Origin of the sequence: Rhodococcus daqingensis (assembly GCF_042665615.1) — a bacterium.
In the GTDB taxonomy this organism is placed as follows: Bacteria; Actinomycetota; Actinomycetes; order Mycobacteriales; family Mycobacteriaceae; genus Rhodococcus_G; species Rhodococcus_G daqingensis.
Genome location: NZ_JBHTCS010000021.1, coordinates 1 through 57,671 on the forward strand (window position 1 = coordinate 1; position 57,671 = coordinate 57,671).

The 57,671-nt window shown below is 69.2% G+C and carries 44 protein-coding genes (1 of these 44 running past the window's edge); 27 read left to right on the plus strand and 17 right to left on the minus strand.

What is annotated here, in order from left to right:
- Positions 1-36 precede the first annotated feature (36 nt).
- Both ACFQS9_RS17225 and ACFQS9_RS17230 read right to left on the minus strand, forming a co-directional pair.
- A complete protein-coding gene (locus ACFQS9_RS17225) occupies positions 37-384 on the minus strand; it encodes an NAD(P) transhydrogenase subunit alpha part 2 (protein WP_378406846.1) in 348 nt (115 codons plus the stop codon).
- The gene (locus ACFQS9_RS17230; RefSeq protein WP_378406848.1) at positions 384-1,499 is read right to left on the minus strand and encodes a Re/Si-specific NAD(P)(+) transhydrogenase subunit alpha; all 1,116 of its coding nucleotides are present in this window, start codon (positions 1,497-1,499) and stop codon (positions 384-386) included. Before ACFQS9_RS17230 ends, ACFQS9_RS17225 begins: the two co-directional genes overlap by 1 nt.
- 249 nt (positions 1,500-1,748) lie before the next feature.
- Between ACFQS9_RS17230 and ACFQS9_RS17235 the strand changes: the two genes are divergently transcribed.
- The 3 genes from ACFQS9_RS17235 to ACFQS9_RS17245 all read left to right on the plus strand — a co-directional run bounded on the left by ACFQS9_RS17235 (position 1,749) and on the right by ACFQS9_RS17245 (position 3,757).
- Positions 1,749-2,126: a DUF488 domain-containing protein gene (locus ACFQS9_RS17235; protein WP_378406850.1), complete on the plus strand. Its 378-nt coding sequence runs from the start codon at positions 1,749-1,751 to the stop codon at positions 2,124-2,126.
- A gap of 162 nt (positions 2,127-2,288) precedes the next feature.
- Positions 2,289-3,125 carry a maleylpyruvate isomerase family mycothiol-dependent enzyme gene (locus ACFQS9_RS17240; RefSeq protein ID WP_378406852.1) on the plus strand — a complete coding sequence of 279 codons (837 nt, stop codon included), beginning with the start codon at positions 2,289-2,291 and terminating at the stop codon, positions 3,123-3,125.
- Entirely contained in the window at positions 3,125-3,757 is a 633-nt protein-coding gene (locus tag ACFQS9_RS17245) for a Type 1 glutamine amidotransferase-like domain-containing protein (RefSeq protein WP_378406854.1), read from the plus strand. Before ACFQS9_RS17240 ends, ACFQS9_RS17245 begins: the two co-directional genes overlap by 1 nt.
- Before the next feature lie 46 nt (positions 3,758-3,803).
- On the opposite strand, the gene ACFQS9_RS17250 is transcribed toward ACFQS9_RS17245, so the two are convergent.
- The 3 genes from ACFQS9_RS17250 to ACFQS9_RS17260 all read right to left on the minus strand — a co-directional run bounded on the left by ACFQS9_RS17250 (position 3,804) and on the right by ACFQS9_RS17260 (position 5,801).
- Entirely contained in the window at positions 3,804-4,130 is a 327-nt protein-coding gene (locus tag ACFQS9_RS17250) for a hypothetical protein (protein ID WP_378406856.1), read from the minus strand.
- Positions 4,131-4,300: 170 nt separating this feature from the next.
- Positions 4,301-4,570, minus strand: a complete 270-nt coding sequence (locus ACFQS9_RS17255) for a hypothetical protein (protein ID WP_378406858.1) — start codon at positions 4,568-4,570, stop codon at positions 4,301-4,303.
- Positions 4,571-4,802: 232 nt separating this feature from the next.
- Positions 4,803-5,801, minus strand: a complete 999-nt coding sequence (locus ACFQS9_RS17260; protein ID WP_378406860.1) for an alpha/beta hydrolase — start codon at positions 5,799-5,801, stop codon at positions 4,803-4,805.
- 169 nt (positions 5,802-5,970) lie between these two features.
- Between ACFQS9_RS17260 and ACFQS9_RS17265 the strand changes: the two genes are divergently transcribed.
- Genes ACFQS9_RS17265 through ACFQS9_RS17275 form a run of 3 tightly spaced genes read left to right on the plus strand, consistent with a single transcriptional unit; the run spans position 5,971 to position 8,735 of the window.
- Positions 5,971-6,852 (plus strand): glycosyltransferase family 2 protein, encoded by an 882-nt coding sequence (locus tag ACFQS9_RS17265; protein ID WP_378406862.1) that lies wholly within the window; start codon positions 5,971-5,973, stop codon positions 6,850-6,852.
- 40 nt (positions 6,853-6,892) lie between these two features.
- Positions 6,893-7,789: a glycosyltransferase family 2 protein gene (locus ACFQS9_RS17270; RefSeq protein ID WP_378406864.1), complete on the plus strand. Its 897-nt coding sequence runs from the start codon at positions 6,893-6,895 to the stop codon at positions 7,787-7,789.
- 55 nt (positions 7,790-7,844) lie between these two features.
- Positions 7,845-8,735, plus strand: coding sequence for a glycosyltransferase family 2 protein (locus ACFQS9_RS17275; protein ID WP_378406866.1), 891 nt, complete (start codon positions 7,845-7,847; stop codon positions 8,733-8,735).
- Positions 8,736-8,747: 12 nt separating this feature from the next.
- On the opposite strand, the gene ACFQS9_RS17280 is transcribed toward ACFQS9_RS17275, so the two are convergent.
- Positions 8,748-9,707 carry a glycosyltransferase family 2 protein gene (locus ACFQS9_RS17280; RefSeq protein WP_378406868.1) on the minus strand — a complete coding sequence of 320 codons (960 nt, stop codon included), beginning with the start codon at positions 9,705-9,707 and terminating at the stop codon, positions 8,748-8,750.
- A 257-nt stretch (positions 9,708-9,964) separates the two neighbouring features.
- Here ACFQS9_RS17280 and ACFQS9_RS17285 point away from each other — a divergent pair, with 257 nt between their 5' ends.
- Positions 9,965-10,573, plus strand: coding sequence for a CatB-related O-acetyltransferase (locus ACFQS9_RS17285; protein ID WP_378406870.1), 609 nt, complete (start codon positions 9,965-9,967; stop codon positions 10,571-10,573).
- 34 nt (positions 10,574-10,607) lie between these two features.
- Positions 10,608-11,495: a glycosyltransferase family 2 protein gene (locus tag ACFQS9_RS17290; protein WP_378406872.1), complete on the plus strand. Its 888-nt coding sequence runs from the start codon at positions 10,608-10,610 to the stop codon at positions 11,493-11,495.
- Here the strand turns inward: ACFQS9_RS17290 and ACFQS9_RS17295 are convergent.
- Positions 11,492-12,376 carry a glycosyltransferase family 2 protein gene (locus tag ACFQS9_RS17295; RefSeq protein WP_378406874.1) on the minus strand — a complete coding sequence of 295 codons (885 nt, stop codon included), beginning with the start codon at positions 12,374-12,376 and terminating at the stop codon, positions 11,492-11,494. The genes ACFQS9_RS17290 and ACFQS9_RS17295 overlap by 4 nt on opposite strands.
- Positions 12,373-31,152: a non-ribosomal peptide synthase/polyketide synthase gene (locus tag ACFQS9_RS17300; RefSeq protein ID WP_378406876.1), complete on the minus strand. Its 18,780-nt coding sequence runs from the start codon at positions 31,150-31,152 to the stop codon at positions 12,373-12,375. Before ACFQS9_RS17300 ends, ACFQS9_RS17295 begins: the two co-directional genes overlap by 4 nt.
- Before the next feature lie 347 nt (positions 31,153-31,499).
- On the opposite strand from ACFQS9_RS17300, the gene ACFQS9_RS17305 reads away from it, so the two are divergent.
- The 5 genes from ACFQS9_RS17305 (at position 31,500) to ACFQS9_RS17325 (ending at position 37,738) form a co-directional block, all read left to right on the plus strand.
- Positions 31,500-31,799, plus strand: a complete 300-nt coding sequence (locus ACFQS9_RS17305) for a hypothetical protein (RefSeq protein WP_378406878.1) — start codon at positions 31,500-31,502, stop codon at positions 31,797-31,799.
- Between the two features lie 64 nt (positions 31,800-31,863).
- Positions 31,864-32,343: a nucleoside deaminase gene (locus tag ACFQS9_RS17310; protein ID WP_378406880.1), complete on the plus strand. Its 480-nt coding sequence runs from the start codon at positions 31,864-31,866 to the stop codon at positions 32,341-32,343.
- A 204-nt stretch (positions 32,344-32,547) separates the two neighbouring features.
- Positions 32,548-34,020, plus strand: coding sequence for a wax ester/triacylglycerol synthase domain-containing protein (locus ACFQS9_RS17315; RefSeq protein WP_378406882.1), 1,473 nt, complete (start codon positions 32,548-32,550; stop codon positions 34,018-34,020).
- Positions 34,017-36,308, plus strand: coding sequence for a glycerol-3-phosphate 1-O-acyltransferase (locus ACFQS9_RS17320; protein WP_378406884.1), 2,292 nt, complete (start codon positions 34,017-34,019; stop codon positions 36,306-36,308). Before ACFQS9_RS17315 ends, ACFQS9_RS17320 begins: the two co-directional genes overlap by 4 nt.
- A complete protein-coding gene (locus tag ACFQS9_RS17325) occupies positions 36,305-37,738 on the plus strand; it encodes an HAD-IB family hydrolase (protein ID WP_378406886.1) in 1,434 nt (477 codons plus the stop codon). The genes ACFQS9_RS17320 and ACFQS9_RS17325 overlap by 4 nt, the downstream gene beginning before the upstream one ends.
- A gap of 80 nt (positions 37,739-37,818) precedes the next feature.
- Here the strand turns inward: ACFQS9_RS17325 and ACFQS9_RS17330 are convergent, their stop codons facing one another.
- Entirely contained in the window at positions 37,819-39,453 is a 1,635-nt protein-coding gene (locus ACFQS9_RS17330) for an HNH endonuclease signature motif containing protein (RefSeq protein WP_378406888.1), read from the minus strand.
- Positions 39,454-39,573: 120 nt separating this feature from the next.
- Here ACFQS9_RS17330 and ACFQS9_RS17335 point away from each other — a divergent pair, with 120 nt between their 5' ends.
- The 4 genes from ACFQS9_RS17335 to ACFQS9_RS17350 all read left to right on the plus strand — a co-directional run bounded on the left by ACFQS9_RS17335 (position 39,574) and on the right by ACFQS9_RS17350 (position 42,730).
- Positions 39,574-40,188, plus strand: a complete 615-nt coding sequence (locus ACFQS9_RS17335; protein ID WP_378406890.1) for a DUF4232 domain-containing protein — start codon at positions 39,574-39,576, stop codon at positions 40,186-40,188.
- Between the two features lie 82 nt (positions 40,189-40,270).
- Entirely contained in the window at positions 40,271-40,801 is a 531-nt protein-coding gene (locus ACFQS9_RS17340; protein ID WP_378406892.1) for a DUF3558 domain-containing protein, read from the plus strand.
- 40 nt (positions 40,802-40,841) lie between these two features.
- Positions 40,842-41,222, plus strand: a complete 381-nt coding sequence (locus ACFQS9_RS17345) for a hypothetical protein (RefSeq protein ID WP_378406894.1) — start codon at positions 40,842-40,844, stop codon at positions 41,220-41,222.
- 137 nt (positions 41,223-41,359) lie between these two features.
- Positions 41,360-42,730, plus strand: coding sequence for an FAD-binding oxidoreductase (locus ACFQS9_RS17350; RefSeq protein WP_378406896.1), 1,371 nt, complete (start codon positions 41,360-41,362; stop codon positions 42,728-42,730).
- A gap of 10 nt (positions 42,731-42,740) precedes the next feature.
- Here ACFQS9_RS17350 and ACFQS9_RS17355 read toward each other — a convergent pair whose 3' ends face one another.
- From ACFQS9_RS17355 to ACFQS9_RS17385, 7 genes are all read right to left on the minus strand, one after another.
- On the minus strand, positions 42,741-43,112 hold the full coding sequence (locus ACFQS9_RS17355) for a hypothetical protein (protein ID WP_378406898.1): 372 nt from the start codon (positions 43,110-43,112) through the stop codon (positions 42,741-42,743).
- A gap of 43 nt (positions 43,113-43,155) precedes the next feature.
- Complete coding sequence (locus ACFQS9_RS17360; protein ID WP_378407071.1) at positions 43,156-43,686, minus strand: DUF3558 domain-containing protein; 531 nt, start codon at positions 43,684-43,686, stop codon at positions 43,156-43,158.
- Positions 43,687-43,810: 124 nt separating this feature from the next.
- Positions 43,811-44,629, minus strand: coding sequence for a hypothetical protein (locus ACFQS9_RS17365; RefSeq protein ID WP_378406900.1), 819 nt, complete (start codon positions 44,627-44,629; stop codon positions 43,811-43,813).
- Between the two features lie 4 nt (positions 44,630-44,633).
- Entirely contained in the window at positions 44,634-45,803 is a 1,170-nt protein-coding gene (locus ACFQS9_RS17370) for a hypothetical protein (protein ID WP_378406901.1), read from the minus strand.
- Positions 45,804-45,806: 3 nt separating this feature from the next.
- Entirely contained in the window at positions 45,807-46,088 is a 282-nt protein-coding gene (locus ACFQS9_RS17375) for a hypothetical protein (protein ID WP_378406903.1), read from the minus strand.
- A 93-nt stretch (positions 46,089-46,181) separates the two neighbouring features.
- The gene (locus ACFQS9_RS17380) at positions 46,182-46,559 is read right to left on the minus strand and encodes a hypothetical protein (RefSeq protein ID WP_378406905.1); all 378 of its coding nucleotides are present in this window, start codon (positions 46,557-46,559) and stop codon (positions 46,182-46,184) included.
- Positions 46,560-46,587: 28 nt separating this feature from the next.
- A complete protein-coding gene (locus ACFQS9_RS17385; protein ID WP_378406907.1) occupies positions 46,588-47,088 on the minus strand; it encodes a DUF3558 domain-containing protein in 501 nt (166 codons plus the stop codon).
- Between the two features lie 341 nt (positions 47,089-47,429).
- Between ACFQS9_RS17385 and ACFQS9_RS17390 the strand changes: the two genes are divergently transcribed.
- From ACFQS9_RS17390 to ACFQS9_RS17430, 9 genes are all read left to right on the plus strand, one after another.
- Positions 47,430-47,765 (plus strand): DUF6412 domain-containing protein, encoded by a 336-nt coding sequence (locus ACFQS9_RS17390; RefSeq protein ID WP_378406909.1) that lies wholly within the window; start codon positions 47,430-47,432, stop codon positions 47,763-47,765.
- A gap of 54 nt (positions 47,766-47,819) precedes the next feature.
- Positions 47,820-48,473 (plus strand): ABC transporter ATP-binding protein, encoded by a 654-nt coding sequence (locus tag ACFQS9_RS17395; RefSeq protein WP_378406911.1) that lies wholly within the window; start codon positions 47,820-47,822, stop codon positions 48,471-48,473.
- Complete coding sequence (locus ACFQS9_RS17400; protein WP_378406913.1) at positions 48,464-49,834, plus strand: DUF6297 family protein; 1,371 nt, start codon at positions 48,464-48,466, stop codon at positions 49,832-49,834. Before ACFQS9_RS17395 ends, ACFQS9_RS17400 begins: the two co-directional genes overlap by 10 nt.
- Positions 49,835-49,990: 156 nt before the next feature.
- The gene (locus tag ACFQS9_RS17405) at positions 49,991-50,575 is read left to right on the plus strand and encodes a hypothetical protein (RefSeq protein WP_378406915.1); all 585 of its coding nucleotides are present in this window, start codon (positions 49,991-49,993) and stop codon (positions 50,573-50,575) included.
- A gap of 153 nt (positions 50,576-50,728) precedes the next feature.
- On the plus strand, positions 50,729-51,718 hold the full coding sequence (locus ACFQS9_RS17410; RefSeq protein WP_378406917.1) for an RNA polymerase sigma factor: 990 nt from the start codon (positions 50,729-50,731) through the stop codon (positions 51,716-51,718).
- Between the two features lie 241 nt (positions 51,719-51,959).
- Entirely contained in the window at positions 51,960-52,319 is a 360-nt protein-coding gene (locus ACFQS9_RS17415; protein ID WP_378406919.1) for a hypothetical protein, read from the plus strand.
- A 118-nt stretch (positions 52,320-52,437) separates the two neighbouring features.
- Positions 52,438-52,980, plus strand: a complete 543-nt coding sequence (locus ACFQS9_RS17420; protein ID WP_378406921.1) for a DUF2716 domain-containing protein — start codon at positions 52,438-52,440, stop codon at positions 52,978-52,980.
- Positions 52,981-53,513: 533 nt separating this feature from the next.
- Positions 53,514-54,566 (plus strand): TY-Chap domain-containing protein, encoded by a 1,053-nt coding sequence (locus ACFQS9_RS17425; protein ID WP_378406923.1) that lies wholly within the window; start codon positions 53,514-53,516, stop codon positions 54,564-54,566.
- A 41-nt stretch (positions 54,567-54,607) separates the two neighbouring features.
- Positions 54,608-55,561, plus strand: coding sequence for a RelA/SpoT protein (locus ACFQS9_RS17430; RefSeq protein WP_378406925.1), 954 nt, complete (start codon positions 54,608-54,610; stop codon positions 55,559-55,561).
- Positions 55,562-55,593: 32 nt separating this feature from the next.
- Here ACFQS9_RS17430 and ACFQS9_RS17435 read toward each other — a convergent pair whose 3' ends face one another.
- Entirely contained in the window at positions 55,594-56,736 is a 1,143-nt protein-coding gene (locus tag ACFQS9_RS17435) for a patatin-like phospholipase family protein (protein ID WP_378406927.1), read from the minus strand.
- An 80-nt stretch (positions 56,737-56,816) separates the two neighbouring features.
- Here ACFQS9_RS17435 and ACFQS9_RS17440 point away from each other — a divergent pair, with 80 nt between their 5' ends.
- Positions 56,817-57,671: the 5' portion of a DEAD/DEAH box helicase gene (locus tag ACFQS9_RS17440; RefSeq protein ID WP_378406929.1), read on the plus strand. 2,379 nt of this gene lie beyond the right edge of the window; 855 of the gene's 3,234 nt are visible here — the first part of the coding sequence; it begins with the start codon at positions 56,817-56,819; its stop codon lies off the right edge, out of view.

A 57,671-nucleotide genomic window follows, 5' to 3' on the forward strand; every position in this document is an offset into this window, starting at 1 on the left:
ACGCGACGATGTACAGGATGGAGACGAGGTAGCCCATCAGGCGTCAGCCCCCTTCTTCTCGGCGGCCGCATTCTTGTCGGACACTGCGACCTCCTTCTTGGGCTTGAACATCGCGAGCATGCGGTCGGTGACGACGAAGCCACCCACGACGTTCAGGGTGCCGAACACCAGCGCGACGAACAGGATGATCTTGATGCTCCACGGCGAGTCGCCGGGCAGGTGACCGAGCACGACGAGCGCGCCGAGCACCACGATGCCGTGGATGGCGTTGGTGCCCGACATCAGCGGCGTGTGCAGGGTGTTGGGCACCTTGGAGATGACGGCGAAGCCCACGAACCCGGCCAGGACCAGGATCGCGATGTTCGCCAACAGTTCGGTGTACATCAGGCTGATGCCTCCTTGCGAGTGACGCACGCGGCGGCGAGCACCTCGTCGTCGAAGTCCGGAGCGAATGCGCCGCTCTCGTCGAGCATCAGCTCGATGAGGGCGTACAGGTTCTTGGAGTACAGCTCGCTCGAGTGCTCCGGCATGGTGGCCGGCAGGTTCAGCGGGGAGCAGATCGTCACGCCGTGCTTGACGACGGTCTGACCGGGCTCGGTGAGCTCACAGTTGCCGCCGGTCTCGCCTGCCAGGTCCACGATCACCGAGCCGGGCTTCATGCCCTCGACAGCGGCGGCGGTGACCAGGCGCGGGGCCGGGCGGCCCGGGACGAGTGCGGTCGTGATGACCACGTCGAAGCCCTTGATCGCGTCCTCGAGCGCCTGCTGCTGCTGGGCCTGCTCGTCCTCGGTCAGCTGACGGGCGTAGCCGCCCTCACCGGCGGCGTCGATGCCCAGATCCAGCCACTGGGCGCCGACGGACCGGACCTGGTCCGCGACCTCCGGGCGCACGTCGTAACCGGTGACACGGCCGCCCAGACGCTTCGCGGTGGCCAACGCCTGCAGGCCCGCGACGCCGACACCGAGCACCAGCACGGTGGCCGGCTTGACGGTGCCCGCGGCCGTGGTCAGCATCGGAAAGTACCGGGTGGACTCCGACGCCGCCAGCACGACGGCCTTGTAGCCGGCGACGTTGGCCTGTGAGGACAGTGCGTCCATCACCTGGGCGCGGGAGATGCGCGGGATCGCCTCCACGGCGTACGCCTCGACACCCGCGTCCGCGAGCGCGGCGATGCCGCTCTCGTTGGTGCGCGGCGCGAGGAAGCCGATGAGCTTCTGGCCGGAGCGGAGCCGGGCGGTCTCCTCCGGGCTCGGGGCCGCGACCTTGAGGACGACGTCCGCGGACCATGCGTCGCCGATCGTCGCACCCGCCTCGACGTACAACTCGTCCGGCATGAGGGCGGCCAGACCCGCCCCGGACTCGACGATCACGTCGACGCCCTTGCCGCGAAGCGTGGCGACGATCTTGGGGACCAACGCGACCCGGCGTTCGCCGTCGTTCATTTCCCGAACGACGCCGACCGTTGGGCGCGGCTGCTGCGAGCTCTGCGATGTATCCAACTGTCTGTACTTCCTGCGGTAGGTGGTTTCGGCACCGCAGCGGACGGCGGTGCCCGTGCGACAAGCGGATGATGACCCAGCGGCACGAAGTTCACAACACTAGCCAGAGTTACGGTGCCGTAGGGAAATCTGATCCCTCAGGGTGGGCACTGAATCGAGTCCGAACAGGACTATTCACCGATCTCGGACATTCGAATGTGACTCCGGTCACCGCGTAGTCTGATGTTCCGACCGTTCGCGGAGGTGTCGATGACCAGACGGACCAAGCCGACCGTCACGGTCGAGCGCGTCTACGACCACCCCGAGCCCGAGCCCGGTGCGCGGATCTTCGTCGACAGGCTCTGGCCGCGGGGCATCCGCAAGGACGCGTTCCACTATGACGACTGGGCCAAGGACCTCGCGCCGTCGACCGAGCTGCGCCGGTGGTACAGCCACGAGGCCGCACACTTCCGGGAGTTCCGGGCCCGCTACCGCGCGGAACTCGAGTCCGACGCGGGCCAGGAGGCGATCGCCCGCGTCGAGCAGCTCGCGCACGGTCGCCCGTTGGTCCTGCTGACCGCGACCAGGGACCTCGAGCACAGCCACGCCGAGGTGCTGGCCGAGTTCCTGCGGGAGTCGGACTCGTGATCTCCGCCGACGACCTCGGCGGCGACCCGGTGTGCTGGCTCGACCGGGTGTGCCCCGAATGCGGATCGTTTCTCCCGGACGGCGCGGAGCACGGCTGCCCGCGGTGCACCCCCAAGCCGCATATCCCCGCAGCCGGGCAACACAGCACCTAGAGTTGCGCGGGTGAGCGATGCCAAGCAGCCGACGCTGATCGATCGTGAACCGCTGACCGCCGCCCTGTTCGAGGAATGGGACGTCCTCGACCGCCTGCTCGCCGGGCTCACCGACGAGCAGTGGGCCAGCCCGACACCCCTGCCCGGATGGACCGTGCACGACGTCGTCGCCCACCTGATCGGTATCGAGTCGATGCTCAGCGATGTCGAGCCGCCGGTCGCCGCGGACGAGGTGCCCGACTCCCCTCACGTCCGCAATGCGATCGGCGCCTTCAACGAACGCTGGGTCACCGGCCTGCGCTCGCACAGCCACGCCGAGGTGCTCTCGGGCTTCCGCGACATCACCCGCACGCGACGCGCGGCGCTGTCCGCGATGACACAGGACGACTTCGACGCCCCGTCGATGACGCCGGTCGGTCCCGACACGTACGGCCGGTTCATGCGGACCCGACTGTTCGACTGCTGGTTCCACGAACACGACATCCGGGATGCCGTCGGCCTGCCCGGCGAGGAGGGTGGGCCGCGGGCCGAGTACTCGCTCGTGGAACTGATCGGGGGGCTCGGCTTCGCGGTCGGCAAGAAGGGCGGCGCGCCGCAGGGCTCGACCGTGACGTTCGCCCTGACCGGTCCGCTCGCCCGCGACATCCACATCGCCGTCGACGGCCGCGCCGCCGTCGTCCCCGCCCTGGACGGGCCCGCGACCACGACGCTGCGGCTCGATTCGCGGCTGTTCACCCGGCTGTGTGGGGGCCGGACGTCCGCCGCCGACCACTCCGGGGAGATCACGATTCTCGGCGACGAGGCCCTCGGCCGACAGATCGCGAACAACCTCGCCTTCACCATCTGATGCGACTGTTCTTGTCCTCGTACAGGTTTGGGGCGCATCCCGATCTGCTGCTGAACCTGGTCGGCGAGGCAGGGCCGGTGGCCGTCATCGCGAATGCCGCGGACGCATGGGAGGTGGGACGGGACTCCGCGGTGGTCAGCGACGTGGCGCCGCTCCGCCGGATGGGCTTCGACGCACGGGAGTTGGATCTGCGTGAGTTCGTCGGCGACCCGGGATCGCTGCGCGCGGAGCTGGCGCGACAGGCGATGGTGTGGGTACGCGGCGGCAACACCTTCGTGCTGCGCGCCCAGTTCGCCCGCAGCGGCGCCGACGTGGTGCTGCCGGAGCTGCTGCGCTCCGACTCGCTGGTCTATGCGGGGTACAGCGCGGGGGCCTGTGTGATGTCACCGTCGCTGCGCGGGCTCGAACGACTCGACGATCCGGCGGAGGTCGGACCGGCCTGTGGGGTGCCGGTGATCTGGGAGGGTCTGGGCCTGGTCGACCATGCGATCGTGCCGCACTTCCGCTCGCCGGGATACGGGGCCGAGGAGTCGGCCCTGATCGAGGAGGTCGCCGAGCACTACCGGCTGGCGGGCACCCCGTACCGGGCCCTGTCCGACGACGATGCGATCGTCATCGACGAACGCAGTTGAGCGGCGGCCGCGGCCTGGCCGGCGGGCGCGGCCCCGCCACCACTCGTCAGCCGAAGGCGACGACCCGGGCGGCCGGCACGTGAACCGGCAGCAGCGCGGGACGTCGGATCGTCTTGAGCCTGCGGCGTGAGACCTCATCCGCCCCGTCGAGCAGTGCGTCGACGAGGAGCTCCGGATCCCGGCGCCATGCCGACCCGATCACCTCCACCGCGTCGTCGGTGAACAAACCCGAATCGGTCAGGGCATCGCGCCACTCCGCGAACTCTCCCCCTCGCACCAGATCGATCGCGCAGGCATCGATCTCGCCGCCGTCGAATTCGTACGACAGCACGGCGCTGACGAGCTCTTTCGTGTGGGATCCCAGGTCTCTCATCGTGTCGGTCCCTTCGTCAGTAATGACGGCAGATTCGCTGTAACACTGTGCGGTGCTCCGGCGATAGCTCACGCTATCCCCGATTCCGTGCATTGAACCTTCGGCTCGCCAACGATCTGATAACAGAGTGACTGGCGTGACAAATGTGACTGATGTGCACACAAATGTCGCTATCCGGCGACCGCCACGCGGTTCATCGAGTCCACGCCGTCCAGCAACGCGGAGACGAGCAACTCGGGGTCGCGCGACCACGCGGACCCGATCGAGTCGACCACCGACGGGGTGAACATCCCGGAGGACTCGACCGCGTCGAGGTACTCCCCGAACTCCCCGGATCGGATGGCGCCGATCACCACCTCGTCGGCCACGGCATGGCCCTCGAACTCGTAGGCGAAGATCGCGCGGATGATCCCGTCGACTCCACTGGGCAGTCCGCTCATTCGCCCACCTCTTCTTCCCGATTCACCTCGACGTGCGCATCCCGACGATCGGATCTGCGTCTACGTGTAACGCATTCGCGCTACCGAGCGATAGGGGGAAACCTAACCCAGCTTCCGCGGGGATTGGGTTGCTATTCGGAGAACGTTCGGTTACGAACCGGATACTATGGCGCCATTGCCGCCGAAACACCGTTATAAGGGCCGGCGGTCTGGTTTTCGAACGACCCGCCGCTCAGATCCCCAGGGACGCGGAGAGCAGCGGCAACGACTTGCGCAGGTCTTCCTGCCAGTACCCCCAAGAGTGGGTCCCGTTGGGCCGGAAATCGACCGTGGCCGGGATGTTCAGCTCGCGCAGCCGGTCGGCGAGCTGACGGGTGCACAGGTTCGTGGCGGCCTCGATCGCACCGCCGATCGCCACCTGGTCGGCCAGCGGCGGCGACTTCGGGTTGCGCGGCGCGTTCGGATCCTCGTGCACGCCGGGCAGCCCGTTGCCGGTCGAGATGTAGATGGACAGGCCCCGGAGCTTCTCGGCATTGAGGTACGGGTCGTGTTCGCGCCAGGCCGGCCCGTCGTACGGGCCCCACATGTTCGTGGTGTCCGCGCCTCCCATCACCTCGACGACCGTGCGGATGTACGCCTGGCCCACCGGATCGCTCGTCCGGGCACAGCCGCTGTAGGAGGCGACGCCCTTGTAGAGCCCGGGCGCCTGGATCGCCAGGTCGAGGACCGATCCCGCGGACATCGACAGGCCACCGATCGAGTTGACCTTGTTCGTTCCCAGCGCTTCGTCGATCACCGGCGGCAGTTCCTCGGTGAGGAAGGTCTGCCACATGTGTGCGACCCCCAGCTTGGGGTCGACCTTCTGCCAATCGGTGTAGTAGCTGAAGATGCCCGCGGCGGGGATCACGACGTTGACGTTCTTGTCGGCGAAGAGCTCGACGATGTCGGTCTGGTTCTCCCAGTCGGCGCCGTCCTCGCCTCCCCCCGCCCCGTTGAGCAGGTACAGGGTCGGCCGGGGCTCGCTGGTGTCGGCGGGCCTGATCACCTGCAGCGGGATCGCCCGGCCCATCGACGGCGAGTAGACGTTGACGTCCCACTGGCGGTCCGTGTGCTTGTCGATTCCCTCGACGCGGGCAGCGGCGGCGGCCGGCTCGGCCGGGGTCGCAGCGGCGGGCGCAACACCCAGCAGGACCGCGGTCAACAGCGTCGCCGCCAGCGTTCGTGCACGCACTTCGCTCCCACTTTCGCTCGAGAATCGACCGCCACCCTAATTCGACGGTCCGAATCGGACATACGTCCACCCGATAGAGTGATGCGCGTCACAGTGGGTGTGGCGGCCGTGCGCCCACGGTCCACGAAACAGCCGGGTCCACCGACCTTCCGTGCCATAGACTCCGGCCGTGCAGCCCCGACTGGTTTCCGTCATCATCCCCGCCTACAACGGTCTGCCCCTCATCGACGAACAGTTCGACGCGTTGGCCGCACAGGACTACACCGGCGACTTCGAGGTCGTGGTGAGCGACAACGGATCGACCGATGGCCTGCGGGAGCACCTGGCACACCATCGGCTGGCCGATCGCCTGCAGTTGCGGTGGATCGACAGCTCCGACAAGCAGGGCACCCCGCATGCCCGCAATGTCGGCATCGCCGCCGCGTACGGCGACTTCCTCGCCTTCACGGATCAGGACGACCGGGTTCATCCGGGTTGGCTGACCGCGCTCACGCTCGCCGCGCGAGACTTCGACGCGGTCGGCGGGGCGGTCGAGACGGCGTCGATCAACACGCCGGAAGTGGCGTCCTGGCGCCCGATGCCCGCACCCGACGAGCGCTTCGAGGAGGCCGGCTACCTGCCCTACGCGATCGGCTGCACCTTCGGGATCTGGCGCCCCGTCATCGACAAGGTCGGCGGCTTCGACGAGTCCTTCACCCGCGGCGGTGAGGACACCGCGCTGTCGTGGACCCTCCAGCTCAACGATTTCACCCTGGGACACGCGCCCGATGCCCTGGTGGCATACCGATTCCGCACCACCTACCGGGACACCTGGCGGCAGTTGCGCGGGTACGGGGAGAACTCCGTCAAGCTCTATCTGGCCTTCCGCGAGCACGGGCACCCCCGCCACAGCGTCAGGAACCTCGCGCTCTCCTCGATCGGGGTCGTCCTCCTCAACCCCCTCGTGCCCCGGTTCATCGCGCGGATCCCGCGGGGAATGTGGTTCGCCCAGACCGGCTTCCTCGCCGGAAAGATCCGTGCCAGCATCAAGCACCGGGTCTTCTATATCTGAGTCGAGCTCCGCGCGGGTCGACCGTGGCTATCATCAGCCCGTGACCGCACCGGCCCGCGTACCCAGCTTCGTCTCCGTGATCATCCCGGCGTACAACGCCCGACACCTGATCGACGCGCAGTTGTCGGCGCTCGCCACCCAGGACTACCCGGGTGAGTTCGAGGTCGTCGTCAGCGACAACGGTTCCACCGATGGGCTGCAGGATCACCTCCTCGACCATCCGCTCGAACAGGCACTGAGCCTGAGGGTCGTCGACAGTTCCACCGCCCCCGGCGCCGCGCACGCCCGCAATGTCGGCATCGCCCGCGCCAAGGGCGAGTTCCTCGCGTTCTGCGACGCGGACGACCAGGCCCACCCGGAGTGGCTGTCGGCCCTGGTCGAGGCGGCCCCCGGCAACGACGCGGTCGCCGGCACCGTGGAAACCCACACCCTCAACTCGGCAGAGGTCCAGCGGTGGCTGCCGATGCCCGACCCGAGTGAGCGACCGATGTTGTTCGGCTGGATGCCGTCGATATTCTCGGGATCCTTCGGCATGTGGCGGACGACGTCGGAAGCCGTGGACGGGTTCGACGAGCGCTATGCGCGTGGCGGCGAGGACAACGACCTGGCGCTGCGCATCCAACTCGCCGGGTTGAGCCTCGCCCACGCTCCCGCCGCGCTCGTCTCGGTTCGGCTGCGCAGCACCTTCGGTGATGTGTGGCGGCAGATGGTCAAATACGGCGAAGCCGACGCGAAGGTCTATGCCGCCTACGTCGACCGCGGCGTTCCCCGGCGGCCCCGGCTCGCCGTCGTCGCCGAGGTCCTTCGACTGGCGCTGACCAACCCCCTACTGCCGCAGCGAATCTCGGGCACCTCGCGCGGGCACTGGGTGCAGAGCTGCGCCCACCTGGTCGGCCGGGCGATCGGCAGCGTCAAGTACCGGACGTACTTTCTGTAGCCGGCCCTCGTCGCTCGTCGGGAGACCGGCGTTGCACCGGCCATAGGATCGGCGAGTGTCTCGCAGTCTGCCGCACCTCGTCTCGGTCATCGTCCCCGCGTTCAACTGCGCTCACCTCATCGACGTGCAGTTGACCGCGCTCGCCCGGCAGGACTATGCGGGCGAGTTCGAGGTCGTGGTCAGCGACAACGGATCCACGGACGGGCTTCGGGCGCTTCTCAGGGACCACCCGCTGACGGCGACCCTGAACCTGCGGTGCGTCGACTCGACCGGGGTGGTTGGCGTCTCGCACGCCCGGAACGTCGGGATCGAACACGCGCGAGGCGACTTCCTCGCGTTCTGCGACGCCGACGATCGAGCACACCCGAACTGGTTGACCGAGTTGATCGCGGTGGCCGCGACCTCCGACGCGGTCGGTGGGTCCATCGAGACCGCCTCCCTCAACGACCCGGATACCGCCGCCTGGCTGCCCACGCCGCCGCCCGACCAGCGTGCCGCCGTCAAGGGGATGTACCCCGTCGCCGGAGGCTGCAACCTCGGGATGTGGCGCCACGTATTCGACGCCGTCGGTTCCTGGGACGAGTCCTACGTCGCGGGATGCGAAGACACCGACTACTGCCTGCGACTGCAACTGGCCGGGTTCAGCCTCGCGCACGCACCGAACGCCCTCGTTGCCTATCGGATCCGAGGCTCCCACACCGCCTTCCGCAGGCAGCAGTCGACATGGGCTCAGAAGCAGGTTCAGCTGTACGCGCAGTACCGCAGCCTCGGTGCGCAGCGCCCACCGCTCACGATGACACCGATGCAGCTTCTCCTGCTCGCGATCCACAACCCCGCCGTCCCCCGGCCGCTCAGGCAGCTGTCCTACGGACAGTGGCTGTACTACGCGGCCGGCATCGCCGGGCGGATCCGCGGCAGCATCCGGCACCGGGTCTACTTCGTCTGACCTGCGGGGTGGTCACACGGTCGTCGGGGCGCCCGCCAACCGCCGTGCGCCCTGCTGCCTGGCCCGACGCAACTCACGCCGCGGGGACCCGAGCAGGAGTTTCGCGCGCGAGGCCCGATCAGGGCCGCGGACCACCGACGCCAGCAACAGGTCCGCCCACACCAGCCACCACCATCCGAATCCGCTCGCGCGCACCGACAACGGTAGGGAACGGTCGACCACCACCTTGGACAGGACCCGGTAGCGGTCCAACCAGTCCTTGTTGTGGACGGCGTTCACGAAGGACTCCGATGCCGCATGGTGGAATCGAATCGACAGCTCGTCGGGCGACCACGACACCGTCGACCGTTGCATGATGCGCATCCACAGGTCCATGTCGACGAGCTGATAGAGCCCCTCGTCCAGTCCACCCACCTCCACGGCCGTGCTCCGCCGGACCATCACGCAGGTCGGTTCGCCCACCCAGTTCCCCCGCGCGCCGCCGCGGACGAACTGCGACACCAGCGCGGCGCCGTCGTTCGTGGACCGCAGGTCCCGGAAGTTCTGCTCGAGCCGTCGGTGCCGCTCCCCCCAGCTCACGTCCTCGGTCTCGATGATCCTCGGCGCGAAGGCGAGCCCGACCGTGGCGTCGTCGAACAGCGGCGCGAGGGTCGAAAGGCAGTGAGGGAGCAGGCGGTCGTCGCCGTGCACGAACTGGATCGCCCTGCCCCGGGCCAGGCTCAGACACCGATTGTGGTTGCCGACGAGGCCGAGCCTGACCTCGTTGCGAATAACCCGGGCGTTCTCACCCACCAGCGAGCGGGCGATCTCGTAGCTGTCGTCGGTGGAGTCGTCGTCGATGATCAGGAGCTCGAAGTCGTCGAAGTCCTGACTGACGATGCTCGCCAGACAGCGCGCGATGGTGTCGGCGTTGTTGTACATCGGGATGCAGACGCTGACCGCCGGGGCCGAGCTCTCGGATTCGACTGACACTTCTCTCCTTCACCTGGCCCGCTAGTACCGATCGGGGCTCGCGGACGCCTCGCCGGACATTCAACCAGGATGGCCGCCTGTAGGCGCCCACATGGCAGGCACCCTCCTCGAGGCCAACGCCACACCCGAGTTCCGGGACGGTAGCGACACGAACGGGTTACCCTTCCTCTGGCCCGCGCAGCGTGGGTGGGGAGATGGGGGTCGACTCGGCGGCGTGGCCGCCGCATGTCGCGAACCGTCGGCAAGGGCGGGAGCACATGAATCTATTCCGGTTGCGGCGAACCTCGAAGCTCACGGACATCGAGAAGGTCCAGCGCCTGGGGCTCGGCACCGTCGGAGTGGGAACCTATGGGAACCCGAGGATCCTCACCTTCACCCACGACCCGACGCGCCTGACGATCGGCTCGTACTGCTCCATCGCGGACGGAACGGTGATCGTGCTCGGTGGTCAACACCCCACCGACGAAGTGACGACGTATCCCTTCCGGATCATGCTCCAGCTCCCCGGGGCTGGCGAGGATCGTCACCCGCTGCCGAAGGGTGACATCGTCATCGGCAGCGACGTGTGGATCGGCGCGGGGGTGACCATCCTCAGCGGCGTCGACATCGGGCACGGCGCGATCCTCGGCGCCGGAGCCGTGGTCTCGAAGGACGTGCCCCCCTACTCCATCGTCGGCGGCAATCCGGCCCGCCTGATCAGGAAGCGGTACGACGACCAGACGATCGACAAGCTGCTGCAGATCTGCTGGTGGGACTGGCCACAGGAGAAGATCGTCGAGAACCTGGAACTCCTGTCCGCACGCGACCCCTCCGAGTTCCTCGAGCGCCACCTGCCCGCCGCCGGCCGCGACCGGTCCCGCGCCTGAGCCTGTTCATCGTCATGAAGTCGTGAGGAACGCCATGCCAGCGAAAAGCCCTGACCTCGTCTCGGTGATCATCCCCGCCTACAACACGATGGGCGTCATCGATGTGCAGTTGACCGCGCTGGCGGAGCAGGACTACCAGGGCGCGTTCGAGGTCATCGTCAGTGACAACGGCTCCACCGACGGCCTCGCCGAGCACATCGACGGCCACCCGCTCCGAGAGATCCTCGACCTCCGGCGCATCGACTCCTCCGCGACGAAGGGCGCCCCCCACGCGCGAAACGCGGGAGCCGCAGCGGCCCGGGGCGAGTACCTGGTCTTCTGCGACGCCGACGACATGGTGCACCCGGAGTGGCTCGGCGCGTTGGTCGCGGCGGGGCAGGAGTACGACTCCGTGAGCGGGCCCGTCGAGACCACGACCCTCAACACCCCGAAGGTTGCCTCCTGGCGACCGGTGCAGCCCCCGGACAAGCCCGAGGAGACACCGGATTTCCTCAACTTCGGGCTGTCGGGCAACCTCGGGCTGTGGCGCCGGGTCTTCGACTCGGTCGGCGGCTTCGACGAATCCCTGAACGTCGGCGAGGACGTCGACTTCACCTGGCGGATACAGCTCGCGGGCTTCACCTTGGGACACGAGCCGAAGGCCATGGTGGCGTATCGGCTCCGTGACAACTATCGAGCCCTGTGGCGCCAGTCGTTTGCCTACGGCCAGGCAGGACCCGAGCTCTACCGGCACTACCGCTGGTACGGCCTGCGGCCCACCAAGCCGTTGCCGCTCCTCGTGTTCGCGCTGGCCCTGGTGTTCCGGAGTCCGATCGTCCCCCGGTTCATCTCCCGCCTGTCCACGGGCGGCTGGATCTACTACACCGCCTTCGCGGCGGGCCGGATCTCCGGCAGCGTGAAGTACCGGATCTGGTTCGTCTAGACGAACCAGACCCGGTGTCTGATGCTGCCGCGGACGCGACCGACCGCGCGGGCCAGGTAGGTCAACCACTGCCCCCGCGGAAGACGGGTGACAGCTCTGGGCAGCAACGGGTTTCGGATCACCAGCAACACCGCCACCACGGGGAGGGCGAGCAGGTTCCGACGGAACCCGTCGGCCCGGTACCGCGCGTACAGCAGCGGATCGACCTCCCCGTAGGAGACGCTCTGGTCCCACAGCGCCCGGTAGCTGGTCCGGAGCCGGTACGCGGTCATGGCCTCAGGGGCGTGGCCGAGCGAGTAGCCCGCCAACTGGGTGCGCCAGGAGAAGTCCATGTCCTCCCCCGCATGGCCGAACGACTCGTCCCATCCCCCGACGGCATCGAAGACGTCCCGCCAGACCCCACAGTTGCTGCCGCTGGCGAACGCGAGGAACCCCGGGAACTCGAAGCCGCGTTCCGGTGGCGCCATAATGACGCGCTCCGCGATCTCGGGTGCGTTGATCGAACCGGTCTCCAGCCCGCCGCTCACCATGTCGAACTCGCGAGCAGCCTCCACCAGTGCCGACAGCCACCCCGGGTGCGCGCGATCATCCGCATCGCAGAAGGCCAGGAACTCGCCGTTCGACGCGGCGACACCGGCGTTGCGGGCGTGCGCCGCGCACTGCACGTCGGGGGCGTCGACGTACCGCAGTCTCAACCGCTCCCGTAAGGGATGGTCCGCCAGGTGATCTCCCAGCCCGTCCGTGGACCGGTTGTCTCCGACCACGACCTCCAGGTCGCCGGCATAGTCCTGCGCGGCGAGCGCCTCGAGTTGCTCGTCGATCACGCCGCGCGCGTTGTAGGCCGGGATGACGACCGACACGAGCTTCGGCGGCTGTCTCACTCGGTCCCCCTGGTATCCCTGCTCACGGTCGACAGAATCTCCGTGTAGCGCTTCACGAGCAGCTCCCCTGCCGCCGCGTCGAACAGATCGGTCGAATACAGCACGCCACCGGTGATACCCGCGGGCGCGCCGTCGTCATCGTAGTGGTCGTTGAGGCTGAACTCGATGTCGTGCTTGGCGACCTCGGTGACGAACGGGTGCCCCTCGATCCGCAGCCCGCCCAGGTCCACGTCGATCTCGCCGCCGCCGGGCTGCAGGATCAGCTCCACCTGGAACAGGCGGTCCCGGGTTCCGAGCGCCTCCTGCAGGCGGGGATTCGAGACGTCCGGGTGGGCGAAGGCACCCAGCGCGACGTCACGCACCTGGGCGACCAGCTCCGTGAACGGCTCGCCCTCGTGGACGGTCACCGGCATCAGCACATCGTCGGAGAAGTTCCCGACGACCTCGGCCAGCGCCGCCTCGTCGCGGCCCGCGATCGAGGTGGCCAGCGTGACGTCCGCAGCGGACGCGAGATCGCTGACCAGGACCGCGAACGCGGCCTGCATCACCATGAACAGGCTGGCCCGGCACTCGTGCGCCAGCGCCAGCAGCGCCGCGTGGGTGTCCGCGTCGATCGACACGCCCGCGGTGGCCCCGGCGGTCGTCCGCTTCACCCGGCCCGGGCCCGCGAGTTCGAGGCGGCGGGTCCTGCCCTCCAGTGCCCGCAGCCAGTACTGCAGCTGCCGGTGCGCCTCGCCCTCGGTGTCCGCGTCGTCGCCGAGCACCTCGTGCTTCCACATCGTGTAGTCGCCGTACTGCACCTCCAGCGGCGCCCATTGCGGTTCGATGCCCGCCGTGCGCGCGGCGTAGGCGATCATCACGTCGCGGGTGAGCACGCCCATGCTGGCCCCGTCCGCGGCGATGTGATGGACGACGATCGCGAGCACGTGATCGTCCTCGCCGAGCGCGAACAACCGCATCCGCAAGGGCAATTCGCGGGAGACGTCGTAGTCTGCCCACAGGTACCGCTGCACCTGCTCGTCGAGCTCGGCCGCCGACACCTCGACGCGCCGCAGCTCCGGGATCGCGTCCTCTGCGGGCACCAGGACCTGCACCGGCCCCGTCGGGGAGTCCGGGTACACCGTGCGCAGCGCCTCGTGCCGGGTCACCACGTCGGCCGCGGCCGCGCCCAGGACCTCCACGTCGAGCGGACCGCGAATCCGCAATGCGACCGGGATGTTCCAGTCCCCGTTGCGGGTCTCGTGGTTGGCGACCCAGATCCGCTCCTGCGCGGGCGCGAGCGGGATCTGCGCCGGCCGCGGCCGGGCCCCGAGCCGGGGCCGGTTCGGGTCGTGCGCGTCCACCCGGCGGGCCAGCGCCGCCACCGTCGGATCCTCGAAGAACTCGCGAACGCTGACGGCGGCATCGAAGACCTCGCCCATCCGCGCGGTCACCCTCGTCGCGAGCAACGAGTTTCCGCCGACGTCGAAGAAGTTGTCCTCGGCGCCGATCCGCGGGCGGTCGAGCAGGTCCGCGAAGATGCCCGCGATGATCTGCTCGGAGGGTGTCGAGGGTGCGCGGAAGGCGCTGGAGCTGAGGAACTCCGGCTCGGGCAGTGCCTTCCGGTCGAGCTTGCCGTTCACGTTGAGCGGCAGCTCGTCCAGGAACACGACCAGCGACGGCACCATGTAGCTCGGCACCCGCTCGCCCACGAAGGCGAGCAGGGGCTCCGCGGTCGGCGCCTCGCCCGCGACGGGCACCGCGTAGGCCACCAGGCTCTCGGCGCCGTGTGGTCCGCGGTGCACCAGGACCACGGACGCGTCGACATCCGGGTGCGCGGTCAGCGCCGACTCGATCTCGCCAAGCTCGATCCGGAACCCGCGCAGCTTCACCTGGAAGTCGCTGCGGCCGACATAGTCGAGTTCACCGTGCTCGCGGCCCAGCCAGCGCACCACGTCACCGGTGCGGTACATCCGGGAGCCGTCCGGGCCGAACGGATTCGCGACGAATCGCTCGGCCGTCAGGTCAGCGCGGCCCGTGTACCCGTGTGCGAGCTGAGCGCCGGCGATGTACAACTCACCGGGCACCCCGACGGGCACCGGGTGCAGGCGCGCGTCGAGCACGTACACCTGGGTGTTCCACTCGGGCACACCGATCGGCACGGTGCGCTCGACCTCGGGCCCGCAGCGGTGGTGGGTCACACTCACCGCCGCCTCGGTGGGCCCGTACAGGTTGAACACCGCCGCGTCACTGAACTCGGCGAACCGGCGGACCGTCTCGGCGGGCAGCGCCTCACCGATGCAGATCACCCGGCGCAGCGAGTCGACCGGCTCCGGGCCCACCGACGCCAGGAACGCCGTCAGCAGCGACGGCACGAAGTGCATCGTGGTGACGCGACTCTCGCGCATGAGCCGGGCAAGGTACGCCGGGTCCTGCTCGCCACCGGGCTTCGCGATCACCAACCGGGCCCCGGCGGTCAGCGCCCACCAGAACTCCCACACCGACAGGTCGAAGGTGGCCGCGGTCTTCAGCATCACCGCATCGTCGGCGTCCAGCCGATACTCGGACTGCTTCCACAGCAGCTGGTTCGCGATCGCCCGGTGCGGCACCGCGACGCCCTTCGGGCGCCCCGTCGAGCCGGACGTGTAGATCACGTACGCGGTGTTCTCCGGCCGCAGCGGGGCGATCCGGTCCGCATCGGTGATCGGCGCGGGACTGCGGTCGTCACCGAGCGCGTCGACCAGCAGCAGCTCCACCCCCTCGGGCGGCGTGACGGAGACACCGGTCGTGGTCAGCACGACCACCGGCCGCGCCGAGTCGAGCACGTAGGCGGTGCGCTCGGCCGGGTGGTCCGGGTCGATCGGCACGTACACGCCGCCGGCCTTGGCGACCGCATACATCGCAACGACCAACTCCACCGAACGCCGGATCGCCAGTCCCACCCGGGCTTCCGGGCCGACGCCGTGGGCGATGAGCTCGCGGGCCAGCCTGTTGACCCGCGCATCGAACTGGGCGTAGGTCAGCTCCTCGCCCTCGAACACCGTCGCGATCGCCGCCGGCGTCCGGCGCACCTGCGCGTCGAACAACTCGGCGAGGGTCGTCGCGGGCACCGGATGGGCGGTCTCGTTCCACGCCGACACCAGCTCCTCGCGGTGCAGGTCGTCGAGGATCGGGATGTCGCCGACGACGGCGTCGCGGTCGGCCACCACGGTCCGCAGGATCCGCTCGAACCGGGCCGCGAACTGCGCAACGGTGTCCCGGTCGAACAGGTCGGTGGCGTAGGTGAAGGACGCGGCGATCTCCGCGGGTTCCCCCGAATCGTCGTGCCGGTCCACCAGCGTCAGGTGCAGGTCGAACTTCGCCGGCTCGAACCCGGCGTCGAGCACCCCGATCTCGAGGTCCGGCAGGGTGAACCGGTTGCGTTCGAGATTGTGGAAGGACAGCGCCACCTGGAACAGCGGGTGCCGGGCGGTCGACCGGGTCGGGTTGAGCACCTCGACGAGCCGCTCGAACGGCACGTCCGCGTGGCCGAAGGCGGCCAGGTCGCCTGCACGCACCAGGTCGAGCACCTCGGCGAATCGCTGCTCCGGGCTGACCCGGGTGCGCAGCACGAGGGTGTTGACGAACATGCCGACCAGGTCGTCGAGCGCCTCTTCGCCGCGACCGGCGATGGGCGATCCGATCGCGATGTCGGATTCGTTGCTCAACCGGCTCAGCAGCACCGCGAGGGCGGCGTGCATCACCATGAACAGGGTGGAGTCCTGGCCGCGGGCGAGATCCAGGAGCGCGCGGTGCATCCGGGCGTCCAGGGTGAACGCGTAGGTGTCGCCGCGGTAGGACTGCTCGGCGGGCCGAGGCCGGTCGGCGGGCAGGTCGAGTTGCTCGGGCAGGCCCGCCAGCTCGGCGGTCCAGTAGCCGACCTGACGCGCGGCCACAGAGTCCGGGTCCTGCTCGTCGCCGAGCACCGCCCGCTGCCAGAGGCTGTAGTCCGCGTATTGCACCTCGAGCGGCGCCCAGGACGGCTGCGCCCCGTGCAGGTGCGCCGAGTAGGCGACCATCACGTCCCGCGCCAGCGGACCCATCGAGAAGCCGTCCGCCGAGATGTGGTGCACCACCAGCGCGAGTACGTGCTCGGTCTCGCCGACCCGCAGCAGCCGCACGTGCAGCGGGATCTCGGTGGTGACGTCGAAGCCGGTGGAGGCCAGCTCGATCACCCACGTCAGCACCTCGTCGTCGCCGACCGGGATCGGCACCAGCTCCGGGACCGCCTGGTCGGCGGGCAGGATCACCTGGCACGGTCCGGCATCGGTGTCCGGGTACACGGTGCGCAGCGACTCGTGCCGTTCGATCGCATCGGCCACCGCGGCGCGCAGGGCGGCCACGTCGAGCCTGCCGGACAACCGCAGCGCGAGCGGGATGTTGTTCACCGCGGAGGCCGTGTCGAAGCGGTTGAGGAACCACATCCGCTGCTGTGCCAGCGACAGCGGAATCCGTTCGGGCCGTTCCATCCTCGCCAGCGGGATCCGACCGGACTCCCGGGACGCGGACTCGGCGCGCACGGCCAGCTCCGCGACCGTCGGGTGATCGAACACCACCCGGATCGCCAGCGAGGTGCCCAGCGCGGAGTTCACCCGGGCCACCAGCCGCGTGGCCAACAGCGAGTTCCCGCCGAGCTCGAAGAAGCTGTCGTCCACCGACACCCGCTCCGCGCCGAGCAGCTCGGCGTAGATCCCGGCGATGGCCTCCTCGACCGGGTTCGTCGGACCGCGGAACTCGCGGTCGGTCACGAACGCAGGCACCGGCAACGCGCGCCGGTCCAGCTTGCCGGTCGCGTTGATCGGCAGCGCGTCCAGCACCATCACCGCCGACGGCACCATGTAGGCGGGCAGCGCCTCGCCGATCGCCGCGCGCAGCTCCTGCGGGTCCAGGACGGCGCCCGCCTCCGCAATCACATACCCGACCAGGTTCTCCCCGGTGTGCGGGTCGCGGTGCAGTGCGACCACCGATTGGGCGACGCCCGGGCGGCCGACCAGCGCCGCCTCGATCTCGCCCAGCTCGATGCGCAGGCCGCGCAGCTGGACCTGGGTGTCGCCGCGGCCGACGAAATCCAGTGCCCCGTCGCGGGTTCGGCGCACCAGGTCGCCGGTGCGATACATCCGCTCGCCGTCGCCGTACGGGTTCGCCACGAAGCTCGAGGCCGTCAGGGCGCCGCGGCGGTGGTAGCCGCGGGCGAGGCCGGGCCCGGACAGGTACAGCTCGCCGACCACCCCGACGGGGACGGGACGCAGCCGTCGGTCGAGCACGGCCGCCCCGGCACCCTCGAGCGGGGTCCCGATGGTGATCCGGTCGCCTTCGCGCAGCGGCTCGGTCACGGTGATGACGATGGTGCTCTCGGTGGGGCCGTAGCTGTTGAAGAACCGGCGACCGGGCGCGAACCGGGCCACCAACTCGGGCGGGCAGACGTCGCCGCCGACCATGACCGAGCGCAGGTCGTCGAGCCCCTCCGCGTCGACGGTGCCGAGCGCGGCGGGCGCGGTCAGGATGTGGCTGACCCGCTCGGCCCGCAGCAGCGCGGCCAGCTCGCCGCCGCCGATGACGCCCGGGGGTGCGATGACCATGGTCGCGCCCGCGCTGAACCCGACCAGCATCTCGAACACGGACGCGTCGAAGCTCGACGACGAGAACCGCAGCACCCGAGACGCACTCGTCACGTCCAGCTCGGTGCGCACGTCCGCGCAGAAGGTGGACAGCCCGGTGTGGGTGACCACCACGCCCTTCGGGACGCCGGTGGAACCGGAGGTGTAGATCATGTACGCGGCGCCCGCCGGATCGATCGGCGCGCCGAGCTCGTCCGCCGTCACCGGACCCGCGGGCAGTGCCGCCGATTCGCGGGCGAGCGCCTCGTCGTCGAGCGCGAGCCACTCGACCTCGCCGGGCAGCCGCTCGCGCTCACCGGCGACGGTGAGTCCGAGGACCGCCCCCGAGTCGGTGAGCATGTGCCGCGCGCGCTCGGCGGGCAGCGCCGGGTCGATCGGCACGAAGGCCGCCCCCGTCTTCGCCACCGCCCAGAGGGCGACCACGGATTCGGCGGACCGCACGAACGAGGTGGCCACGAACGACTCCGCACCGATGCCGCGGCGCAGCAGCACCCGCGCCAGGCGGTTCGACTCGGCATCGAGGTCCGCGTAGGACATCTCGGCGCCCGCGCAGCGCAGGGCCACGCCGTCCGGGTCGATGGCCGCGCCGGCCGCGAGGATCTGCGGCAGCGTGCGCACCGGCGGTGCGGGTAGGGCCGGGCCCGCCTGTGCGGCGAGCCGTTCGGCCTCGTCGAGCACCGGGACATCCCCGACCGCGATCCCCGGGTCCGCCGCGACGGCCTCGAGCACCCGCAGCAGCCGACGCGCGAACGCGTCCACGGTGTCGTGGTCGAACAGGTCGGCGGCGTAGGTCACCGAGGCGGCCATGCCGCCGCCCGCGCCGAGCTCGCGGAAGGTGAGCTCCAGGTCGAACTTCGCGACGTCGACGCCGGGGTCGAGCGCGGCCACCTGCAGGCCCGGCAGCTCCAGCGAGCCGACGCCCTGGTTCTGCAGCGACAGCCCCACCTGGAACAGCGGCGAGTGTGCCTGCGACCGAGGCGGATTCGCCGCGTCCACGACCTGCTCGAAGGGCACGTCGGCGTGGCCGTACGCGGCCAGGTCCACTCCCCTGGTGTTCGTCAGCACGTCGACGAAGGGGGCGCCCGGCTCGACCTGGGTGCGCAGCACCAGCGTGTTGACGAACATGCCGACCACGTCGTCGAGCGCCTGCTCGCCGCGGCCCGCGATCGGGGTGCCCACCGAGATGTCGGTGCTCCCGCTGAGCCGGGCCAGCAGCACCGACAGCGCGGCGTGCAGCACCATGAACAGCGTCGCGTTGTGCTCGCGTGCCAGCGCGTTCAGCGCCGCGGTCAGCTCGGCGCCGACCTCGAGGTCCGCGCGGGCGCCCCGGAACGACGCGATCGCGGGCCGGGGCCGATCCGTCGGCAGCTCGAGCACGCCCGGCGTGCCCGCGAGCTGACCGCGCCAGTACGCGAGCTGCCGGGCCGAGACGGACAGCGGGTCCGCCTCGTCGCCGAGCACCCGACGCTGCCAGAGCGCGAAATCGGCGTACTGCACGGGCAACGGCAGCCAGGACGGCTGCTCACCGATGGTCCGCGCGGAGTAGGCGAGCATGAGGTCGCGCGCGAGGGGCACCGTCGAGGCGCCGTCGGCGCTGATGTGGTGCACCACGAGCACCAGCACGTGCTGGCCCTCGGCGGAGCTTGCGGAGCGACCATCGGAACTGCCGGCGAGCCGGAAGAGGCTGCCGCGCACGGGAACCGCGGCGGTCACGTCGAAGCCCCGCGACAGCAGCGTCAGCATGGCCGCACGCAGCTCGTCCTCGCCGTCGACCTGGACGGGCGTCAGGTCGAGCTCGACACGCGCCGCGGGCACGATCACCTGATGCGGGCCGTCATCGGCGGCCGGGAACACCGTGCGCAGCGACTCGTGCCGCTCGATCACATCGCGCACCGCGGCCGCCAGCGCGGCCACGTCCAGCTCGCCGGTCAGCCGGACGGCCAGCGGGATGTTGTAGGCCGGCGACTGCGGGTCGAACTGGTTGAGGAACCACATCCGCTGCTGTGCGGCCGAGAGCGGCACCCACGCGGGACGGGCCTCGGCCACGAGCTCCGGCCGGACGATCTCCCGCTGCGCGCCGTCGACCCGGGCGGCCAGCGCCGCGACAGTGGTCGCCTCGAACAGCTCCCGCACGCCCAGCCCGGTGCCGGCGATCGCGTTGATCCGGGACATCGCCCGGGTCGCGCTCAGCGAGTTGCCGCCGATCGCGAAGAAGTCGTCCGCCGCGCCGACCCGCTCGAGGCCGAGCACCTCGGCGAACACGTCGGCCACGGAGGTCTCGGTGCGGGTGCGCGGCGCGACGAACTCGCGGACCGTGAACACCGGCACCGGCAGCGCCCGGGTGTCGACCTTCCCCGCCGGGGTCAGCGGCAGCTCGTCCAGGACGGTGATCGCGGACGGCACCATGTAGACCGGCAGCAGCTCCCGGGCGTGCTCGGTCAGGGTGTCCGGATCGGCGGTCCGCCCCGCCGCGGGCAGCACATAGGACACCACCGCCACCACGCCGTCCGAGCCGGTGTGGCCGACGGTGATCGCCGTCTGCACGCTCGCGTGCCCGGCCAGCACCGCGTCGATCTCGCCGAGCTCGACGCGGTGGCCGCGGACCTTCACCTGGAAGTCGGTGCGGCCCAGGTACTCCAGCTCGCCGGCCGCCGTGTACCGAACCAGGTCGCCGGTGCGGTACAACCGCGAACCCGGCTCGCCGAACGGATTCGCGACGAACCGCTGCGCGGTGAGCCCGGACCGGCCGTGGTAGCCACGCGCCAGGCCCACACCGGTGACGTACAGCTCGCCCGCGACCCCGGCGGGGACCGGGTGCAGCCGCCCGTCGAGGACGACGGCGTCGGTGCCGACGACCGGCGCGCCGATCGAGACCGGCTTCCCCGGATCCAGCGGCCCCTGGTGGGTGGCCATGATGGTCGACTCGGTCGGACCGTACGCGTTGAACATCCGGCGTCCCGGCGCCCACCGCCGGACCAGTTCCTGTTCGCAGGCGTCGCCGCCGACGACGACCACGCCGATCGCGTCCAGCCCGTCCGGGTCGAGGGTGGCGAGCGCGCCGGGCGTGACGAAGGCGTGCGTGACGCCACCCGCCCGGAGCACCTCCGCCAGTTCGGCGCCGCCGTAGACCCCCACCGGCACCACGACCATGGCCGCGCCCGCGCCGACCGCCATCAGCAGTTCGAGGATCGACGCGTCGAAGCTCGGCGACGCGAAATGCAGCGTGCGCGAATCCGGTCCGGCGGCGTAGGCCGCCCGCTGCGCGGCCACGAAGGAGGCGAGTCCGCGGTGCGTGACCACCACGCCCTTGGGCGTGCCGGTCGAGCCCGAGGTGTAGATCATGTACGCCGGGTGCCCGGGCCGCAGCGGTGCGAGCCGGTCGGCGTCGGCGACGGGGCCGGCAGGCGCGGCGGACAGCTCGGCCGCCGTTACGTCATCGTCGATCGACAGCCAGGACACCGCGTCCGGGAGTTCGCCCCGGTGGGCGGACAGGGTGACACCGATGGTCACCGCGGAATCGGCGACCATGTGCGCGATCCGCTCGGCGGGGTAGGTCGGGTCGATCGGCAGGAACGCCGCGCCCGTCTTCGCCACCGCCCACAGCGCCAGGACCGACTCGATCGAGCGCGGCACGGCAAGCGCGACATACGATTCCGGGCCGACTCCGCGCGAGATCAACAACCGGGCCAACCGGTTCGAGCGCTCGTCCAGCACGCCGTAGGTGAGCCGGGTCTCGCCCTGGATCAGCGCGATGTCGCGCGGGTCCCGGATCGAGCCGAGCAGCAGGTCGGGCAGCGTGCGGATCGGGGCCGGCGCCGGGCCGGTCACCGGCACCAGCGTCGCGCGCTCGTCGGCGTCGAGCAGGTCGAGGTCGCCGACGGGCCGCGAGGGGTCTCCCGCACCGTCGCGCAGGATGGTCAGGAAGCGCGCCGCGAAGCCCAGGGCGGTGCGGCGGTCGAACAGGTCCCGCGCGTAGGTGAAGGCCGCGACCGCGCCGGACGGATCGCCGCTGTCGTCGAAGTGCTCCGTCACGGTCAGCTGCAGATCGAACTTCGCGATCCCGAAATCGATCGGCTCCGAGGCGATCTGCAGGCCGGGCAGGGCGATGGCGTGTTCGCGGGCGTCCTCGAGCGCGAGGACCACCTGGAACAGCGGGTGGTGTGCGGTCGAGCGGGCCGGGCTGATCACCTCGACGAGACGCTCGAAGGGCACGTCGGCGTTGCCGTACGCGGCCAGATCGGTGGCCCGGACCTGGTCGAGCAGCGCCGCGAACGAGCGAGCCGGGTCCACCTGGGTGCGCAGGACCAGCGTGTTGACGAACATTCCGACGACGTCGTCGAGGGCCTGCTCGCCTCGCCCGGCCACCGGGGTGCCGACGGCGATGTCGCCGGTGCCGCTCATCCGCGCGAGCAGCACGGCGAGCGCGGCGTGCAACACCATGAACGGGGTCGAGTTCGTCGACCGGGCAAGGTCCTTCACCGCGCCGTAGGCGGCGGCGTCGAGTGCGCACTCGACGGTTCCGCCGCGGAAGGACGGCACCGCGGGCCGCCTGCGATCGGTGGGCAGGGCCAGCACCTCGGGCACGCCGGCCAGGGCCGCGGTCCAGTAGTCGATCTGGCGGGCGGCCGTGGAGTCCGGGTCGTCCTCCGAGCCGAGCACGGCACGCTTCCACACCGCGTAGTCCGCGTACTGCACGGGCAGCGGCGCCCAGGACGGCGCCTGTCCGTCGGTGCGGGCGGAGTAGGCCTGCACCAGATCCCGGGCGAGCGCCTGGATCGACCAGCCGTCGATGCTGATGTGGTGCACCACCACGACCAGCACGTGGTCGTCGGGGCCTGCCGCGAGCAGCGTGAGGTCCAGCGGGATCTCGGCGGTGACGTCGAAGCCGGAGGCCACCGCGGCCCGGACACGCTCGGCCAATTCGGCGGTGCCGACCGTCTCGTCGCCGCGCAGCGCGTCCAGGGCGAGCTCGTCGAGCGCCTCGGACGTCGGCAGGATCTGCTGATACGGGCCGGACGGCGAGTCCGGGTACACCGTCCGCAGCGACTCGTGCCGCTCGAGCAGGTCCGCGACGGCCTCCGCGAGCGCATCGACGTCGAGCGTGCCCGTCATCCGCAGTGCGGCGGCGACGTTGTACGCACCCGAGGCGGGGTCGAACCGGTTGAGGAACCACATCCGGGACTGTGCCGGGGACAACGGGATCGGATCCGGGCGCGGACCGGCGACCAGCTCCGGGCGCTGCACGTGCCCGGTGAGCACGTCGTCGACGACGGCGGCCAGACCGGCGACCGTCGGCGCCTCGAACAACTCGCGCACGCTCACCCGGGTACCGAACTCGGCGTTGACCCGGGCCAGCAGCCTCGTCGCGGCCAGCGAGTTGCCGCCGAGGTCGAAGAAGCTGTCCGCGGCGCCGACCGGGTGCTCGGATCCGAGGACGTCCCCGTAGATCTCGGCCAGGCTCAGTTCCGTCGGGGTGCTCGCGGCCACGAACTCGGCGGTGCCCACGAACTCGGGGGCGGGCAGCGCCTTGCGGTCCAGCTTGCCGCTCGGGTTCAGCGGTAGCTCGTCGAGAACCGTCAGCACCGAGGGCACCATGTACCGCGGCAGCGCCGCGGCGACCGCGTCCAGCACCGCGCCGGTGACCAGGCGTGACTCGTCCAGCACCCGATCGCCGCCCTCGGGACCGGTGGCGGGCACCGCGTAGGCCGCCAGGTAGTCCCCCGCCGGCCCGTCGCCGCGGACCACCACGACCGCCTGGGCCACGCGGTCGTCGCGCAGCAGGGCGGCCTCGATCTCGCCGAGCTCGATCCGCTGTCCGCGCAGCTTGACCTGGAAGTCGGTGCGACCGATGTACTCCAGCTCCCCGGACACGTTCCAGCGGACCAGGTCGCCAGTCCGGTACATCCGAGAACCGGGCTCGCCGAACGGGTTCGCCACGAAGCGATCCGCGGTGAGGTCCGGCCGCGCGACGTATCCGCGGGCCAGCTGCACGCCCGCCAGATAGAGCTCGCCCGCGACACCGACCGGCGCGGGCCGCAGCCCGGCGTCGAGCACGAAGGTCTGGGTGTTCCACACCGGCGCACCGATCGGGACGACCGTCTCGCCCGCCGTGGTGCGGTGGTAGGTGACGTCGACGGAGGCCTCGGTCGGCCCGTACAGGTTGTGCAGCTCCGCGTCGGTGCGGTCGTGCAATGCCGCGACGGTGCCCGGCGCGAGCGCCTCACCGCTGGTGAAGATCCGGCGCAGCGAGCCGCACCTGCCGATGTCGGCGCCCATCAGGAACACCTCGAGCATCGACGGCACGAAATGCATGGTGGTGACGCCGTACTCGCGGATCACCGTCTCGAGGTAGGCGGGATCGCGGTGACCGTCCGGTTCGGCGATCACCGTTCGTGCCCCGGTCTGCAGCGGCCAGAACAGTTCCCACACCGAGACGTCGAACGTCGCGGGGGTCTTGAGGAGCACCACGTCGTCCTCGCCCAGCGGGTAGCTCTCCTGCATCCAGCGCAGGCGGTTGACGATTCCCCGGTGCGGGACCGCGACGCCCTTGGGCCTGCCGGTCGATCCGGACGTGAAGATCACGTACGCGGTGCCGTGCGGGCGCAGCGGCGCCGACCGGTCCGTCTCGCGCACCGCGGACGGTGAGAGCCCCGCGAGATCGAGCTCGTCCACCGCGACCGTCGCGACGGAGGGGGGCATCGACTCGCGGTCGGCGGCGGTGCTCAGCACCAGCACCGGAGCGGACAGCCCGGCGACGTACTCGATTCGCTCGTCCGGCTGTTCGGGGTCGATCGGCACGTAGGCGCCGCCCGCCTTGAGCACCGCATGGATCGCGACCACCATCTCCGCCGAGCGGCGCATGGCGATCCCGACGAGCGACTCCGGCCCGACACCGGCAGCGATCAGGTAGCGCGCCAACCGATTCGCCCTTGCGTCGAACTCGGCATAGGTCAGCGCCTCGGTGCCGAAGACGACCGCGATCCCGTCGGGCGTCCGGGCCACCTGCGCGTCGAACAGGTCGACCAGGGTGGCGGGCGCGACGTCGTGGTCGGTGTCGTTCCAGCTCGTCAGCACGAGCTCGCGTTCGGTGGAGCCCAGGACCTCGACACCGCCGGCGGGGATCTCGGGGTCCGCGGCAATCGCACGGAGGACCAGCGCCAGCCGGTCCGCGAGCGTGGTGGCCTCCATGAGGTCGAACAGGTCGGTGCGGTACCGCAGGTGCAGGTGCAGGTGCGGGTCGAGGATCGACATCAGGGTCAGCGGATAGTGCGTCGCATCGCGACCCTCGAGCCCGGTGACGCGCATGCCGGCGATGTCGGTGTTCTCGTCGAACCCGGCGCGGTCCACCGGGTAGGACTCGAAGACGGTCAGGGTGTCGAACAGCGGCCCCAGTCCGGTCCGGGCCTGGATGTCGGCGAGCCCCAGCTGATGGTGCTCAAGCAGCGCGGTCTGCTCGTCCTGCACCCGGCGCAGCAGCTCCGCGACGCTCGCGTGCGGATCCACCCGGACCCGCACCGGCACGGTGTTGATGAACAGGCCGAGGATCTCCTCGACGCCGGGCAGCTGTGCGGGCCGGCCGGACACCGTGGCGCCGAACAGGATGTCGTCGCGGGAGAGCAAGCGGGACAACAGCAGTCCCCACGCCGTCTGGATGACGGTGTTGAGGGTGACGCCGTGGCCGCGGGCGAGGTCGCCGAGTGCGTCCACCAGTCCGGCGGGCAGCTCGACGTCCACCTCACCGGGCAGGCCGAGACCCGCGGCGGGCGCCTGCGCGGACGCGATCAACGTCGGCTCGGTCACCCCGTCGAGGGCGTCCGCCCACACGCGGGCCGAGTCGTCAGCATCCCAGTGCGCACGCCACTCCAGGTAGTCCCGGTAGCGGCGCGCATCGGTGACACGGCCCGAGGCTCCGCCCGAGGTGACGACATGGCCCGAGGCGAGCAACCCGGCTCCCGCGTCGCCCGCGGCATACCGGACCAGCAGCTCCCGCACCAGCAACGGCATCGACCAGCCGTCGAGGATGATGTGGTGGTTGATCAGCGCGAGCACGCACCGATCGGCGGAGAGGCGGATCAGCATCATCCGCAGCAGCGGCGGCCGGTCCATCGCGAACCGGGCCACCCGCTCCTCGTCCAGCAGGCGCGCGAGTTCGGCCTCGCGGGAGTCCTCGGCGACGTCGGTCAGGTCGATCTCCCGGAACGGCACCTCCACCTGGTCGAGCACGAGCTGGACGGCAATTCCGTTGTCGTCGTAGACGAATGCGGTGCGCAGGTTCGGGTGATGGGCCACCAGCGCGTTCGCGGCGCCGCAGAGGCGGGCCGGGTCGACGGTTCCGGCCAGGTCCATCACGAGCTGCGCGGTGTAGACGTCGACGGTGTCCGCGGCCAGGGTCGCGTGGAACAGAAGGCCGGACTGCAGCGGGGACAGCGACCACACGTCGGTCAGCGAGGGGTAGCGGTGATGCCAGCGGTCGATCTCGTGCTGGCTGACGGTCACCAGCGGCACGTCCGACGGGGTCAGTCCGCCCGCGTCGGGTCGCTCGGCATGAGCGGCGAGGCCCTCGAGCGCGCGGCGCCACAGCCCAGCGAACGCGTCGATCTCGTCGGCGGTGAGCACGGCCGGCTGGAATGCGAACGACGCCTGCAGGACCGGCCCGTCGGCGCCGTCCACCACCATCGCGTTGATGTCGACGGCAACGGCCGCGCTCATCGCCAGTCCGCTGCCCGCGTTCAGGTCCGGGGCGGCCGGGTCGGGGGTGAAGCCCAGGTGCCGCAGCGCCTCGCCCAGGTGCCCGGTACCGAGCCTGCCGAGGTAGTTGAAGCTGATCTGCGGTGTGGGCAGCGGCGCCAGCACGGCCCCCGCCTCCGCGTCGAGGTGGCGCAGCACACCGAAACCGATACCGCGCGAGGGCACGTCGAGCAGTTGCTCCTTGACCGCCTTGATCACGGTGCCCGCGGTGGGGCCGCCGGCCAGCACGTCGTGCAGGTCGCCGGCCGGCACCTCGAGGCGCACCGGGAAGGCGCTGGTGAACCAGCCGACCGTGCGGGACAGGTCCGCGCCAGCGACGGCCTCCTCCTCGCGGCCGTGGCCCTCGAGGGTCAGCAGCACGGACGGCTCGGCGATCCCGCGATCGCGGCGCCACTGCACCAGCGCGACGGCGAGCGCGGACAGCAGCCCGTCGTTGACGCCGCAGCCGAACGCGGCGGGCAGCGTGGTGAGCAGGCTCTGCGTGGTGGCCGCATCCAGCTCCACCTGCACCCGATCGGCGTCCCCGACGAGGTCGCCCGCCGGGTCGAGCGGGCGGCGGCCGAGCAGTGGGTCGGGCCCCTCGAGGATCTCCCGCCAGCGCGGCAGCTCCGCGGCGTGGTCGCCCGCGTGCGCCGAGTCCAGCACCCCTTGGGCCCAGCGGCGCAGCGAGGTGGCCACCGGCGCCAGGTCCGGTTCGGCGCCCGCACCGATCTGGGCCCAGGCGGTGGCGAGGTCCGGCAGCAGGATCCGCCAGGACACCCCGTCGACGGCGAGATGGTGGATGACCACGAGCAGGCGGCCGGCCGACGCCTGCGGGTCGATCCAGACGAGCTGTGCCATGACCCCGGCGCCGGGATCCAAACGCCGTGCGGCGGATGAGCATTCGGCGAGGAGCAGCTCGTCGAACTCCGGGCTGCCCGGCTCGGCCGGAGTCGCGACCCGGGTGATCAACGCGGCCGCGCCGACCGTTCCCGGCGCGCCGATCTCGAAGACCCACTCCCCGTCGGCGTCGCGGCGCAGGCGCGAGCGGAGCGCGTCGTGCCGGTCGAGTACGGCCTGCAGCGCCCGCCCGAGCCGGTCGGCGTCGACCTCCTCGGGCAGGGTCAGCAGGACCGACTGATAGAAGGCGTCGAAGTCGCCGCGACCCAGGATCGAAGCCGCGATCGGCGTCAGCGCGACGGGCCCGACTCCCCCGCCCTCGAGCTCGGTGAGCGTCGCCACGGGCGCCGCGGTCACCGGCACCGCGATCTTCGCGATCTCGGCAACGGTCTTGCGTTCGAACACTTCCCGCGCGGTGAAACTCAGCCCCAGCGCGCGGGCGCGGGCCACGATCTGCATGGCGATGATGCTGTCCGCGCCGACCGCGAACAGGGACTCGTCCACGCTCAACCGGTCCAGGCCGAGCGCCTCCTCGACGACGCCCGCGATGAGCTTCTCCGCCTCGGTGCTCGGCGCCCGGTACTGCTGATCGCGCGAACCGAAGACCGGCTCGGGCAGTGCCCGACGGTCGAGCTTGCCCGCCGAGGTGAGCGGCACCTGCTCGAGCGGCATCACCGCGGCGGGCACCATGTGTGCGGGCAGGAACTCGGCGAGCCGGGCGGTGACCGCGACCGCGTCGATGCCGGCGCCCGGCTCGGGCCGCACGTAGGACACCAGGGCGGTGCTGCCACTGGCGGTCTCGTAGGCGATGGTCACCGCGAAGTCGATGCCGTCCTGGGCCAGCAGGGCCGCGTCGATCTCGCCCAGTTCGATGCGGAATCCGCGGATCTTCACCTGGAAGTCGGACCGGCCGACGAAGTCGAGCTGGTGGTCGCCGGTCCACCGGACCTCGTCGCCGCTGCGGTACATCCGGGAACCGGGCGCGCCGAAGGGATTGGCCACGAACCGGTCCGCGGTCAGCTCCGGGCGGCGGTGGTAGCCGCGCGCCAGGCCGGCACCCGCCAGGTACAGCTCACCGACGACGCCGACCGGCACCGGCCGCAGCTTGCGGTCCAGCACCATCACCTCGGCGCCCTGGATGGGACGGCCGATGGTGATGGGCGCGCCGGGCTCCAGGGGATCGCCGGTCGTGATGACGATGGTGGTTTCCGTCGGGCCGTAGCTGTTGGTGAAACGGCAGACGTCCGCGAACCGCGCGACCAGGTCGGGGGTGCAGATGTCGCCGCCGACCACCACCGCCTCGAGGTGCTCGAGGCCCTGCGGGTCGACGGTGCTGAGCAGGGTCGGTGCCGACAGGATGTGGGTCACCCGCTGCTCCCGCAGCAGTGCGGCGAGTTCGTCGCCGCCGAACATGTGCTCGGGCGCGACGACCATCGTGGCCCCGGCGCTGAACGCCTGGATCATCTCGAAGACGGAGGCGTCGAAGCTGGCGGAGGAGAACCGCAGCACCCGCGAGGCCGCGGTGATCCGCAGCTCGTCGCGGGAGCCGGCGGCGAAATCGACGAGCGCCGCGTGGGTGACGAGCACGCCCTTCGGCACGCCGGTCGACCCGGAGGTGTAGATCATGTAGGCGGTGTTGCCGACCGCGAGCGGGGCCACCCGATCGGCATCGGAGATCCGTGCCGCCGAGCGCGACTCGCAGCGGCGCCGGACCGCGGTGTCGTCGAGGACGATCCAGTCGACGAAATCCGGCAGCAGCGAGACCTGGTCGGCGCCGGTGAGCCCGAGCAGCACGCCCGAGTCGTCGAGCATGTGGCTGATCCGGTCGGCGGGCAGCTTCGGGTCGATCGGCACGAAGGACGCCCCGGTCTTCGCGACCGCCCAGCACGCGACCAGCGCATCGGCCGAGCGGGAGAACGCCAGCGCGACAAAGGTCTCCGGCCCGGCGCCCGCGTCGATGAGCAGCCTCGCCAGCCGGTTCGACTTCGCGTCGAGCTCGCGGTAGCTGACCTCGGTCTCCGACGTCCAGATCGCGATGCCGTCCGGATTGGCGGCGGCGCCCGCGGTGAGCAGGTCCGGCAGCGTGCGGGCGGGCAGCGCCGCCGGGCCACGGAACGGCACCAGGTCCGCGTACTCGTCCGGGTGCAGCACCTCGAGGGCGGTGACGGCGGCGTCCGGCTCCGATTCGGCGAACGCGCCGAAGAACTCGAGGAACCGCGCGTGGTGCCCGCGCAGTTCCGCCTCCGTGTACAGGTTGGGATTGGCCTCGAAGTCGATGTGCGCGCGACTGCCCGCGACGCTCGGGTAGATGTTGACGGAGATGTCCTCGACGGGCCCGGTGGTGAGCACGTTGAGCCGGCCGACCAGCTCGCCGAGCCGGATCTCGTTGTGGAACATCATGATGTTGATGGCGGGGCCGAAGAAACCGCGCCGGGCGCTGCCCGACCCGGCATCGCGCCGGATGTCCTCGTGCCGGTAGCGCTGATGCCGCAGCGCGCCGGTCAGCTCGAGCGCGACGTCGCCGATCAGGTCGGCGGAGGTGGTGTCGTCGGCGACGGTCAGCCGCAGCGGGACCACGTTGGACACCATGCCGCCGGAGCGACGGAGCTTGGCGGTGGTGCGGGCCGACACCGGCAGGCTCAGCGCGATGTCGTCCTCGCCGGTGAGCCGGGACAGATAGGCGGCGACGGCGGCGACGGCGACGGTCGCCAGCGAGGCCCCTGACTGCCGGTCCGCGAGACGCGCCACGGCGGCCTCGGCCGCGGCGGGCAGCGGACCGCTGACCACCAGCGAGGAGGCGCCGACCGGGCCGGTGCGGCCGGAGAGGCTGATCGCGGGCGGCAGGTCGCGGGCCCGCTCCGCCCAGTGGTCGCGGTCCTTCTCGAACCGGCTGGAGCCGCGGTAGGTCGCCTCCTCGGCGCTGATGTCCGGCAGCGCGCTGGCCTTGAGCTCGTCGGGTTCGCGGCCCTCGACGTGGGCGGTGTACCGCTCGGCGGTGCGGCCCATGAAGGTCATTGCGCCGAAGCCGTCGAGCGCGATGTGGTGGATGCGGGAGTACCAGTAGTAGTGGTCGTCGCCGACGCGCAGGGTCACCGACTGGATCAGACGATCCGAGAGCAGGTCCATCGGCGCGCTGTACTCGGCGCGCATCCAGGCCTGGGCCGCGGCATGCGGGTCCTCGTCGCCACGGAAGTCGAGGTGCGACATCCGGTCCTCCAGCGAGTGGTCGATCTGCTGGAACGGCTCGGCGTCGACCTCGGTGATCCGAAGCATGCCGGTGCCCATCTCGCGGGCCGCCGTGGCACCGGCGTCGGCGAGCGCCTCGACGTCCAGATCGCCGACGATCTCGACGTACTGCGCGATCGCGATCGGGACGTCCCCGAGCAGGTGCTGCGCAAACCAGATACCGCGCTGAGCAGCCGAAAGGGGAAACAGCTCGCCCCTGGAGACCGAGCGCTCCTCGGTGGAGCCCGCAATACCGTGACCCCCGACGGGCCCGCGTTCCCTCGACAAAATCCGACCCCTCGATAGAGCAACAACTCGTGCAGGTTAGGCGATCCGCCGGTCGCCTGTCGGCCAATCGGATGAACGGCCGACCAACACCCGTGCAGAGCATGTGCGTCCACGGGGCCGCTCGTATCGCAATCCAGGACTTTCGCCGCATAACACCTGGTCATTGCATGTGTGACCTATGTCACATACCGTTTAACAATGTGGTGCGTTCGGTTCACTCCGGGCGGCACGCGCACAACGGCGGCCGGGCCCGTAGCCGGGGCCCGCGGGCCGCGCCGGACCGTTCTCCGTCCGGCAGGGAGGCAGGCGTTCCTGCGCACAATCGGCTCCCTTCGGAAGGTCCGGACATGAACAAGATGATTCGCCGCGCCGCGGCGGGAGTGTTCACCGCCGTGGTCATCGGGTCCACGATGACATTGACCAGCGCGCCCGCGCAGGCCGCCCCGTGCGGCGCCTGGGCCTCGGGCAGCATGGGGCACTCGATGTGCTTCCCGTTCCCCGGCTGGCACCGGATCGAGGTGACGTGCGCGCCGGTCGTCGGCTTCCCGTACATCACCGTCAGCGGGTGGAAGAACGACATGGTCGTGTACTCCTCCCATCCCTGCAACTTCCCCTGGGAGCGTGCGCTCTACGCCCGCGTGGTCTGAGGACTCGGGCACTCCGGCACGCGCGGTCGTTGACAGCGCCGCGCGCGTCCATTGGGGTGAAGCCATGAACCGGACGACGGACGCGGCGGTGCCGGGCGAGCTCGCTGCCCGGCTGCTCGAGGTGGCGGTCGCCGAGGCCGAGGCCGGTCTGGCGGAGGGCGGCATCCCGATCGGCGCGGCGCTGTTCGACGCCGACGGGACCCTGCTCGGGCGCGGCCACAACCGCAGGGTCCAGGACGACGACCCCTCGGTGCACGCCGAGACCGCGGCGTTCCGCGCCGCGGGCCGCCAGCGCGACTACCGGTCCACGATCATGGTGACCACCCTGTCCCCCTGCTGGTACTGCAGCGGCCTGATCCGCCAGTTCGGCATCGGCAGTCTGGTGATCGGCGAGAGCGTGACGTTCACCGGCGGCCACGACTGGCTCGCCGAGCACGGCGTCGCGGTGACGCTCCTCGACGACTCGCGGTGCGTCGAGATGATGGCGCGCTTCATCCGGGAGCGGCCCGCCCTGTGGAACGAGGACATCGGGGTCGCCGAGTAGCCACCGGGATCGGCGGCCACCGGGGGCCCGAAACCGGGTGCGTGCCCCATCCGACGGGTCCACACTTGTCTGTGGGCGCTCCGCCGGACCGCGCGTGGCCTGTGGGCGCTCCGCAGGCTCCGCGCCCGGCCTGTGGGGCGCTCCGCCGGCTCCGCGCCTGGAGCGACGACCGCGGGAGGACTCGACAACCGAGGGAGTGCGGGCATGACCGACGGCATTCCGCAGATACCACCGAGCGCGGTCGACGTCGACCTCTCCGCCGTCGCGGACGGCTGGGACCGGACGATGTCCGACCTCGAGACCGGCATGTGGAGGATGGAGGAATCCCAGCCTCGGCTGCGCACGCCCATCGTCGCGGTCGACCTCCTCGACCGCCCGCCGGACTGGGACCGCCTGGTCCGCGCGCACGAGTGGGCCTCGCACATCGTGCCCCGCATCCGGATGCGCGCGGTCGAGCCGGCCTTCGGCCTCGGGAACCCGGTGTGGTCGGTGGACCCCGAGTTCGACCTCGGCTATCACCTGCGGCGGATCCGGCTGCCCGAGCCGGCCGACTTCGATCACGCGCTGCGGATCTGCCGCCACCTGGGCACCGAACCGTTCGACAAGGCGCGGCCGCCGTGGGTGGCGATGCTCATCGAGGGCCTCGACGACGGCCGCGCGGTCTACGTCGTCAAGACGCACCACAGCATGACCGACGGCATGGGCGGCATCCGGATGATGACGCTGCTGCACAGTCGCCGGTCCGCGCCCAGCCCGAACAAGCCGGACCGGCTGCCCGCACCCCCCGAGCACCTGTCGAACTTCGAGGCGCTCGGCCAGGACGTGCTGACGGAGGTGCGGCGAACCCCCAGCCGGATCACCGGGTTCATCACCGGCGCCGCCAAGGCCGCGCTGGCCACCGTGACCGATCCGGTCGGCGCCGCGGGCGACGCGCTCGGCTATGCCAACTCGCTGCGCCGCATCGTCACCCCTCCCCCCGCGACGGGATCTCCGCTGCTGCGCGGCCGCGGGCTCGGGCGCTGGTTCGGCGTGCTGGAGGTCGGCCTGCCCGAGTTCAAGGCCGCGGCCCGTGCCGCGCACGGCTCGCTCAACGACGCGTACGTCGCCGCCTTGCTCGGCGGGTTCCGGCGCTACGCGCAGGCCCACGGTCAGCAGATCGGCCCGGTCCCGATGGGCATGCCGGTGAACATGCGCTCGCCCTCCGACACCTCGGGCGGCAACCGGTTCGCGGCCGTCCGGTTCGCCGGGCCCGCCGCCGAGGCGGACCCGGTCGAGCGGATCAAGAAGGTGCGCGCCATCGTCCTGGGACTGCGCGAGGAACCGGCCATCGACGCGATCGACCTCGCCGCGCCGCTGCTCAAACGGCTGCCGAACTGGCTGCTGGCGGACTGGTACCTGTCCCAGTCCACGGGCCTGGACCTGCAGGCCAGCAACGTCGCGGGCGTCCCGGTCCCCGTGTACCTCGCGGGCGCCCGGATCGAGCGGATGTTCCCGTTCGGCCCCGCGCCCGGCTGCGCGGTGATGGCCACCCTGGTCTCGCACGTCGGCACCTGCTGCATCGGCGTGAACCTCGACACCGCCGCGGTCACCGCCCCCAAGCTCTTCATGCGCTGCCTGCAGGAAAGCCTGGACGAGGTGGTCGCGCTGGCCGGCCCGACCGAAGGGACGCACCGATGACGAGCACTGAGCACCCGCTGGTCTATCTCACCGAGACCGTGACGGCGGCCGAGGACGATGTGTTGCGGTCATGGCTCAGTCGCCGCCCCACCGAGACCGGGCAGCCCGCGACCGCGGTGCCGATCGGCAGCCAGTCGCTGGCCGAGCTCACGCGCAGGCAGGACGACCCGATGCTCACCCCCGTGCGCGTGGTGTGGCTGCCGCCCCCCGACAACGGGCACCGACACGGACTGCGGAATGCGCTGTCCCCGCGGGATCCGCTGCATCCGGGCCGCGGCGCACAGCGTCGGGTGCTGCGCAGCGACCCGGCGCGCTGCCAGGTGATCGAGGGCGAGCCCGCCCCCCTCAGCGACCTCAAGCGCAGGCTCGACGAGAGCGGCGGCGGCTCGCTGCCGGAATACATCCGCAGGCAGGCCGCCCTCGCGCTGGAACGGTCCGAGCGTGCCCTGCTCGGCAACCAGTACAAGGTGTCGCGGTTCGTGGCCGAGGAGATCACCGACACCGCCCGCTTCCACGCCGGCATCAGCGACCTGTCCCTGCGGCTGAACGTTCCGCTGGCGGAGGTCGACAAGCGGGCCCAGGAGGCGCTGGGCGAGATGGTGGCCGCGCAGAGCAGGCGCGCGATCGCCGTGTGGGATCGGCTGGGCCGCTACTTCTCCCGCGCCTACCGGCTCGACGTGGACACCACGCGTTTCGAGGAGCTGCGCACACTGAACCGGGAGCACTCGCTGGTGTTCCTGCCCAGTCACCGCTCGTACCTGGACCCGCTGGTGCTCCGGCCCGCGCTGCTGGCCAACGACCTGCCCCTCAACCACGTGATGGGCGGACTCAACGTCAGCTTCTGGCCGATCGGGCCGATCAGCAGGCGCAGCGGCACAGTGTTCATCCGGCGCAAGTTCGACGGCGACGAGGTCTACAAGTGGACGCTGCGCGAGTACATGCGGTATCTGCTGACCAAGCGGTTCAACCTCGAGTGGTACATCGAGGGCGGGCGCAGCCGCACCGGAAAGCTGCGTCCCCCGCGCTTCGGGCTGCTCACCTACCTGACCAAGGCCTACCAGTCCAGCGGCATCCAGGACGTTTACCTGGTGCCGGTCTCGCTCACCTACGACCAGCTCTACGAGGTGAGCGCGATGGCCGCCGAGGCGCACGGCGAGGCGAAGACGAAGGAGAGCCTGCGCTGGATGGTCGGGTATGTGCGCGCCCAGGGCAAGCGGCACGGAGTGGCGCACGTGACCGTCGGGCGGCCGCTGTCGCTCGCCGACTCGCTCGGCGGCGAGAAGGACCTGCGGCTGGCCATTCAGAAGACCGCGTTCGAGGTGTGCCATCGGATCAACGAGGTCACCCCGATCACGGTGTCGTCACTGGTCATGCTCGCCTTCCTCGGCATCGAGGAACGCGCGCTCACCGTCGCCGAGCTGGCCTTCATCCTCAGGCCGCTGGTCGACTACATCTCCGCCCGCTCGCTGCCGACCGCGGGTGGGGTGGACCTGCAGAACCCGCAGGTGTACCGCAAGGCGCTGGACACCCACGTGGAATCCGGTGTGCTGCAGTGCTTCGACAAGGGCGGCACGCGCGTCTACTACCTCGGCAAGGACCAGCACCTGGTGGCGGCGTTCTACCGCAACAACACCATCCACTTCTTTGTGGTCCGGGCGATCACGGAGCTGGTGCTGCGGGCCGCCGTAGAGGAGGGGTACACCGACCTGACGACCGACGGCTGGATCGAGGCGAAGCGGATCCGCGATCTGCTCAAGTTCGAGTTCTTCTTCAGTGATCGGGACACCTTCGAGCACGACATGCGCCGGGAGATGGCGCTGATCGACCCGTCGTGGGAGCGCAAGCTCGATGATCCGAAGCTGGCCGAGAACATGCTCGCCGGGGTACGCCCCTATCTGGCGCACCGGGTCCTGCAACCGTTCCTGGAGGCCTACGAGGTGGTGGCCGATCAGCTGGTCCACACCCCGCTGTCCGGGAAGTTCAACGAGAAGGACTTCGTCACAACGTGTCTCGCGTTGGCCGAGCAGCGGCGGCTGCGCCAGCAGATCGGCAGCAGCGAGTCCATCTCCGGCGAGCTGTTCGGCACCGCGCTGAAGCTGGCACGCAACCGCAATCTGGTCGAGCCGGCCGACGGGGACGGTGTCGGCGACCTGGCACGGCGGCGGACGGCGTTCGCCGCCGAGATCCGCACCCTGGTCACCCGGATACGGCACATCCGCGGCCTCACCCAGGAGCGCCTCGACCAGTTCAGGGAGGCCAGCACCACGCCCGAGGAGCGTGATCTGTGAGCGATGTCGACGCGTTGCACAAGGCCATCGCCGCCGCCGAACCCGGCCCGCGGACCCTCGCCGCGTTCGATCTCGACGGCACCCTGATCAGTGGCTATTCCGCGAGCGTGGTGTACCGGGACCGGTTGCGTCGCTTCGACATCAGCCTGGCCGAGCTGCTGCGCACCACGGGGGCGGCGATCGACACCCAGTTCCGTGGGGCCGACGTGGACGGGCTGATGCAGATCGCGATGCAGGCGCTGGCGGGGCGGATGGACGACGAGCTCCGAGAATGGGGGCAGCGGCTGTTCCGGCAGGAGATCGCCGGAATGATCTACCCGGAGGCGCGAGGACTGCTCGCCGCGCACCGGCGCGCCGGGCACACGATCGTAATGGCGACCTCCGCCACCCCGTACCAGGCGCAGTCGGTGGCGGCCGACCTCGACATCGAGGACGTGCTGTCCACCGAGCCGGAGGTGGTGGACGGGATGCTGACCGGGGAGCTGGCGACGCCGCCGCTGTGGGGGCAGGCGAAGGCGGACGCGCTGCGGGCATACGCCGAGGGTAAGAAGGCCGATCTGGCTCGCAGCTTCGCGTATTCCAATGGCGGCGAGGATGTCCCGATGCTGGAGTCGGTGGGTCATCCGGTGGCGCTGAACCCGGACCGCAAGCTGATCGGGGTGGCGCGTCAGCGGCGCTGGCCGGTGGTGAACCTGCGCAAGCCGCAGCTGGGCGCCGACCCGCTGTCGGTGGTGCGGACCTCCACCGCGGTCGGCGCGCTGATGGCGACCGCCGCGGTGGGCGGCGTGGCTGGGCTGGTGTCGGGCAACCGGCAGAGAGCGGCGAATCTGGTGGGCACCTTCGGCCCGGAACTGGCGCTGTCGATCTGCGGGATCTCCCTGGAGATCAACGGTAAGGACCACGCGTGGAGCGACCGGCCCGCGGTGTTCATGTTCAACCACACCAGCTCGCTGGACATGCTGATCGTCGGCGACGTGATCCGCCGAGACGTGACCGGGGTGGCGAAGATGGAGGCGGCGCGGGATCCGCGGTTCATGCCGATCGGCGCGCTGCTGGATGTCGCGTACATCGACCGGTCGGACAGCGAGAAGGCCAAGGCGGCGTTGGCGCCGGCGGTCGACAAGTTGAAGTCCGGGATCTCGATCGCCATCTCCCCCGAGGGCACGCGGACCCCCACGCCGCGCCTGGGCCGGTTCAAGAAGGGCGGCTTTCACCTGGCGCTGCAGGCGGGGGTGCCGATCGTGCCGATCGTCATCCACAACGCGGGCGAGCTGATGTGGCGCAATTCCCTTGTCGCACATCCGGGCACGGTGTACGTGGACGTGCTGGAGCCGGTGAGCACCGAGAATTGGGCCGTGGAGACCCTGGACAAGCACGTCGACGAGGTGCGGGCGATGTTCGAGGAGCGCCTGCACGCGGGGCATCGGTAGTTCCGCGGGACACGCGGCTGGGCACCGCGCCGACGCCTCCGTTTCAGGGTGGCGTCGGGCGGTGCCCGTTGTGTTTCGCGTTATGCCGCGAAGGTGAGTTGGTTGCGCCGGTTGTGTGCCGGCAGTGGTTTTCGGTGGGTGTCGATCCATTTCGGCGGGACGAACCACGGGTGGCCGTCGTCGTTGCCGATGTAGACGGTCCAGTCTCCGCGGTGGACGGTGGTGTGGTGGAAGCGGCAGAGCAGCACCAGGTTTGACAGGTTGGTGGGTCCGCCGTTGGCCCAGTGCTGAATGTGGTGGGCTTCTGTCCAAGCGGCGGGTCGTCCGCAGCCGGGGAAGGCGCAGCCGCAGTCCCGGGCGTTCAGCGCTCGTCGCAGTTTGGCCGGGATCAATCGGGTGGTGCGTCCGACATCGAGTGGGTTTCCGTCTGCGTCCATGCTGATGGGGGTGATGTCGGCATCGCACGCGATCTGAGCGGCCAGGTCGAGGGAGATCGGCCCTAGCCAGGGCATCCAAGCGGGCCCGCGCCGTCGACCTGCACGGTTGCGGACCCGGTCCTGATGCTCGGCGGAAGCGGTGTTCGCGGTTGCGCTCGTGGCCGTGCTCGTCGTGGCGCTCGCGGTGGCGGTGGCGGCTGCGAGGTCGTCGGCGTCGACGAACACGCTCACGTGCGGCCGTTCACCACCTTCGGTGGGTGTACGTCCGGAGTCGAGATAGCTGCTGATGATGTGGGTGAAGGCATCTGCGCGGCGTTGGGCGGGGGTGCGTTGGTCTCTGCCGTGTTGTCCGTCGTGATTGTTCGCACCGGGGCGTGGCTTGGACAGGGCCGACAGGGCGGTCAGGAGGGCTTCGCCGGTGTGGGCGTCGAAGTGCCCTTTGACATGGACGCGGCCGCCGAGGCCGGGTGAGGCGTAGAACTCGTTGAGTTCCGGGTTTTCGGAGTCGCGCTTCTTTCTGGGGTCGCCGTTGAGGATCAGTTCGAGGGCCTTGGCTCGGCGGGCCAGGACGGTGGAGTCCTCGGCGCGGGCGGCGTAGAGCAGGTAGCGGGCGCAGGCCTGGGATCGGGTGTCGTGAGGACCGAAGACAATCGACTCGACCGCAGGCTCACTGTTGGTGCCATCGGTGCCATCGGCATCGGTGCCATCGGCATCGGTGCCATCGGCATCGGTGTCGTCGGCGTCATCGGTGCCGTCGGCTGCGTTGGGTCCGGAGGTACCGTCAGCTTCGGAGCCGCCGTCGGTTTCGGTTGGGGCGTCACCGGTTTCGCGTCCGCCGTCTGCCGCATCGTCCTCCGTATCGGCCGCGGCGTCCTCGCCGACGGCTTTCGCGGCGGCGTTCGGGTCGGCCGGTGCGTCGCCCTCGGGGACCTTGTTCAGGAGTTCGACGATCACCCGCACCTGGTCGCTATCCGTTTCCCCGGCGTCGAAGGCGGCCGCCACCTGCGGATGCTTGGCGAGTTCGCGGCCGAGCCGGACGATCCTGTTCGCCTGACCGGGCGTCATAGTGGTCGCCCCGGCGAGCCAGTTCCCAGGCGAGGACGCCCCGACCTGTTCGGCCACGCACCGCTGATCGATTTGATGCATCAGACGCACCCGCAGCGCCCCGAGCTGCCGCATCCGCAGCGACAACTCTGGAACCAGCCGCAGCAACTCGGCATCGGCGAGCTGCCACGCGGCCACATCCTGTGGCGCGGTGAGCATCTCGTCGAGTTCCATGTTCGAATTCTACTCGAACATGTGTTCGATACGCAATGCCTTCTGGCTGGCGCTTCACCAGATCAGGGCAGATTTCGCATTAGCATCTGAGATGGCCGACATCGAGACAAAGGGGATGCCATGACCCGCACCTGGAATGTCGTAGCGCTGCTCGCCGCGACGTCGCTGACGCTGTCCGCCTGCGGCTCCTCCGATACCGACGGCACCCCGACGGCTGCCCCTGCCCCGCCCAGCTCGACGACCTCGGAGGCCACCGCCCCGGAGGAGACGGTCGCCGGTCCCCCGCCACCCACCACCGCACCGGACGATCCGAACACCTGCGCCGCCACGGAACTGATGCTCACCGCGGGGCAGCCCGAGGGCGCGGCCGGATCGACCATGATTCCGCTGGTGTTCACGAACATCGGCGGCCGCACCTGCCTGCTCGACGGGTTCCCTGGGGTCTCGTACGTGGCCCAGGAGCGCGGCCCCGAGGTCGGTGCTCCGGCGACGCGATCCGGCGCGGGCCAGGGGCGGGTAGAGCTGGCGTCGAACGGCAAGGCGACCGCACAGGTGAGGGCAATCCAGGTGGCGAACTATCCGCCCGAGGCGTGCGAGCCGACCCCGGTGGCCGGCCTGCGGGTGTTCCCACCGAATGCCTATGCATCACTGTTCCTGCCCTTCCCGGGGACGGGATGCGCAAAGACCGGGCCGGAGATCAATCAACTCGAGGTGACAGCGGTGGTCGCGGGGTAAGAACAGTTCCCCCATCGTGGAACCGATCGGCGCCGCGGCGCGTCCAAGTATTGGTACGGGTGAATCAACCGAGGGGAATGTCGTGCGGGTTAGGGCTGCTGCTGGCGGGGTTCTGACGGCGCTGGCGCTGGTGACAACGGCGGCGTGTGGCACCGAGACGGTTGCGGGATCACCCACGATCGAAAGCCCCACTGCTGGTCAGCCCACCTTCGACCCGTGCACCCTCCCCGACGACGCACTCAGGGAGGTCGGCGTGGACCCGGCCACCGAGGATCCCGACGTCTTCGGAGTTCAAGCGAGTGGGTGGGAGCTCTGCAAGTGGAGGGGAAACCAGGCGTTCCTGGTCGTATTCTCCACGCTGCGCCCAATCGACGAGATCAAGTCGAACCCGAAGAACACGGAGTTCACACCGGTCACGATCGGCGCGCGTGACGCCGTGACCTACCGCGAAACGAGCGACACCCGCCGCGAGAATTGCGATGTGGCCTTCGGGACTGAAGGCGGCTCCATCATGGTCCGAATCGTGACGAAAGACCCACGGTATGTGCTGCCCAACCCCTGCGAATTGGCGGTATCTGCGACAACAACGCTAGATCCGCATCTGCCCAGGTAAATGGAGAGCAGCTGACTGACGTCGAAGCGAGGAGGACTCGATGACTGAACTAGGACAAGCGTTCACTAACTTCCAACAGCTCGCGGCTCAAGCGGAAGCCGGACACCTCCGCCTGAACGAGGACGTCGCGCAGCGATGCGTCCAGGCTTGCGAGACCTACATCGCCGCGCTCAACGATCTGAGGGTTTCCGCCGGCAGCATGTCAACGCTCTCCGCCTACGGAACGCTGCAATCCGCCCAGGACCTCGGCCGGAAGTTCGAACGAAAGGCCTTGGGCGAGGGGGGCTTCGAATCAATCGTCGCGCAACACATGGATGTCGTCCGGCAGATGCAAGATGTTTTCGCCAAGGCAGGCAGGGCCTATGCGGCCGCCGAAGAGTCCAATACCCGCGCGGTCGAAGCGGCCGGGTCCACCCTGTAGCTACCTGCTGGACCTTCCGAGCGCCTGAGGCGAACCGGTCCGATCAGCCGCCCACGCTTCGGCACGCTATGCGGCCGCCGACCGCCGAGCGGGAGAAGTTCACTCGGACGGTGGTGTTCTGAAGGCATCATGGTCGTATGTCGACCGCCGACCCCACCGAACTCGTCGCCGCGCTGCCCGACGGAGCGGTGCTCACCGACCCGGACCTGACCGCGGGCTACCGCCAGGACTGGGCCGCCGATCCGAACGCCGGACATCCACTGGCGGTGGTCCGCGCGACCTGCACCGAGGACGTGCAGACCGTGATGCGCTGGGCCTCCGCACACAAGGTGCCGGTGATTCCACGCGGTGCCGGGTCCGGGCTCTCCGGCGGAGCGACGGCGGTCAACGGCGGCATCGTGCTCACCACCGAGCGCATGCGCGAGATCAGCGTCGACCCCGTCACCCGCATCGCTGTCGCTCAGCCCGGCCTGTTCAACGCCGAGGTGAAGAAGGCCGCCGCCGAGCACGGGCTCTGGTATCCCCCGGACCCGTCCTCGTTCGAGATCTGTTCCATCGGCGGCAATGCCGCGACGAATGCGGGCGGCCTGTGCTGCGTGAAGTACGGCGTCACCACCGACTACATCCTCGGCATGCAGGTCGTTCTCGCCGACGGCACCGCTGTGCGGCTCGGCGGCCCACGCCTCAAGGACGTCGCCGGGCTGTCGTTGACCAAGCTGTTCGTCGGCAGCGAGGGCACCCTCGGGATCATCACCGAGCTGACGCTGCGGCTGATCCCGGCGCAGCCGCCCGCCTCGACAGTGGTCGCGTCGTTCGGCACGGTTCAGGATGCGGCCGACGCGGTCCTCGCGATCACCAGAAACCTACGCCCGGCGATGCTCGAGTTCATGGACCACGCCAGCATCAACGCGGTCGAGGATTCCGTGCACATGGGACTCGACCGCAACGCGCGGGCGCTGCTGCTCGCGCAGTCCGACGCCCCGGGCGCGGTCGCCGCCGAGGAGATCGCCGCGATGGTCGCGGCCTGCGAAAAGCATGGCGCCACCGAGGTGTTCGCCACCGACGACCCCGCCGAGGGCGAGGCGTTCACGGTGGCCCGGCGTTCGGTGTTCCCGGCCGTGCAGGCGCTCGGCAGCCTGCTGCTCGAGGACGTCGGCGTGCCGATGGATGTGCTGCCGCGCCTGATCACCGGCGTCGAGCAGATCGCCGAGGATTGCGACGTATTGATCTGCGTGGTCGCGCATGCCGGCGACGGGAACACTCACCCGCTGATCGTGTTCGACCCCACGAACCCCGACGAGGCCGATCGTGCACAGCGCGCGTTCGGTCTGGTGATGGACCTGGCGATCGCGTTGGGCGGCACCATCACCGGCGAGCACGGCGTCGGCCGCCTCAAGCGGGACTGGCTGCCGTTCCAGCTCGGCGAGGACGTGATGGAGCTGAACCGGCGCATCAAGACCGCGCTGGACCCGGACGGGATCCTGAATCCGGGTGCGATGCTCAAGTAGGTCGGGTCGGTCAGAGCGGGGCACCGGCGCTGTCGATTCCGGCGACGTTGTGCTCCTCCGAGGCTGAGTACATGGCCTCGATCTTCTCGAACGTCTGCTGCATCTCCTGAACAACTTTGATGTGGTCGGTGATCGCCTGGTCCATCGAGTAGTCCCCACCCGATGCCTTCTTTTCGAACTTTGCCGCCAGGGCGGCACCGGAGGGAAGGAGGTTGCCGAACCCGTCAATCGATGCCAAACTCCTCACCTCTTCCTTCAGGACACCAAGCTCGACGACGAAGTCTGCACACCGCTGCGCACAACGCCTAGCTACATCGCGCTCAAGATAGAGGTGGCCTGAATCGGCCATTGCGCCAAGAGTTTGCCATTCCGAGTTGGTCATGTTTACCTTCCGCAGTCTTCGTCTTGCGCCATCAACGAGTGCACTATTGCGGGATCGACGGTTCGAGTTGTTGTGCGGACCTCACCGCGACCTGGCATGGATCCTCTGCGGGTCGATCGCCGAAGTTGTAGCTGACGCGAATCAGGACGGCGCCGCGTTCTGTTCCGATTGCAACATCGCAGCTCTCACGATCCTCATCTGACACCTCCCTGTACGTGAAGGCCTCGCGACCACCGATCAACTGGGGCGCGAACTCAGTGTTGCGTTTGTTGGAGCGCACGTCGTCAAGCCCGTGTGTGGTCGCGAAAACCGTCATGATGTGGTCGGGCCCGTTCCAGCGACAGAGATTCCACCCCGGCTGCTTGACCCCGAGAATGTCCCGCGACTCCGTCGCCGGATCCATCCCCACCGCCCGCAACGCCTCATCCGGAATGTCATCGCACGGACTGAACACCGGCTCCCCCGACCCGGCCCCCACCGGCTCGGCCTCCCCCGCGACACTCTCCGAACCGCACCCGGCCAGCATCAATGCACCACAAGCCAGCCCGACCCCGGCAAGACCACGCCACCGCATCCGCACCCGACACTCCCCACTCCCGGCCGATAGATACCGGTCCACCCTAGATAGACGCAGCAACAGGCTCACCAATTCTGCAGGCCAGCACGAGGGAACTGCTTCACAGCTCCAGCCGCGCTGCTTAGACACTTTCCGGATAGTCGCGGATCCGCGCGCGCTCGACGGACGCGTCCGTGCCGAGTTCCGCTCTCATCACCGGATTGTTCGCATAATGAGTGACCAGGTGGAACATCAGCGCCTCGTCGATCGCGAACTTACGGCAGTCCACCTCGATCATCGGAACCGGCGGCAGACGGTCAATCCTCCACACCGGGGTGGTGTAGCGCCGTTCCCATGCTGCGTTCGCATACCCGATGACCAGAACCATCCGATACCCGTTGTACGCGGCTTTCGCTCCGGCCACAGCCTCCCACGGCAGATAGGACTCAAAGCTCCAGCCGCGTTGGCGAATCCCGTCACGCGTCAACCGGATGTAGCCGGGGCGCAAAAGCCGGGCTGCAACCACAACCAGAAAGGTCGCGAGAAAGATCCCGAACAACCCGAACACCAATGCGGCTCCGGGAACGAACGAGCTCGGCACATTGAGGTAGATCTCAATGGCGGCACCGAGGCTCAGTGCGGTTAAGCATGTCATCAACGCTACGAGCAGAACCCACAGCCGCCGCGACTGCCGCAACTCGGTCGCCGGTAAGGCACCGACCGTGACCGTGCGAATGTCGGCGTCTCGATGCTCCGAACCCCGGATCACGACTCCTGTTGCCACGATGAGGAAGAACAAGCATGCGAACCCGATGCAATAGCGCAACGCGGCAGGAAGCCCTCCAGCCCAGCCAGCCAGGCCGACAAGGACCGCGATCACACCGAACCCGACCATCATCGCCATCGCCAGCTTCTCGCGGATCGTGTAGCGGGCCTCGGGCCACTCGGGTGGAACCTCCAAGCCCCTAGAACACTGCATTCCACGCCCCCTTCGCCAACCCACCGACAGCGGCGCCGGCATCGGTGACAGCGTCCACACCCGAATCCATGGCGTCATCAAGATCGTCAACACCGTTCTGATACAACGAGTCCACTGCTCCCGAAGTAAACAATCCGGCGACCACACCGACGCCGGCGCCGACCGCCGTGCCAACTCCGGGGATGGCGGACCCCACCACTGCGCCCGCCCCTGCACCCGCAAGGAGGGAAGCCCCGAATCCAGCCGCACCAGAAACGACCGCCTGGCCCGCTGGCTTGCCGTTGTAGATGTCGTATGCGACACCTGCTGCGGCGAGCACTCCGCCCGCCTTGAGCCCAACCTTGCTCGCGCCGGCTTCGGACCGTGCTGCTGCAGCGGCTGCATCATCAGCGGTGTGGCTCATCAGCCGTGACGTGTCGAAGTCTCGATAGATCACTGACGCAGGGGTACCTGCGGGTGCGGTTCGTGCGAGCTCGAGGAACTTGGATGCCTCACCAGCAAAGAACTGCGAGTTCGTCAGTAACGCTGAGGCATGCCGTGCGGCAAGAACGCCGACGGCACCATTGACAAGATCCCCCACAACGAAGAACCACTTGCTGGTCAGGTCCGCCCAGACGTTCTTGACCGTTTTCACCGCGAATGCCCACAGTTCACGCGCGGCGTCGACACCATGCTGCGCCGAGTCGTACGCCCGCATAAGTGCCTCATGTCGCTCCACCTGTCCGACCGCAGCGGCGTGAGCGCTCAGGGCTTCCACCGTTGCGTCGGATCCGCTCGGCGGTGACCCCGGATGGACGGGTACCGGATGAGGTTCCTGGATCAGCTCGCCGAGGACGGCCAGTCCGGCAGTCGCAGCGGCGTCACGGACCGCACGCATGTCGTCCTGTGCACGTTGAAGCTGAGCTGCGGCCTCGTCAAAGGCCAGGGCTTGGTCAGCGACCGCGGTCGCCAGTTCGTCGGCCTTGCTCGCGGATGCAGTGGTCCTTGTGCTGAACCCGTCACCGGCCGCGCCGTCCCATCCGGCATCGGCGGTGTTTCGCGCGCGGTACATCTCATCGGCAGCAGAGACGATCATCGGACGGAGTGAGGTCCGCAGCCAGGCGGCCGACGCGCGAATGGACTCGGGATTCCCGTCGACGCGGGTATCGATTGGCACCGGTCACTCCACCCACGCCGTGTTGAACCCGTCGGCGGTCGCCACGTCCTGTTCACGGTACCGGGCGTTTGCTTCGGCAACGGCCTCGCTTGCCGCGGCTAGGGCCACAACGAGCTGTCCGGCGTCCTCGGTCAACCGGGCCATGATCCCCATCAGGGCCGCCGTCGCGTCCCCCGCGTCGATTGCCGCCGGAACCGAGGATCCGACCGCGTCGAGATCGGCACTCGATCGAGCGAATGACTCCACAATCCCTTCGAGTGCAGTGGAATCCACGAACAGAGTCATGCGCAGTCGCCTGTCGATGCCGCGGCCAATCCAACTATCGAGCCCACCATTGCCCCCTCCACAGTGCCGAATATCGCGGTCGAATCAGGTTGTTCAGAGCGCCGCCCCAGAAACTGAGATCCCCCGCGCAGCAGCATCATCCGACGCCGCATACATCGCCTCGATTTTCTCGAACGTCTGCTGCATCTCCTGGACCACAGCGATGTGGTCTGCGATGGCCTGGTCGAGCGAGTAGTTGCCGCCAGTTGCCTTCCGCTCGAACTTGGTGGCGAGTGCGATGCCAGACGGGAGGCGGTCGCCGAAACCCTCGATCTTTTCGAGCGCGCGCCCCTCAGACTGGATCTCCATCAACCGCTCGGCGAACTCAGCGCACCGCTGCGCACACCGATTGGCAACACCACGTTCGAGGCGCAGGTCACCGGATTCGACTGCTGATCCGATCGTGGCCCAGTTCAAAACTGCCTCAGACATTTGGACTCCATCCATGAAAACCATATGGCTATGCGGGGAAATGCGCTTCTAGTTGCCGAGTTGTACTCAATGCAACGGAGCAGGGTTCCTCTGCGAGCGGCTCAGTACCGAGGAAAGCGATCGAAACCAGGATCGAGCCGCCGCTTGACTCAAGTGCAACATCACAATTCCGTCGTTCGTCATCCGACGCTTCCCGATATGTGAAGCCACTCCGCTCACCCAGATCAACAGGCACGAACTCTTCGTTCTTCTTGTTGGCGCGAACGTCGTCAAGCGTGTAGTTCGTCGCGAACACACTCAGAAACTTGTTCCCCTCGTGCCACTTGCAGATGCTCCATCCGGGTTGCTTTACACCCATCACATCGGGTGATTCTGTCGCCGGATCCACGCCCAAGGCCCGCAACGCCTCATCCGGAATGTCATCGCACGGACTGAACACCGGCTCCCCCGACCCGGCCCCCACCGCCTCGGCCTCCCCCGCGACACTCTCCGAACCGCACCCGGCCAGCATCAACGCACCAAAAGCCACGCTTAACGCAACGAGACTCCGTACTCGTACCTGCACCCCGACACTCCCCACTCCCGGCCGATAGATACCGGTCCACCCTAGATAGACGCAGCGCCCCTCCCACCGGTTCCACCTCCCGGACGGAACCTGTCCTATCGACCGCTCTGCCGTGGGCGCAGAAGTTTGAGACGAGTGCCTGGGAGAACAACGCAAATGAGACAGAAGTCGACCCCTACATCTTGAGGCAAGCCAGGTTTGCAGGCCTTCCCTGTGTGTCGACATATGTCGCGGTCTGACTTTGTCGCACAGGTGATAGTGGTTGACCTTCGCGATACTTGAGCTCCTCGCATACGCTGCACGACATGAACTACAGCTGGAGACGCGGCACGGACGTGCTGGTTTTTCTGCTGTTGTGGGCCGCCATCTGGGTTCTCGCGTTGGGGCTCGCTTCCACCGGTGCCACCACACTCTTGGCTGGCCTGTTCGTAGCCATTGCGGCGGTCGCGGCGCTCGTACTCGTCTGGCGCGCCGAAGACCTGATGTTCGGGCTCTGCCGCACCACGCGCGGTCCGACCAGCGAAGAACAGCGCCTGCGGGGCGCGTTCCGCCGCCATTCACACCCCGACGCTCCCGGCCGCCCGCGGCGACCTCGAGCACCCGGCCCCCTCGCAGGGGCCGCTCTTCCTGCATCGGTCTGATCGGCCCCTGCTTCCTCGCGACCCTGCACTTCCTCGAGGAACCGGGAGTACCCCATGCTCAACCCTTCCCAACCGGAGGACCAGGTCCTGGCCGTCCGTGATGCCGAGCGCCGCTTCGGTGACCTACGCGTGTTCGCAGCCGTCACCTTTGATGTATTGGCAGGCCGGTGTTGCGCGATCGTTGGCGCGAACGGTGCCGGCAAGTCCACGTTGCTGCGGTGCGTGACCGGCGCTGACCGGCTCGACGGCGGCACCATCACGGTCGACGGCTCGGTCGTCGACGAGTCGTCGCCCACCTTCCGAGCCGCGGTGGCGTCCGTGGTTGGTGACGTCGCCACGTTCGCCCACCTGACCGCGCACGAGCACCTGCAGCTCGTCGCGACCGCCCACGGCATGCCCGACCCGTATGTGCTGGCGACACGGACACTGTCCGATGTCGGACTGTCCAGCGCTGCCGACCAACTCCCCGTGACTCTGTCGAGCGGCCAACGCCGACGGCTGGCGGTCGCGTCCGCGTTCGTTCGGCCCCGGCGTCTATTGGTTCTCGACGAACCCGAGCAACACCTCGATGCCGGTGGGCGAGCGTGGCTGGCTGCCCGTATCAACGCCGAGAAGGCCGCTGGGACCGCGGTTCTGATCGTGTCCCACGACCCGGCGCTGGTGTCGGCGGTCGCCGACGACACAGTGGACGGTGACTCATGGCGCTGACCACCGCTCCGGTCCCGAGTGCCGGGACGCTGCGTGCGATGCGCCGTCGGTTCGCTCGTGCGCACGCGCCGGGCGGCGACCGAGCCGGCACGATCGTGCTGGCCGCGCTCGGGGCCTACGTTGTCGCCGGGCTCGTGTGGTGGCTGACGACCCGACCAGCGACAGCGCTGGCGGATTCGGCCCAGCTACCCGGAACCGACGGGTGGAACCCGACCTGGGCGTGGGTGGTCGGTGCTGCCGCCATTGCGGCTGGTGCCGCGGCGGCAGGCGCTGTCGGACCGCTGATCACCAGCCAGGAGGGTGGTTTCTGGCTGCTGGCCACCCCGGTTGGCCGGGCGGGGATGCTCCGTCCGATCCTGGTCGTGACGTTCGTGGTCGCTGCCACCGCCGGTGCCGCGGGCGGGCGACTGGCGGCGTTCGCCGGAGCTGTGGCGCAGTGGGCACCGCTGACGGTCGGTGGGGCTGCGGTCGGTGTGGGTGTGGCCGCCACTGCGGTGCTGACCCAGTCCCGAGTGCTTCCGGCCCGCACGATCTCGGTTCTTCAGGTCCTGTTCTCAGCAGTGGGTATCGGTGGGGTGGTGGCTGCGGCCGCCGGGCTGGAGATTCCGGTCGCCGCCACCTGGACCCCGGTCATGGTCATCGCGGTCATCACGATGGCGTTGGCGGCCGCCGCGTTGCGTGCGTGTGGCCGGATCACGGCGGCGGATCTCGAGGAGGGCGCCGACATTGCTGTGTCAGCAGGAGCCTCGATCGTCGGCATGGATTTGTCGGTGTTGGCCGGTGTCGTCGACGATCGCGCGTGGCGGCGTATAGCTCGCCGGCCGACTCGCCCGCTGCCTCGCGGACGCACTCGTGCACTGATCCGCGCAGACTTCCTCCGGCATCTGCGCCGGCCATCGACGTTCGTCGTCGCCGCAGCTGCCGTCGCGGGGGCGTGGACGTTCGGCGGCATGGTGTCGCCGACCGCGGGGGCGTGGGCACAACTGGCGGCGGCGTTCGTCGCGGCCACGGTGTTCAGCGCCGGGCTACGGGAGCTGTCGAGCGACCCCGAGCTGGCGGGGATGCTCGGCCCTGATGACCGGTCACTGCGCCTGCCGCTGATGGTCATCCCCGCGTGTGCGGCTGCGGCGGTGACGGTGATGACGGCACCGCTCGTGGGCTGGTCGGCGCCTGCGCTGGCGACCACCGTGATCGGTTCGTGCTGTGCGGCGTACCGCCTGCGCACCCGACCACGAACTACCTATGACGGGCTCATTCTGGTGACCGGCGTCGGTCAACTGCCGATCGACCTGATCCGGCAGAAACTCCGCGGCCCGGACATCCTCATCGCCACCGCGATACTTCTCGCCGTAGCCGCCTGAAGTGAATGGTGCAGCGATGGTGGGCGATCCGCGCATGGAATGCCCGCCCTATCCCCACCAGCGCAGCGTGTCCCGTTTGACGATCGTCAAACAGGACACCAGCGTCGGCATCGCGCTGGTGCCGCAACGCGGTCCGACCACGTGGACAATGGCTGGGTGAGTTTCGAACTGTGCGGCGACGCATCGGCCGCCGATTGGCTCGTCGAGCAAGGGCTTCCGTGGTCTCGACTAGCGGGGCGCGGCCCGGTCGGATATCCGAGCTATGCACGGGTGAGGTTCATCCCCGACCCGAGCTTTCCTGGACAGAAGACCAGTGACGTCGATTTCGATCAGGATGGGTTGTCGGAGAAGGATCAGATCGGCGTGGCGCTGGAGGTCCTGTCTCGATACACAACCACACCAGGCGAGTGCTACTTCTGCATGTGGGAGGGGTGGGGCACCACCACCATCAACTCAGCGCCCAACTTCGCGATTCCCGATCGCGTCTACTGGTTGTTCCGCGGCACGCTGGCGGACTACGCAGATTGGAACAGCGACGACCCTGTGCGGTGGCCGTATGGCGACTCGCCTGATCCCGCATTCATCTGGCCGGCAGATCGCGCTTGGTGCGTGACCAACGATGTCGATCCGCACTTCGCGACCATCGGCGCCGATGTAGAAGCGATAGATCGGATCGTGGCCGACCAACGAATCGACGCAGTGCTCGACGACCCAGAACGCGAGCCGCCGTACTGGGATTAGCCGAACACCGGGTCGGTTTGCGTCCCATCGAGCAGATCCGGGGTGCGCGAGCGGTGTCCGGTTGGACGATCGTCAAACAAGACACGCGAGCGAGGCAACCTTCCGCATGCTCTCGAACGTCTAGATGGTGAGGAGGACTGAAGGGAGTGTTGCATGGGGGCCGAGGATCTGGAGTCGTGGGTGTCGGGACAGTTCGCCGGGGCGGTGCGCAGGGTGCAGGTTCAGCTGGGCGGTTGGGCAGATGGCGAGGACGCGGTCCAGGAGGCCCTGGTCCGCGCCTGGCTGAGCACCGAGCGTGGAACTCCGATCGATTCGTTGTCGCCGTGGATCTCGACCGTCGCCCACAACGCTGGACTGGACGAACTGCGTCGCCGCCGAAGGGAAGAGGCTGCGCTGAGGCGTGCAGCACTGTATGTGCCGCCGGTGGTCGTCGACGCGAGTCGATTCTCCCGTCTGGACGAGGTTGCGGAGGCCGTTGAGGAGCTTCCGCCACGACAGGCACAGGTACTTGTCCTGCACTACTACAGCGATCTGAGTGTCGCCGATATCGCTTCGCGTCTAGGGATCTCGGTGAGCACCGTGAAGAGCACGCTGCACCGAGCCCGCGCGACACTTGCGACCGTTTTGCCCCACCCCTCACGAGATAGGAGCGCAAGGATGAACGGCTGGAACATTGCGGGAAGTCATCCCCCCGAGTACTCGTTCGACAAGACGGCCGAATCTCTAGGCGGCAAGACCATTGCTCGGCTGCGGTGCACCGCTGACGCGCCACAGGGTTTCGGTACTGCGATGCAGACCATCGCCGCCGATGAGCACGTCGGGTGTCGGATCAGGTTTGCCGGCTCTCTCCGCGGCGACGATGTTGGCGGGTGGGCAGCACTGTGGTTGCGCATCGACGGGCCGAATGGGGTCGAGGCATTTGACAACATGCAGGACCGCGCGGTGCGCGGCACTACCGGGTGGGTGAGTGTGGAGATCGTGCTGGACGTCGCCCCGCAGGCCCGCGCCATCGCCTTCGGTGTACTGCTCTCGGGTGCGGGAGCCGTCGACATTTCTGGCCTGACATTCGAGAAGGTCGGGACCGACGTACCTACGACCGCCCAAACACGCACCGAACCAGTCAACCTCGACTTCAGCAGCTGACCGTCGTTGATCCAGACAGAACCGGCGATGCTGTTCATGCTTGAATCCGTCCTGCACAAAGATCGGCAGACACGACTGCGCAACCCTCACGATTGACGCGCCTCGCGTCAGCGGGGCGCGACCCTGGTTGAACCGAACCGCCATTTGACGGTGCGAGAACAGCGCCACATATCGCCGCGAGTCACACTCCCAATCTCAGTGCCTAGACCGCGCCCCGTGGAAGGCGGAGATACGGTGCGATATGCCCGAAATCGCAAGTCGGAGTCGCACCCAGCCGCCACCGGCTCACGTGGTTTTCCAGGCCCTCATCCAACCGGATCGAGACCCGACCAGGCCGTGGCTGGTCCTGCGCGGGAACGAGCAGCGCCCCATCATCGTCGATGCAACCGAGCCAAATCAGGTGGTGTGGGGATCGCTGTGGCCGGAACGTCCGGATGCCCGCATCAAATTCGACATCACCGGACCACCTCGCGGCGGTGCCACTCTGCGGTGGACCCTGGTAGTCAACGACCCGATCCCGGACGGCGCTACGGTCATCCGGATGCGCAAGCGGATCAACGAGCTGATCAACGCCAATCTGCGCTTCACCTTTGGGCAATAGATCGATACGAACCGTTGCCATCTTCGATTCGGACAGTCAATCCTCGCCGGACCCGTGACATCGTCATTGCGGACAGACAACGGGAACGGCCCGGGGTTAGCCGAAGGAGGTCGCCGCGATGATGAGGCACACGCACAACTTCGGCAGCCCGCTGCCGAATGGCTGGACCACGCTGGATGACCAGGATCGATATTGGGATCGGTTCACTGACAGGTTCGGATTCCGGCCCGGCATCACCGAATCGACCTGGCCGGCGATCGCCGAACCGACACCGTCGATCACCTTCGATCTCAACGCGCCCGCCGACATCTCAGGCGCCTGGCAGAGCCGCTTCGACGCGGTGAACGCCGAGGCATTGCGCTGTTTCGTCTGCGAGTTTCCCGATGACCCGACGTTCGTGGTGCTGGACTGGCAGCACCCCGGATACCGACTCGATGCCGCCCTCCATGCCGCCACTCGTGACACCGAGTGGCGGGTTCCCGTCTACCCCAACGGCGACTACTACATCTTTCTGCGGGACGACCTCAGCGAGGGAACGTTCGGGCATCCATGGGAGAAGACCCTCTGCGTGTTCGGTGAACGACTCCTGGGCTCACTCGCTCTTACCCTCGCGACGTGGCTGCCTGTCAAACGAATCGACGGCCAACCGGACTCCGCGTAGCAACCCGAACACCTCCGACCGTTTCCGATATGAGGCTCGCAGCCATCGGCCATCACGAAGCCGATCGTCACCCACTCGTCCACACTTCCGGCCTGCGATGGAGGTGTCCTGTTTGATGAACGGTAAGACAGAGCAGGACTCCGGTGAGTGAGGCGATCGACTTCCTCGGCCGGCGGCCGTCAAGCAGTCCTGGATACCCGTCCTGCACGCTGATCCTGCGAGGGCGCCCTATCCAGGACCCATTTCTGTGGGCCCCGAGCCCACCGGAACGTCCCATAATCAGACTTGGCCGACCGGGCCTACGAGGACAGGCCACACCATCTTTCGAGTTCGGTGACCTCGCCTGCTGTTCATCCGACGACATGGTCGTCTCATCGGATCACAAGACCCCAGGTGCTTGTCTCAGAAGCTCACGATGTCCGATTCTTGTCTCGTTTTCAGGCAATGGCGGCCCGCTCGCCTCCCGGACTTCGTCGGACCCTCGCGATAGGTTTGCTGATGTCGGGGTTCCACGACACGCGACAGGGGGAACGATGACCGCGAGTTTCGACGACAACATCGAGCAGGCCTGGGCCGACTTCCAGGTGGTTCTCGCCGACCATGTCGCGTCCATGGTGGACGACGACCTTCTGGCGTTGGAGCTGGGCGAAGAGTCCTCGGTGGAGGGCTTCGTCCCGTGCGTGCAGTTCCTGGCGTGGGGCGGCGACCAGGTGCGTTGCGAGGTCCCGTCGAACGCCTACCTCGACCCCCGGCACCGGCTGTCCGCCGCGGCCGAGGCGCGGCTGGTGGAGCTGGGCTGGCACCGCCCGACCCGCGCCCCGGAGGACGAACCGGACACGGGGTCGCCGGCGTTCTACGTCGACAAGCCCGCGAACTGGGCCGATCAGCTGGCCGCGATGGCGGTGACCGTGTTCCGGGAGACCTGGAGCGTCCCGCACCCCAGCTTCCTGCGGACCGAGGCAGTGGGGACGCTGGAGGCGCTCGAGTTCGAACCGTCGCTGCCGGACGAGGAGTTCTTCGCCCTGGACCTGGGTGCGGCCGTGGTGCCGCGCGATGACGAGCATCTCTACGAGCTGGTCGCGCTGACGCTGGCCCGCCTGTTCGACGAGCCGCCCGGCGACGACGGCCACAGCGACTTCATGCTCGCCCTGGGCAGGGTGGTCGGGTTCGTGGGGCCGCACCTCGAAGGCGGTGAGGTGCAGGTGCGGGTGCCGCTGGTGCGTGAGGTCAGCGACCGGACCCGGGCCAGCGAGCTGATCGCCGACATGAACCGCCGCTGGCCGCACCTGAAGTTCACCCTGTCCACGGACCGGGTGGAGGCGTGGGCGGCGGTGCTCGCGAACCCGTATGTCCCGCAGCATCTCATCGACATGCTGGAGCAGCTGTTCGCGTTCGCGCGCACCGTCGACGACGAGTTCGCGGCGCGGTTCGGCGGGCGGCTGGACGGCCCGCCCGAACCCGAGCCGGCGCCGATGGAGGTCGATCACGGCGAGCTGACCGTCCCGCCCCCGGCCTCGAAGCCGGTGCGTCAGATGGAGCTGTTCAGCGATCCCGGCGAGCAGACGCTCTTCGACGAGCCGAGCTGACGGCTCACCCCACGAACCACCCACACACTCCGGATCGGATCATGCGCACCAGGAAGAAGTCGGACAGCATCGCGGCGCTGGTGAACCAGCTCTACGATCAGCGCGAGCGCGCGTGGGCCGCGGCGCTGGTCACCGCGCAGACGTTCCTCGACACGCTCGCCGACGACGTGCTCGAGGACCTGGACCGCGACCGGCTCAATGCCAAGACCGCCCGGATCAAGGATCGCGAGCGCACCGCCGACAAGGTCCGGCGCCGGATCGCCGAGGGGCAGATGGCCCGGCCGACCACCACCGACCACATCGCCGACGCCATCCACGACCTGATCGGGATCAAGGTCCTGTGCAAGACGCCGCGCGATCTCTCCGCGTTCACCGAGAAGCTGCACGAGGCCTGCACCTCCCCCGCCTGCTCGGTGCGCCTGGCCGTCCCGCCGCGGGACTACGTGACCCATCCCAAGGACAGCGGCTACCGGGCGTATCACGCGGTCCTGCTGATCAAGGTCGCCACCCACGAGGGCGATCTCGGCGTCAAGGTCGAGGTGCAGGTGAAGACGCTGCTGCAGGACGCGTGGGGCGAGCTGACCCACGAGGACATGTACAAGCCCGGTAAGGCGCTCAAGCCCAACGAGTTTCACCGGGACGTGGCGCGCAAGATGGCCACGCTGCTGGACAACGTCGACACCATGGCCGACCTGCTGGCCGCCGAGCTCGACCGGCAGACGGCGCAACTCGACGCCGACGCGGACGGCACGGCGCCGGAGAGCTCGGAGGAGCCGACGGTCTATGCCCGAATCACCCGGACCGGCCCGCGCTATGCCCTCGCCGTCACCCTCGACGGCCGGCAGGGCCTGATCCCGGCGCGCTCGGTCCGCAGGCTCATGGGGTCGAGCGCCCGGATCAACGTCAGCGACTACCTCGAGGTCGGCGACATGGTCGACGTGCGGGTCGAGGAGACCGACACCGCGCTGTACTACCACCCGGTCGCCCTCAGCTGAGTCGGCGAGGACGGGGTCGGGCAGCGGCATGGCTACCCGGATTCGACCAGGTCGACGGTACGCCCGAGGTCTGCTGCCTGCCGGGTGAAGGCGGGGTCGAAGAAGAGGAAGCTGAGCAGATCGCCTCGGTCTGCCGCCTCGCCCCCGATCAGCCGGGCCAGTGCCCACAACGCAGGGTTGTTCGCACCCCGCAGGCATGCGAATTCTTCGCGGAAGACCCTGTCCGCGAGCGCGGCGATCTCACCGGGCCGGCCCGGGGACGGACCGGCGAACGTGACGCCGATCCGGTAGGGCTTCTTCGGGTAGGGGTGCGCACGCTTGTTGCGGCGTTCGATCGCGGTCAGATCCTCGATCATGCGGTCGGCCAGCATGGCACGCAGGGCGAGCGCCGCGGCACCGAACACGTCCGGTTTCCCGGTGTGAATGGGCTGGGCGGACGGCAACCCGGTCGGCCAGGTCCGGGGGTGCGTCGCGACGACGCCCAACAGGTCGGCACCGAAATCGATCGCGGGCTTGAGCGGCGTATTGAGCAGCAACCCGCCGTCGACGTACCACCCGGACCAGCGCTTCGGATATCTCACGTGCACCGGGCGGAAGAGCGCCGGCACGGCGGCGGAGGCGAGCACGTGGTCGACGCCGAGTGTCGTCTCCACGTACGTGATGTTGCGGCTCGCGTCGTAGCGCGGGAGCTTCACGGACGGGTGCTTCTCCACGAACACGACCGTTCCCCGCGTCGCCACGGAGGTCGCGGTCACCGCGACGGCATCGATCGTTCCTGCGGCGATGTTCTCGTGCAGCATGTCCCACGGCAGCAGCCTCAACAGGGTTGTCCGCAGCCGCTCGGTGTCCAACAGACTCGGCAGCCGTACCGGCATTCCGGCGAGTTGCCCCAGGTAGCGCAGCCCGTTCCCGACGACGCTGCTCACCGGTTCGAAGACGTCGTCCAGCTCCAACGAACCCCACTGACGGACGAGTTCGTCCGCCGCCTCCACGAGTCCCAGGTCGAGGAAACCGCCGAGCCCGACCACGTTCAGGGCGCCGGCGCTGGTGCCCACCAGGATCGATGGCGGGGTGTCGTCCTCAGCCATCCGTTCCGCCAGCGTCGCCATCGCGCCGGCCTCGAAGGCCCCTCGCGCGCCCGCTCCCGCTACGACAAGCCCGATGCGTTCAGCCACGATCCGCCCCAATCGACGCACGCGTTTCTTCCCGTCTCCTGACCGTACTCACCGTCGCCCCCACCGACTACCGTCTACCCATGCTCTCGCCCATCGACCGCGACCACGCCATCACCACCCTGGTGCGGGCGGTCGGCACGACGACCTACGACCGCGGCGTCCGCTACGCCCGCGGCGGAGCGGTGCTCGAGCTGGATTGGATGCCCGCCGAGGGTCGGGCGGTCGGCCTGGTCGACGGCACCGACTTGTACCGCACCACCGCGCGGTTCAAGCCGAACACAGACCGGCTCGAATTCAGCCACGGCGAGTGCAGCTGCCCGGTCCGGATGAACTGCAAGCACTCGGTCGCGCTGACCGTCGCCCTCCTCGACCAGCCCGAGACGCAGGCCGTCGCGGCGCCACCGTCCTGGGAGGAGCTGCTCGGGGCCGCCCTCGGCGGCGACGACCGACGCATCGAGGGAACCGTCCCGCTGGCGGTGCAGCTGACGCTGACCCCCGGCCCCCGATCCCAGTTCTGGCGGCTGTACGCGAGGCTGGCGCGGCCCGGGAGGTCGGGCTGGGTCAACGCGAACATGGCCTGGGCGAACCTGCCGACCATGCACGAGGTGGACCCCCGGCACCGGGACCTGCTGACCGAGCTGCACACGGTGCACCAGCTGGGCGGGCGCCGGCGGAGCGGCTACGGGACCGCCGAGAAGGACCTCGACCTGACCACGATCACCAGCCGGCGGCTGTGGGCGCTGCTCGACGAGGCCGCCGGCGCGGGCATCGAGCTGCTCTACGGCACCAAGGAGCTGGGCGCCCTCCCCCACCCCGGCACCGCCGAGCTGTGCGTGGACATCGACGAGACCGGCGGCGACCTCGTGGTCACCCCGACCGTGCGCACCGACGACGCCGAGCTGCCCGTGGACGTGCTCGGCTTCCTCGGCGAGGAC

Bases quoted from the DNA above. Each gene is read 5' to 3' on its own strand.
- ACFQS9_RS17225 (WP_378406846.1), bottom strand. From the start codon at position 384: ATGTACACCGAACTGTTGGCGAACATCGCGATCCTGGTCCTGGCCGGG.
- ACFQS9_RS17235 (WP_378406850.1), top strand. From the start codon at position 1,749: ATGACCAGACGGACCAAGCCGACCGTCACGGTCGAGCGCGTCTACGAC.
- ACFQS9_RS17245 (WP_378406854.1), top strand. From the start codon at position 3,125: ATGCGACTGTTCTTGTCCTCGTACAGGTTTGGGGCGCATCCCGATCTG.
- ACFQS9_RS17250 (WP_378406856.1), bottom strand. From the start codon at position 4,130: ATGAGAGACCTGGGATCCCACACGAAAGAGCTCGTCAGCGCCGTGCTG.
- ACFQS9_RS17255 (WP_378406858.1), bottom strand. From the start codon at position 4,570: ATGAGCGGACTGCCCAGTGGAGTCGACGGGATCATCCGCGCGATCTTC.
- ACFQS9_RS17285 (WP_378406870.1), top strand. From the start codon at position 9,965: ATGAATCTATTCCGGTTGCGGCGAACCTCGAAGCTCACGGACATCGAG.
- ACFQS9_RS17290 (WP_378406872.1), top strand. From the start codon at position 10,608: ATGCCAGCGAAAAGCCCTGACCTCGTCTCGGTGATCATCCCCGCCTAC.
- ACFQS9_RS17305 (WP_378406878.1), top strand. From the start codon at position 31,500: ATGAACAAGATGATTCGCCGCGCCGCGGCGGGAGTGTTCACCGCCGTG.
- ACFQS9_RS17310 (WP_378406880.1), top strand. From the start codon at position 31,864: ATGAACCGGACGACGGACGCGGCGGTGCCGGGCGAGCTCGCTGCCCGG.
- ACFQS9_RS17315 (WP_378406882.1), top strand. From the start codon at position 32,548: ATGACCGACGGCATTCCGCAGATACCACCGAGCGCGGTCGACGTCGAC.
- ACFQS9_RS17320 (WP_378406884.1), top strand. From the start codon at position 34,017: ATGACGAGCACTGAGCACCCGCTGGTCTATCTCACCGAGACCGTGACG.
- ACFQS9_RS17330 (WP_378406888.1), bottom strand. From the start codon at position 39,453: ATGGAACTCGACGAGATGCTCACCGCGCCACAGGATGTGGCCGCGTGG.
- ACFQS9_RS17335 (WP_378406890.1), top strand. From the start codon at position 39,574: ATGACCCGCACCTGGAATGTCGTAGCGCTGCTCGCCGCGACGTCGCTG.
- ACFQS9_RS17345 (WP_378406894.1), top strand. From the start codon at position 40,842: ATGACTGAACTAGGACAAGCGTTCACTAACTTCCAACAGCTCGCGGCT.
- ACFQS9_RS17350 (WP_378406896.1), top strand. From the start codon at position 41,360: ATGTCGACCGCCGACCCCACCGAACTCGTCGCCGCGCTGCCCGACGGA.
- ACFQS9_RS17355 (WP_378406898.1), bottom strand. From the start codon at position 43,112: ATGACCAACTCGGAATGGCAAACTCTTGGCGCAATGGCCGATTCAGGC.
- ACFQS9_RS17360 (WP_378407071.1), bottom strand. From the start codon at position 43,686: ATGCGGTGGCGTGGTCTTGCCGGGGTCGGGCTGGCTTGTGGTGCATTG.
- ACFQS9_RS17375 (WP_378406903.1), bottom strand. From the start codon at position 46,088: ATGACTCTGTTCGTGGATTCCACTGCACTCGAAGGGATTGTGGAGTCA.
- ACFQS9_RS17380 (WP_378406905.1), bottom strand. From the start codon at position 46,559: ATGTCTGAGGCAGTTTTGAACTGGGCCACGATCGGATCAGCAGTCGAA.
- ACFQS9_RS17390 (WP_378406909.1), top strand. From the start codon at position 47,430: ATGAACTACAGCTGGAGACGCGGCACGGACGTGCTGGTTTTTCTGCTG.
- ACFQS9_RS17395 (WP_378406911.1), top strand. From the start codon at position 47,820: ATGCTCAACCCTTCCCAACCGGAGGACCAGGTCCTGGCCGTCCGTGAT.
- ACFQS9_RS17400 (WP_378406913.1), top strand. From the start codon at position 48,464: ATGGCGCTGACCACCGCTCCGGTCCCGAGTGCCGGGACGCTGCGTGCG.
- ACFQS9_RS17410 (WP_378406917.1), top strand. From the start codon at position 50,729: ATGGGGGCCGAGGATCTGGAGTCGTGGGTGTCGGGACAGTTCGCCGGG.
- ACFQS9_RS17415 (WP_378406919.1), top strand. From the start codon at position 51,960: ATGCCCGAAATCGCAAGTCGGAGTCGCACCCAGCCGCCACCGGCTCAC.
- ACFQS9_RS17420 (WP_378406921.1), top strand. From the start codon at position 52,438: ATGATGAGGCACACGCACAACTTCGGCAGCCCGCTGCCGAATGGCTGG.
- ACFQS9_RS17425 (WP_378406923.1), top strand. From the start codon at position 53,514: ATGACCGCGAGTTTCGACGACAACATCGAGCAGGCCTGGGCCGACTTC.
- ACFQS9_RS17430 (WP_378406925.1), top strand. From the start codon at position 54,608: ATGCGCACCAGGAAGAAGTCGGACAGCATCGCGGCGCTGGTGAACCAG.